Genomic DNA, 57671 nt, shown 5'->3' on the forward strand with positions numbered 1-57671 from the left:
GCGGCGGGCCGGGCTGCCCTGGCGCGCCGACCGCCACCGGGAGCTGCTGGACGAGCTGCTCGGCGAGCGCTATCCGGGCGGGCTGGAGCCGCAGCGTCTGGCCGAGCTGGCCGACGAGGTGTCGCGCGCCTTCGGCACCCGGGTGCGGCCCGATCTGCCCGCCGAGGTCATCAGGGCGTTCGCCCGCGTGGGCATCTCGCTCGGCTCGACCCGCGCCTGGGAGCTGCGGCGCATCGACCACCCCGCGGTGGAGCCGCTGCTGCGGTACAAGAAGCTCTACCGGCTGCACACCGCCCACGGCTGGTCCTGGCTGCAGTCCTGGGTGCGCGACGGCCGCTTCCGCCCCGAGTACCTGCCCGGCGGCACCGTCTCCGGCCGCTGGACCACCCACGGCGGCGGGGCGTTGCAGATCCCCAAGGTGGTGCGGCGCGCGGTGGTGGCCGACCCCGGGTGGCGGCTGGTCGTGGCCGACGCCGACCAGATGGAGCCCCGGGTGCTCGCCGCGATCTCCCGCGACCCCGGCCTGATGGAGGTCGCGGGCAGCGGCCGTGACCTGTACACGACGCTGTCCGAGACGCGGGTGGTCGGCAACCGCGACCAGGCCAAGCTCGCGCTGCTGGGTGCGGTGTACGGCCAGACCTCCGGCGACGGCCTCAAACACCTCGCGGCCCTGCGGCGGCGCTTCCCGGCGGCGGTGGCGTACGTGGACGAGGCGGCCCGCGCGGGCGAGGAGGGGCGGCTGGTGCGCACCTGGCTGGGCCGCACCTGCCCGCCCGCCGGCGGCCCCGCCGAGGAACCGGCCGACGAGGCGGGGCTGCCGCGGGACCTGGCGGAGCCGTCGTACGGCAGCACGGCCGGCGCCCGCGCACGCGGCCGGTTCACCCGGAACTTCGTGGTGCAGGGCAGCGCCGCCGACTGGGCCCTGCTGATGCTCGCGGCGCTGCGGCGGTCGCTGGCCGGGGCGGGGCTGCGCGCGGAGATCGTCTTCTTCCAGCACGACGAGGTGATCGTGCACTGCCCCGAGGAGGAGGCCGACACGGTCCGGGAGGCCATCGCCGAGGCGGGTGAGACGGCCGGCCGGATCGCCTTCGGGCCGACCCCGGTGCGCTTCCCCTTCACGATGGCGGCGGTGGAGTGCTACGCGGACGCGAAATGAAAACCGCGCCCGCCCACCCCCGGACCACGCCCGCCCCATCCCCAGGCCACGCCCGGCTCCCCCTGCACCGCGCCCGCCCACTCCCCAGACCGTGCCCGCCCGCTTCCCAGGCCACGCCCGGGACCCCCAGGCCACGCCCGCCCACTTCCCCGGGCCACGTCCGGTCGCTCCCCAGGCCACGCCCGTCCGCTCCCCGCGCCGCGCCCGCCCACTCCCCAAGGCCACGCCCGGCTCCCCCAGACCACGCCCGCCCACTCCCCGCACCGCGCCCGGTCGCTCCCCCGCACCGCGGCTCCCCCCGCACCGCGCCCACCCACTCCCCAGACCGCACCTGCCCGCTCCCCAGGCCACGCCCGCCCGTTTCCCCCCGACCGCGGGCAGCCCGTACCCGTGTCCCAAGCCGCGCCCATCCGTCCCTCACCCGCGCCCAGGGGACGCCGCTCCCCCGACCGGCGCAGCCCCACAGGCAGGGGCTCTGCTCGTCCCCACACGATGAGAGCGGAGGGCCGCCGGGCGGCGGCCCGCCACGCCGCCCACAGGGGAGAGCCGCCATGACCATCAGCCTCGAGGCACTGCGCCGCTGCTCCATCGCCGTCGACCTCGGCGCGGCCAGAACGCGTGTCTACCTCAGGCGTACCGGGCTCATCGTCGACGAGCCGACCGTCGCCGCCGTGAACACCCGCACCGGCGGGCTGATCGCGGTCGGCACCCCGGCGGAGCGGATGACCGGGCGGACGCCCGCGCACATCCGGGTCGTACGGCCGGTCTCCAACGGCACCGTCGTCGACATCGCCATGGCCCAGCGGATGCTGCGGCTGCTGCTGGGCGACAAGCTGCGCCGGGCCTGGCGGCGCCGTCCGCTGGTGAGCGCCGCCGTCTGCGTCCCGCACGACGCCCATCCGCTCACCGAGCGCGCCGCGGTGGAGACGCTCACCGGTATCGGCGCCCGGCGGGTGGAGCTGGTGGACTCCCTGATCGCCGCCGCCGTGGGCTGCGGTCTGCCCGTCGAGCAGCCCGAGGCCACGTTGATCGTGGTGTGCGGCGCGGCCACCACCCAGGTCGCGGTGTTGTCGCTGGGCTCGATCGTAGCCGCCGAGCGGGTGCCGGTGGGCGGGGACACCGTGGACCACGCCCTCGTCCAACTGCTGCGCAACGAACACGCGCTGATGCTGCCCAGCCAGGCCGTCCGCCCGCTGCACCTGGTGCTCAGGGACGACGCGCCGGCCGGGGGCACCGAGGTGCACGGCCGGGACGTGGCCACCGGGCTCGCCCGGTCCGTACGGATCGATGTCGAGGGCGTACGGACCGCCGTCCGCACCCCGCTCACCGGGGTGGTGGACGCCATCGGCACGGTGCTGCGCCGCTGTCCGCCCGATCTGGTGGCCGACCTCGCCGACCGCGGCATCATGCTGGCCGGCGGGAGCGCGGTGCTGCCCGGGTTCGACACGATGCTGCGGGAGGCCACCGGTATGCCGGTGCAGATCGCCGACCACCCCGATGTGTGCGCGGTCGAGGGGCTCGGCGCGATGCTCGACGGCAAGGTGCAGCCCCTGGTGCTGGACGCGATGGTCTCCTGAGCCCCGCACCTGAACCGCACCTGAACCGCACCTGAACCGGACCGGTCGGCCCGGTCGGCCCGGTCGGCCCGGCTCCTGACGCCTGATCGGAACTTCTCCGCGACGCGTTGAGCGGCGGCCTCACCCCGTGCGTAGTGAAGGGGGAAGAGGCCGACATGGCCGCCGATCCCCCCGGGGGCCCAGACCGGGAGTCGTCCGTTGATGTTGTCCAACTCAGGTCAGGTCCTGGAGGTTCAGGTGCACGACGACGCCGCCGTGTCCGATGAGCGTCCGTCGAGATCCAGGCGTGGTACGCCGGACGAGCAGCTGATGCGTGCGCTCTACCAGGAGCACGCCGGGCCGTTGTTCGCGTTCGTCCTGCGTCTGGTCGCGGGCGACCGGCACCGTGCGGAGGACGTCGTCCAGGAGACCCTGCTGCGCGCCTGGCGGAACGCCGACCAGCTGTCCCGGGCCACCGGCTCCATCCGGCCCTGGCTGGTCACGGTCGCCCGGCGGATCGTGATCGACGGCCACCGCAGCCGGCAGGCCCGGCCGCAGGAGGTCGACCCCTCCCCGTTGGAGCTCATGCCCGCGGAGGACGAGATCGACCGTGCGCTGCGGCTGATGACCCTGACCGACGCGATGCAGGACCTCAGCGACGCCCACCGCGAGGTGCTGGTCGAGACCTACTTCAAGGGACGGACCGTCAGCGAGGCGGCCCAGACCCTCGGCATACCCAGCGGGACGGTACGGTCCCGGGTCTTCTACGCGCTGCGCTCGATGAAGCTCGCGCTCGAGGAGAGAGGAGTGACGGCATGACAGCGCAGACGCACCACCACCCGGGACATGACGCCGTCGGCGCGTATGCGCTCGGCGTGCTCGACGAGGCGGACGCCACCCATGTCGAGGAGCATCTGGCCGGCTGCGCCCAGTGCGGACGGCGGCTGGACGAGCTGACCGGACTGGAACCCCTGCTGGCCGATCTGGCCGCCGACGTCCCCGGGATCCACGGCACCCCCGGGCGGACCCCGCTCGGGGGCCACACGCCGCATGCCTTCAGCGCCACGCCCCACGCCATCGAGACGCTCACCGCCCGCCCCGGTCCCGCCCTGCTCCACCGCATGCTCGGCGAGGTCGCCGCGTCCCGCGCCAAGCGGCGGCGGCGCGGTCTGTACCTGGTCGCGGCGGCGGCCGCCCTGATCATCGGCGGCCCGCTCGGCACCATCGCGGTCACCTCCGGCTCAGGCAGCTCCGGCTCGGACAGCTCCGTATCGGCCGGTGCCGCCGAGAGCACCCTCTTCGCGGGGATGCCGGACAAGGTGCGGGGCACCGACCCGGACACCAAGGTGGACGCGGCGGTCGCGCTGGAGGACAAGCTGTGGGGCACCGACGCGGTCCTCCGGCTGAAGAACGTCAAGGGCCCCCTGGACTGCAGCCTGATCGCGATCTCCAAGGACGGTCAGGAGCAGACGATGACGACCTGGTCCGTGCCCGCGTGGGGATACGGGATCGAGGACAGCCCCAGGGCGGTGGCGAGAGAGCCGCTGTGGGCCCACGGCGGCGCGGCCATGCAACGCGCCGACATCGATCGCTTCGAGGTCCGTACGAGCGAGGGAAAGCGTCTGATCTCCCTGGACGTGTGAATCTCCCTGGACGTCCGCTCGTCCCTGGTGTCGATCTTCCTGAGCTGATCCCCGGACTTCCTGAGCTGATCCCCGGACTTCCTGGGCTGATCCCCGGACGCCCGATGTCACTCGGACCGCCGTTCATCGCGTGCGGCGTGGTGAGCGGAATGTTACACAGAGTGTGATATGTCGTGCTTCGCGTCCCCGGGGGGTCCGGATCCGAGGAGGCACCCGTGGCTGACCCGGACGCCCATCAACAGCGCATGTTCGCTCAGTATGTGCTGCCCGAGGTCGAGGTGCTGCTGCGCGTGGCGATGTCACTGACCGCCCAGCGAGCCGACGCCGAGGATCTCGTGCAGGACACGCTGCTACGGGCGTACCGGGCAGTCGGCCGTTTCGACGGGAGACATCCACGGGCCTGGCTGCTGACGATCATGCGGCACGCGGAGGTCAGCCGGCGCCGCCAGCGCCGGCCCCGGCTGCTCGACGATCCGGACACCGAGCTGGAGCGGCTGGTCCCCGCCCGGGACGCGACCCCGGAGGAACTGGTGGTCGACACGACGTTCGACGAGGCCGTGGACGCCGCGTTCACGGCACTTCCGCTGAGGGACCAGCAGGTGGTGCGGCTGGTGCATGTGGACGGGCTGTCGTACGCGGAGGCCGCACAGGTGCTGGACGTCCCCAAGGGGACGGTGATGAGCAGGCTGCACCGGGCGCGCAAGCGGATCCGGAACCAGCTGCTGGCCGCGGGAGTGGAATCGGAGCGAGGTGGCGCATGAGCAGATGGACATGGTGGCGGACCACGCGGACCCCCCGGACCGGCCTACCCACGAGGGACACCGAACCGCGCCGGTCCGCCCGGTGCCCGGTGGGCGCGCCGATGCTCCAGTCGTATCTGGACGGGGAACTGGACGCGCCGGCCGCGGCCCGGGTGCGGGCCCATGTGGCCGAGTGCCACCGCTGCGCCCGGGAGCTCGCCGTCTATCAGCGCATCAGCGAGGCGCTGGCCGCCCGTGCGGTGACGGACGAGGCGGTACTGGACCGGCTCAGGGACTTCGCGGAGTCCCTCGCCGAGCGGGAGGGCCGGGAGCCGGGGGCGGAGCCGCTGCCGGAGCCGGTCCCGGGGACGGAGACGCTGCCGGAGCCGGTGTCGGGGACGGAGACGGTCCCCGGGACGGCGCCGGGGGCGGAGCGGGACGCGGATCAGGGCGCGGTGCACAAGGCCGGAGGCTGACGACCGGATCGGCCCCCGCGACCGGACCGGCCCCTGCACCCGGACCGGGCCCCGTAACCGGACCCAGCCCTGCACCCGGACCGGTCCCCGCGACCGGGCCGGGCCCTGCAACCGGACCGGGCCCCGCGACCGGACCGGGCCCCGCAACCGGACCGGGCCCCGCAACCGGACCCGGCAGCGCGGCGGCCCGTTGCCGCACGGTCCTGCGCAGCAACAGAGCGGCGGTGAGCAGGGTTCCGGTGACCAGGGCCACATCGGCGAGGTTGAACACCGGGCCGTGGGCGTCCACCATGATCCAGTCGATGACGGCGCCGCGCAGCGGGCCCGGCGCCCGGATCAGCCGGTCGGCGCCGTTCCCCGTCGCGCCCCCGGCGATCAGCCCCAGGGCCAGTGCCGCGCCCCGGCCGCGGGCCCGCAGCCCCGCTCCGGCCGCGGTCAGCGTGGCGACCGCGCCGGCGAGCGTGATCACGACGATCAGCGCGGGGCGGCTGTGTCCGAGGCCGAAGGCCACCCCGGTGTTGCGCACCAGCAGCGCGCAGAACGGTCCGAACCGGGCCTGTGGCCCCCAGGTACCGCTCCACGCGGCCAGCGCCATCGCCTTGGTCAGCTGATCGGCCACGATCACGGCGAGCGCGAGCAGGGGGAAGAGCAGCCGGCCGGCCGCCGGGTGGGGCTTCATCATCGGCCTCCCTGGGGGTGGGGGGCCGGTCCGCGGGCGCGGTCCGCGGCCCGGGAGGGAAACCCGCTGGACGTCCACCCCGCTTCCCTTCCGGCGGGACGAATCCGGGGCCGGGAGGGCACGCGGGCGGCCCGGCGGGGTCCCGGGCGCAAGGGCGGACGGTACGGCGGGCCTGGCCGGAAACCCGCACGCTACGACCCGACCCCGGCCGAAAGCGCGGACGGTACGGGCCAGCCCCTGGACGAAAACTCGCACGGTACGACCCGGCTCCTGGCCGAAAACCCCGACGGGCCGCCCAGCCCCCGGCCAAAACCCGCACGATACGACCCAGCCCCCGGCCCAAAACCCGCACGGGCCGCCCAGCCCCCAGCCAAAAACCCGCACGGCACCACCCAGCCCCCAGCCGAAAACCCCGACGGGCCGCCCAGCCCCCGGGCGCAAAGGGCGAGGGCCCGCGGGCGGATGCCTGCGGGCCCTCGCTGCCGTCCGTCGCCGTGGTTACCGGCGCGGTACCGAAGGGGTCACTCCGACGGTTACTTCTTCCCCTTCGCCTCGAGCAGAGGCGTCTGGTACTTGGACAGCATCTTCATCTTGTTCTTGTCGATGGTCTTCCAGTCGTTCTTCAGCACACCACCGGTGTCACCCGAGTCCGGGTTCCAGGTCCAGTAGGTGTAGCTGATCTGGTTCTTCTTGAGGTAGTCCATCAGGGCGTTCTGCCAGACGGCCTCGGAGCTCTTGCCGGCGGTCTTCTTACCACCGAACTCACCCAGCAGCACCGGGGCGATGTTCTGCTTCTTGATGTACGCCCAGTGCTTCTCCCAGATGGCCGGCATGTTCTTCGGGAAGTCCTTCGCCATGAACCAGTTCTGGTTGTAGACGCCCGGTCCGTAGTCGTGGGCCGAGTAGACGACCTTGTTCGGCTCCTTGAGCTTCACCGGGTGCTTCTTCACGCCCTGGAGGTCGCCGCCCCACCAGAACTGCTCGTCCTTGAAGCGGTCGGTGCCCTCGACGAAGATCAGCCAGTTCTTGTTGACCTTGTGGATGGCGTTACCGGCCTTGGTGGCCGCCAGCTGCCAGTCGGTCTTCGGGTTGCCGTCGCCCCACGTGGCCTGGCCACGCGGCTCATTGTGCAGGTCGGCGCCGATCACCCGGTCGTTGTTCTGGTAGCGCTTGGCCAGCTTGACCCAGTCGTCCAGCCACTGCTTCTCGGACAGGTTCTGGGAGTACCACAGCTCACTCTGGCTGTACTGGTCCGGACGGTGCTGGTCCAGGATCACCCGCATGCCCCGGTCGGTGGCACCCTTGACGATCTTGTCCATGATCTGCTGGGGGGTGAGGCCCTTCAGATCGGGGTTCTTGTGGAAGTCGATGCCGTTGGGCTTGGACGACGACTTGAACATCTCGTTGGAGTACGGCAGGCGCAGGGTGTTGAAGCCCTGCTTGGCCATCTGGTCCAGCATCGACTCCCAGCTACGGGTCCACAGGCCGTGCGGCGCGAAGGTCTCGGTCTCGAAGCCGAACCAGTTCACACCGGTCAGGACGACCTTCTTGCCGTCCGCGTCCACGATGTCGCCCTTCTTGGTCGACAGCGGACCCTCAGCACCCGCACCAGTGGCCTTGGCCGCGGAGGTGGTAGTGGCGGACGTACCCGCCTGGCCCTGGTCGTTGTTCACCGCGAAAGCGGTGACGGTGCCACCCACGGCAGCAGCAGCGACGACGGCCGCCGCGATACCGAAGCGGAGACGCTGCGAGCGCGGCGTGCGCTTGGTCTCGGTGGTCGGGGCGTTGTTCTGGTCCATGGGGGAATTCATTCGGTGATACTCCTGAGGAATTCGGGTACTGCGGTCTTGAGGATGCTGGGGTTGTTCGTCGGAGATTCCAGACATTCCATCTGCGGGTCGGAGACTGCGGTCAGCCGGACAATCCGCGCGGACGGTAGGAGATCACCGATCAGGCGGTCCAGCCGCTGCGCTCGCCAGCTGGGCTCATCCACGTCGATCAGCACCACGTCCGGTTGCATGTGATGGGCCAGAGAAATCGCTTCTCGGGCCGACCCAGCAATGCCGGACAGCTCCAGTCCGGGCTCCTCGACTACGAGATCGGCGAGAGCACTCAACACCAACGGGTGGTGCTCCACGACGAGAACTCTGTGCATCGATTTGGAGCTCCTTCGGGCTTGTCCTTTCGCCCAAGACATTAGGGAGTGACCGCGAAGGGAATCGCCGTACGCCTGGTTGAAATCTGCGTACCTCAATCGCAGGAATTCCGGGCACACCAAACGGCCGAATTCCGCCTACCTCAATTGAGGTAGGGGAATTCGGCCGTTTTGTATGGGTTATGTCCGCTTTGCGGTAGGGCATGCGAAGGCGCCGGTCAGCGAATGACCGGCGCCGGTGAGGGGGTCAGCGCGTCAGCAGGTCAGGGGATCAGCGGGGCAGCAGCGCAGCGGGTCAACGCGTCAGCACGTCAGCAGGGCAGCACGTCAACGCGTCAACGCGTCAGCCGGTACGCGTAGCCGGGGACGAACATGCCCGCCCCGGCCGCACAGCCGTCCGCCTGCCCCGGCTGTTTGATCCACAAGAAGGCGTCGACCCCGGGGATGCCCGTAGCGGCGGTGGGGGGTCTGCCCAGCTTGCGGCCCGGAGGGTCGCAGAAACGGTGGTTCCGCGTGGGCCCGGCCCCGTTGCGGCTGGTGTCGATCACGACGCCGAGGTGGGGCCGGCGCACCTCCCTGACCACGGACAGGCCGTAGCGCACCTCGTCGGCGGTGGCGTTGAAGTTGGAGACGTTGACCGCTATCCCGTCGCCGTACCGCTCCACACCGGCGCGCCGCAGCCGCTCGGCCATGGTGCGCGCGGGCAGCCACCCGGAGTTCCCGGCGTCGTAGTAGATCCGGGCCCGCGGCGCCCCCCGCTGGAGCGCCCGCGCCGCGTACGACAGCGCCGCGAACCGCTCCGCCCGCTGCCGCCGCTTGAGGCAGCTCATATGCGCGAGCGCGTCCGGTTCGAGGATGACGATGGTCCGGCCGCGCCCTATCCCCCGGGCCAGGGCGTCGCTCCACCGCCGGTACGCGGCCACGTCCCCGGCGCCGCCCGAGCTCAACTGCTCGCAGTCGCGCTGCGGGATGGCGTAGGCGACCAGCACCGGGAGCCGCCGGCGGGCGGCGGCGGTGCGGACGAGGTGGCGGGCCCGCTCCTCGATCAGGGACTCATTGGTCTCGGTGAGCCAGGCGGCCTGGGGCTCGGCGGCGATCCGCCGGCCGATGGCCGCCGCCCGCCGGTCGCGCGGATGGTCGCGCACCCAGGTCGCCGCCGGGTTGTGCGGGTCGGTGTAGAAGCGGGTCGTCGCCGGGAAGGCCGGCTTGACCACGGGGAGTGACGGCCTGGGGGCGGGGTGCCGCACCGGGCCCGCGAGCAGGGCCTGCACGGTGGTCGCCGCCATCACCACCTCGGCCACCAGCACCATGACGATCAGCTGGGCGACGCCCCGGCCCGCCCACCGGGAGGTGCGCCGGCGCACCGGCGGGCGGGACCCGGTGACACCACCGCTACGGTTGGTGATCATGGCGAGTCCAGCCGATCTCAGCGGTTGCGGGAGTTGTCGGGCGGGGGCCGGCGCCGGCTGATGAGCACCACCGCCAGCACCGCGAGCACCACCAGGACCCCGGCCACCACCCCTATCGCGACCAGGGCCGATTCATCCCCCTCCGGTCTGGAGGCGGAGGCGGCCGGGGTGGCGGCCGGATGGCGGCGGGGGGCGGAGGGCTCGGCGGAGGCGGGCGGCGCGGCCCGGTCCGCCAGCGCCTTGGCCGGGGCGATCACTCCGTAGCCGTAGCGGGGGTCATGGCCGGCCGAGCCCTTGCGGTGGGCGGTGTCGATGAGCTTCTGGACGATCTGGTTGGCGTTCCAGCGGGGGTGCTCCGAGCGCAGCAGCGCGGCCCCGGCCGCGACCCAGGGGGCCGCGAAGCCGGTGCCGTCGCCGGTCCAGTAGTCGTTGTCGCCGGAGGTGGTGAGGATGCCGACTCCGGGGGCGGCCAGGAGGGTCTTCCCGCCGTGGTGGGAGGAGGTCCAGACGGCGCCCTTCTTGTCGGTGGCCACCACGGCCACCACACCGGGGAGAGCGGCCGGGTAGGTGGCCCGGTTGCCGTCCTTGCCGTTGTCACCGGCGCCGGCCACGATCACGGTGTCCCGGGCGGCGGCGTACTTCACCGCGGACCGCAGGGCGGCGGTGGGGCGCTTGAAGGAGACGGTCAGATCGATGACCCGCGCACCGCTGCCGACCGCGTGGCGGATGGCCTTCGCGGTCGCGTCGGCGACGGGCTTCCCGTCGCGGTAGACGCCGAGCGGCATCACCTTGGCCTCGGGGGCGAGCCCGTAGACCCCGTCGCCGCGGTAGTTGCGGCCGGTGCCGGCGATGATTCCGGCGGCGTGGGTGGACTGCTCGGCGGTATGGCCGGTGTCCCGGGTGCCGAAGCCTCCGCTGCCGCCCGCGAAATCCTTTCCGCGGACCACGCGCCCGCGCAGATCCGGATGCGTGGCGTCGATCCCGGTGCCGATGACCGCGACGGTCACTCCGGCGCCTTTGCTGAATTTCCAGGCGCGTTCCGCCTTGAGCGCGGTGAGCGCCCATTCGGAATCGTGCAGCGCACCGGAATCGGATGCGCTTGCCGCAGCCGGCGTGGCCAGTGCGAACGTCATCACCGCGATGACCGCTCCGGCCCGGCCGGCGAATGGATGGCGTGACATCACTTGACCTGACATTACGTCACCTACTCTCCTCGCACGGGACGCAAGGCCGTCGGGCCCATTTCATCTTTGGGTATCCCCCGCAGGTACTGGCACCCGCGAGAGGGTGAGCGCACCGTCCCTTCTTTGGGGGACCGGCCGGAAGGCCCTGGGTCCGGCTCTCCCCAATACGGGGGACCAAAGAGATCCGCCGAAGGTGTACCACCCGCTCCCCCGGGCGCGGGTACTACCTCCTTTTCGGGTGACGCACTCTTGGCTCAACGGCGAAAAAGCCTCCTGCCGAGGGAGTCGCGATGCAGCGTTTCCGAACGTTCAGCGAGCGCACCGGTGAGCCGGACGAACGGGTGGATACGACCACCCGGAGGCGGACCGGAATGTTCTCGCGAGCCCTCCCGACGCGGAACCCGCTGGCGGGTCTGTCCGGTCTGGCGCTGCGGTTCGCGCTGGTCGGCGGGGGCGGTGTCCTGGTGAACACGGTGGTCCTCTACGCCCTCTATCACTGGGCCGGGCTGCCGCTGCTGGCGGCGTCGTCGATAGCCGTCGAACTCGCCGTGGTCCACAACTACCTGCTGAACGACCGGTGGACCTTCAAGGTGCGCAACCCGTCACACAGACGATTCATCAAGTTCAACGTCTCCGTCCTGGGCGGACTCGGGGTGAACGTGCTCATCGTCTGGACACTGGTGCGCAGCGGAATGCATGTGCTGCTGGCGAATTGCCTCGGCATCACGGCCGCTTTCGCGGTCAACTTCGCGTCGAGTACGGGCTGGGTCTGGGGGAGGCGAAGCCGATGATTGTCGCCATCGTCTACCTGGTGCTGATCGTGGTCTCGATCCTGCTCACCGTGCAGTCGGCCCACGTCCTCTATCTCATGCTCTACACCTGGGACCGGGCCGATGCCGAACGGAAGGCCAGGGCCCCGGAGGAATTCCTGCCGCCCCAGCTCTCCTTCAGTGTCCTGCTGCCCGCCCGGCATGAGGAAGACGTCATCCAGAGCACCATCGAACGCGTGGTGCGGGCCGACTATCCGGCCGAGCTGCTGGAGGTCTTCGTGATCTGCTCACAGGACGACACCGGCACGGTGAAAAAGGCGGAGGAGAAGATCGACGAATTGCACCGCGAGGGTCTGCACAATGTGCGGGTCGTGGTGTTCGACGACAAACCGATCAACAAGCCGCACGGCCTCAACACGGCCCTTCCGCACACCGCCAACGAGGTGGTGACGATCTTCGACGCGGAGGACGACATCCACCCGAAGATCTTCAGCCTGGTGAACACCGTGATGGTCCAGGAGGACGTCAGGGTGGTCCAGGCCGGTGTGCAGCTGATGAACTACCAGTCCAACTGGTACTCCACGCTCAACGTCCTGGAGTACTTCTTCTGGTTCAAGAGCCGGCTGCACTACCACGCCCACTACGGCTCGATCCCGCTCGGCGGCAACACCGTCTTCTTCGCCCGCGAGCTGCTGCTGCGGCTCCGCGGCTGGGACGACCGCAACCTCACCGAGGACGCCGACATGGGCCTGCGGATATCGGCCATGGGCGAGCGGGTGCGCGTCGTCTACGACGACCGGTACGTGACCAAGGAGGAGACCCCGCCGACCCTCGGCCACTTCATCCGGCAGCGCACCCGCTGGAGCCAGGGCTTCATGCAGACCCTGAAGAAGGGCACCTGGAAGAAGCTGCCGACGCGCAAACAGCGCTGGCTCGCCTTCTACGTCCTGGCGTTCCCGCGCGGGCAGGCGCTGCTGGGCCTCTATCTGCCGCTCTCGCTGGGCATGATCCTGGTCCTCAAGGTGCCGGTGCTGATCGCGCTCTGCTCCTATCTGCCCGTACTGCTGCTGGCCGCGCACTTCCTGGTGCAGGCGGTCGGTCTCTACGAGTTCACCAACGCCCACGGTCTCGAAGCCTCGCCGAAGGCCGTCCTGCGGATGGCCATCGCCTGGTTCCCCTTCCAGATGGTCCTCGCGTACGCCGCGCTGCGGGCCATGCGGCGCGAGATGCTCGGCCGCCACGACTGGGAGAAGACACAGCACGTAGGCGCCCACCGGGCCACCACCGAGGAGGCGGAGTCGCGTGTCGGATAACCCCACGCCCCCGCGGCCGGCGCCCGAGCCGGCGCCCGTCGCCGCGGAGGACCAGAGCACCCGGCGGGACAAGCAGACCCGGCAGGACCGGCAGGACCGGCAGCCTTCGCGGGACCGGCAGCCCCAGCGGGACCGCCAGCCCCCACCAGACCGCCAGCCCCCACCAGACCGCCAGACCCCGCCAGACCGCCAGACCCCGCCGGACAAGAACGCCGCGCAAGGCAAGAACGCCGCGCGGGACAGGAGCGCCACAAAAGACAAGGGCGCCGCACAGGACAAGAGCGCCACGAAAGACGGCGCCCGGCAGGACAGGAGCGCCCGGCAGGACAAGAGCGCCCCGCGGGACAAGGGCGCCGGGCCCCCCACGCGGCCCCCTCGGCGCCGCCGCCCGCGGTTCTCGGTGGAGCGCGGCTGGTTCCCCCCGCTGGGCTCCAAGGGAAAGGTCGCCCTGGTCGTCTCCGTCCTGACCGGGCTGCTCACCCACGGCTACCACCTGTTCCGCTATCCGCTCTACCTCACCGACGAGGGCATCTACATGCAGCGGGCGTGGTCGGTGCTGCGGGAGACCAGCCTGTCCCCGTACACCTACGACTACGACCACGCCCCGCTGGGCTGGATCACCCTGGCCGGGTGGGTGTTCCCGCTGCCGAAGCAGTTCGAGACCTTCGGTAACGCGATCAACACCGGACGGTTCCTGATGCTGCTGGTGCATCTCGTCAGCGTCTATCTGCTGTTCGAGATCACCCGGCGGCTGTCCGGCAGTGTGCTGGCCGCCACCATCGCCGCGTTCCTCTTCAACGTCTCGCCGATCGCGGTCTACTTCCAGCGCCAGGTGCTGCTGGACAACCTGATGATCTTGTGGCTGCTGCTGAGCCTGTTCATGCTGCTCCGCCGGGAGGTCACGATCAGATCGGTGTTCGGCGGCGGCATGGCCCTGGGCATCGCGCTGATCACCAAGGAAAACGCGATCTTCTTCGTGCCGAGCTTCATGTACCTGCTCTACCGGAGGGTCAAGGGGTCGGCCAGCCATCGGTTCACCAGCACCCTGTGGCCATTCGCCGCGTTCGCCCCGATCGGCGCCTATGTGACCTACGCACTGCTCAAGAACGAACTGCTGCCGAGCGGTTTCGACTTCGATCTGAACAATCCGCCCGCGGACCACGTCTCGCTGCTCTACACGCTGTGGTGGCAGCTCAACCGCAGCCAGGGCACCCTCTTCAGCCATACCGGGCTGTTGCAGACCAGCTGGCTGGTCCGGGACAAATATCTGCTGATCGCCGGGGTGTGCGCGATGCTGATCAGCCTGTGGCTCGGCATGCGCGACCGGAAACGCAACCTGGGCTTTCTGATCAGCGGGACGCTGGCCTTCGGATACGCCTTCTACCTGGTGCGCGGCAGTGTGGTGCTGGACTTCTACGTCACCCCGCTGATCCCGATGCTCGCGATCAATGTCGGCATGGTCATCGACCGGATGCTCACCGGCTCGTTCGCCAGTCGGTTCATACGCGGCGCCCATTCCATGACCCGGGTCGCCCTGCCGTCGTTCGTCGCCCTGCTGCTCCTGGCGTCACCGGCCTCCGGATATCTCGTGCACACCAATACCGAGGGCCATACGCAGATCGCCGACCAGTACCAGTCCAAGATCAACCTCACCGGAATGCAGCACGCCCAGATCGCCTGGGTGCGCAAGCACGTCCCGCCCAATTCGCGCATCATCATGGACGACGACCTGTGGGGTGACCTGCACGATGTGCGCCCGTTCTATCCGTACGCGCATTCCCACTGGAACGCCTCGTCCGACCCGGACGTCCGCGACAAGCTGTTCAGGAAGAAATGGCAGAACGTCGACTACATCATCATGTCGAACAAGATGCGCAAGTCGATGGATACAAACAATTCCGACGGCCGGGAGAACTGGATTCTCCAGGCGCTGCGTAATTCCACCCGTGTCTGGTCGCAAACCCAGGGCAACATCAAGCTGGAAATCTACCGTGTGCAGTAGCCATGGGAAGAGGAGGTGAAGGCCATGCCTGAGTACGACGACGACTGGGATGTTCCGGAGGACAGGGATGATCCCGAGTACGAGGAGAACACCCCCGAAGGTGGCAAGAAGAAGAAAAAGCTCACCTGGAAGACCGTCCTGCTGGCTCTCGTGGTCTTCGCGATCGTCGGATCGCTCGTCCAGGTGGTCGCGCGCGGCGGCTTCGGAGGCGCCCTGAACACCACCGGCACCGGGGGCGGGGGCGCGCCGAAGAAGGAGCACCCCCGGCACGAGCAGGAGATACGCCCGCCCAAGCAGCCCAAGACCATCAGACTGGGCAATCAGCGGGTCCCCCAGGCGTCCGGCCCGATCATCGTGATCAACCCGGGTCTGGTCACCCCGGGTGGCAGCGCCGCGGTCGAGGGCGGTGGCTTCGACAAGAAGGCCACCGTGGACATCCTGCTCAAGGCCCGGAAGTCGGACACCAAGGGCCGCGCCATCGGCAGTGTGCGGTCGGACCGGTTCGGGTCGATCTACGCCCGGTTCACCATGCCCGAGACCACGGGCAACCGCCCCGCGGTCCTGGTGGCGCAGCAGCGCGGCAGCTCCAAGACGGCCGAGGCCCAGGTGGTCACCGGCGGCGCGGTGGGCACCGCGAAGATCAACAAGATGGTCGGCCGGCCCGGTGACGTGGTGACGGTCACCGCCCGCGGCTTCCGTCCCGGTGAGGCGATCGACGTCTTCTGGGGACGGACCACCGGCACCCCCGTGACCACGCTGCACACCGACAGCAGCGGCAGCGTCGGCCAGGCGGCGATCAAGGTGGGCGTGGCCCCGACCGGCTCCAGCACCCTGGTCCTGGTGGGCAAGCGCAGCAAGACCACGGCCACCGCGCCCTTCCAGATGCTGGCCATGTACCCCTCGATGAAGTCCAAGCCGTACGCGCTCAAGGCCGGTCAGCGGATCACGCTGTCCGCCAACAAGTTCGCGCCCGGCGAGCGGGTGCTGGTCTACATCAACTCCACGGGCGGCCTGCCGGCCTTCACCGCCCAGGCGAACGGCATGGGCCAGATCCGCGATGTGGCGTTCAACGTGCCGTTCGGCCTCAAGGGGCGGCAGACGCTGATGGCGATCGGCGACCAGAGCCGGGCCGTGGTCCGGTCGGGCTTCACCGTGCTGCCGTACACCCCGTCCGCCGAGCCCAGCGCCTTCGGTGGCCGGGCGGGCACCACACTCAGCTTCTACGTCGCGGGGTTCGCCCCGGGCGAGACGGTGAACGCCTACGCCGGTTCGGGCTCGAAGGGCCAGCGCAAGATCGGGACCTTCCAGGTGGACAGCCGGGGCAAGGCGTCGGCCGTGGGCTCGTACAAGATCACCCCGGCGGATGAGAGCGGAGTGTCCTTCCAGCTCATCGGCCAGAAGAGCGGTGGCGTCGCCAAGGCGAGCATCAACATGTCCTCCGGCCACGGCCAGGGCGACTAGGGACCGGGACGACACCGGGGAAGAACGTGGGCCGGTCCACGCCGGGGACCGGAGGGGGCCCACGTTCCGGGAAGCGGCCGCCGGCGGCCACAGGGCGGCTCACCAGTTCGATAGATGTACCATGCGTCCTGGAGTGTCCTATGAGTGTAGTTTTCGGCCCTAACTCGCGAAGAGTCCTGCAATTCCTGACCCATATCGAAGACCTCTCCCCGGAGGAAATCGACCGGGTGGCCGATCTGTGGAAGCAGACCTCCAGCCAGACCCGCGCCGAGGGCTGGGCGGTGGTCCACCGCACCACCACCGACGAGGAGCGGTACCGGATCCTGCTCGCCGCCTCGGTGGCGCGCCGGGCGGCGCTGGACGCCGCGCGGAACCACCACAGACACGACTGGGCCTTCTGGGCCGCGGTATGGGACGCCGCGGCGGCGGTCGCCGTATGCGACCGCATCGGAAGCCACTACAACGTGCTGGTCGCACCGCTGGCCGCGGTCATGCCGTCGCTGGCGCACTGCCGGCGCGATGAACTCAGCACCCGCGAGTTGCCGGGTGCCGTCCTCAAGGGAGGTGGGTAGCGATGGGCGACAACCGGATCGACGTTGTGGTGGCCGATGACGACCCGGCCGTCCGGGAAGCGCTCGCCGACCTCATCGACTCCCACCCGGACCTGGAGCTGGTCGGCCTGGCCATCAACCACGAGCAGGCCGTGCGCGCGGCGGTCGACCACCGCCCCCAGGTCGTGGTCATGGATGTGCACATGCCCCGGGGCGACGCGCCGAGCAGTGTGCGGGCCATTCGCGACCAGGTCCCCGGCGCCCGGGTGGTGGCGCTGTCCGCCCACGGCGACCGCGAGACCGTGCTCGACATGCTCGCCGTCGGCGCCCACGGCTACCTGGTCAAGGGCACTCCCGCCGAGGAGATCCTGGAGGCGATCGTCCGGGCCTCCCGCGATCAGTTCAGCATGTCCGCGGAGCTCCTCGCCGACTGCGCCGAGCCGCTGCGCCGGGCCGAGCGCGCCTCCTGGCGGTTCGAGGACCTGGTCGGCAACCGCCTCGAGGAGTCGTACCTGGAACTGCTCGGCCAGGCGCCGTGCGGTGTCCTGGTCGTCGGCTCCCGCGGCCGGATCGAGTACGCCAACGCCCACGCCCGGCACATGTTCGGCTACGGCTCGGCGGAACTGCGCGACAAGCGGCTGCGGGACCTGGTCCCCGAGCGCTACCACACCGCCTCCGAGCAGCTGATCGGCCGCGTCTTCACCGCGCCGTCGGCGATGACCGGCCGCCGCCGGGACGGCACCGAGTTCCCCGCCCAGTTCAGCGGCGGCCACCTCCAGGGCCGGCAGCCCCGCGGCGTGGTCTTCATCGCCGACCTCGGCCCGCTGCGGGCCGCCGAGAGCCGGTTCCGCCAGCTCATCGAGTCCTCCCCGGACGCCATGGTGATCGTGGACGAGCAGGGCCGGATCCAGGCCGCCAACAACCGCACCGAGGCGCTCTTCGGCTACGACCGCGACCATCTGATCGGCCGGGCCGTCGAGGCGCTCCTGCCCGATCAGCCGCTCACCATCTCGCTGCGCGAATGGGACGACAGCGCGGAGGAGCCGCTCGGCCACAGCATGGAGCTGGTCGGCCGGCGCAGCGACACCAGGCAGTTCCCCGCCGACGTCAGCATCAGCCCGCTGCGTACGGAGGAGGGCCTGCTCACCGTCCTGACCATCCGCGACATCACCGAGGTGCAGCGCGCCCAGTTCGTCCTGGAGCGCAGCCTGGAGCTGCTGGAGGTCACCGACCGCGACCGCCAGGCGCTGCTCAGCCATCTGGTCCACGCCCAGGAGGCCGAGCGCGGGCGGATCGCCGCCGACATCCACGACGACACCATCCAGGTGATCACCGCGGCCAGCCTCCGCCTCCAGCAGCTGCGCCGGCGGCTGCGGGACCCGGAGGAGCAGCGGGTGATGGACAAGCTGGACGAGACCCTGAAGCTCTCGCTGAGCCGGCTGCGCCAGCTGATCTTCGACCTGCGGCCGTCCAGCCTGGAACACGGCTGCCTGGCCGGGGCGCTGCGCGGGCTGCTGGAGCAGATACGCACCGAGACCGGTATCACCTACCGGCTGGAGGACCGGCTCACCACCGGCCCGCCGGCCGAGACGATGGCACTGATCTACCGGACCGCCCAGGAAGCGCTGATGAACGTGCGCAAGCACGCCCACGCCAAGACGGTCCATGTGCAGCTGCTCGGGCTCGACGACGGCTGCCTGGTGCGGATCGTCGACGACGGCGAGGGCTACAACCCGCTGGAGGTGGAGTCCCGCCCCGGCCACCTGGGGCTCTCCCTGATCCAGGAGCGGGCCCAGATCGCGGGCGGCTGGTGCCGGATCGAGAGCGAACCCGGCTCGGGCACCACGGTGGAGTTCTGGGTGCCGCTCGGCGACGCCCCGGGGGCCCCGCCCGGTCCCGTCGGCTCCCCCGAACCCCTTGAAGGGGACACACAGCCGTGACCGCACCTCCCGATCTGACGAAGGTGCTGATCGTCGAGGACCACCGGGTGGTGGCCGAGGGGCTGTGGGCACTGCTGGCCGAATACTCGGACCTGACGGTGGTCGGCTGGGCCGACTCGGTCGCCGAGACCGTGCCCATGGCCAAGGAGCTGAAGCCCGATGTGGCGCTGGTGGACTTCCGGCTGCCCGACGGCACCGGGGCCGACGCGGCGGCCGGTATCCGGGCCCATGACCCCTCCGTCGCCATCGTGATCCTCAGCGCCGACGCCAGCGACTCGGCGCTGCTGGCCGCGGTGGAGGCGGGCGCCTGCGGCTATCTGCTGAAGTCGGCGAGCGGTGACGAGATCGCCGCCGCCATCCGCTCGGCCGCCGAGGGCGAGACCCTCATCCCGGCCAGCACCCTGGTGGAGGTGCTGGCCCGGCACCGCGAGAACACGCGGTCGTCCGCCCAGCAGACCGAGCGCCTGGAGAGCCTGACCCCGCGCGAGCAGGAGATCCTCACCCTGATGAGCCACGGCCTGGACAACCGGGCGGTCGCGGAGCGGCTGAGCATCAGCTACGCCACCGTGCGCACGCATGTGCGCAGGATCCTGGAGAAGCTGGACGCGCGCTCGCAGCTGGAGGCGGTCGCGAAGGCCGCCGAATTCGGCTTCAGGCCCGCGCAGCCGCAGGGCCCGGAGGAGTGACGGGGTGACGACGGGGTGACGGGGTGACGGTGGGCTGACCGTACGGGGGCGAACTCTTGGGGGCGAGCCCTCTGGAGGGCCACGACCTTTGGGGGGCCGAGACCCTCTGGGTGTGCCTTCTGGGGCCAGACCCCTCGGGGTGAGCCCCGTGGGGCCAGCCCCTTCGGGGGCGAGCCTCCTGGGGCCGAACGGACCAGAAAGTCCCCCCTTGGATGGAATTGCGGGCATACCGGGACGGGTTCCCTCTCCATGCGAGTCCCTGGACGGATCCGATGCCCGCTGAACCGCCGGCACACGATCGCCTTCCTGGCGACCGCCGCCTGTTACGCGGCGGTCCTCACGGCCGTGCTCACCCGCTCGGAGCTGGTCCGGCTCGACTGGCAGGTGGCCCTGTTCAAGCCGTACAAGCAGTGGCCACGGGTCCGGCCGGTCCTGGACGCCTTCGTCCTCGCGGGCCAGCGCGGCCCCACCGCCCTGGCCGCCCTGGCGTGGGCCTGCTGGCGCGGTCGGCGGACCGGAAGCCTGCGCCCGCCGCTGGTCCTGGGCACCGCGCTGCTGTTGCTCAACGTGAGCGTCGGCGCCGTCAAGATCCTCACGGGACGGCTGAACCCGCAGTACGCCCAGACCCCCGGGTCCGCCGAGCTCTTCCACGGCGGAATGGCCTTCCCCTCCGGCCACACCGCGAACGCCGTCGTCGTCTGGGGCACCCTCGCCTATCTCGCCGGGCAGCACCGGCGGACGGGCGCGCTGGTCGCCTGCCTGATGGCTCTCGGCATCGGTCTGACCACCGTCTATCTGGGCACCCACTGGGTCAGTGACGTCCTGGGCGGATGGGCGGCGGGCGCCCTCGTCCTGCTGGCCCTCCCCCTCCTCGAACCGCTGATCACGACCGTATCCGCGTCCGTCTCCGCTCGTGCGGCGGTGTACTCCATGGGCAGGTGAACCAAGTGGCGCTTCGCGTGCTGATCGCAGACGACCATGTGGTGGTCCGGCAGGGTCTGCGCATGATCCTCGGGCTCGACAACGACATCAAGGTGGTCGGCGAGACGACCAACGGCCGGGAGGCCGTGCGACTGGCCCGGGAACTGTGCCCCGACGTCGTCCTGATGGATCTGCTGATGCCGGTGATGGACGGCGTATCGGCCACGGCGGAGATCCGCCAGGACCTCCCCGAGGTCGAGGTGGTGGCGCTGACCAGTTCGCTCGACGACGCGATGGTCATGGGCGCGGTACGGGCGGGGGCCATCGGCTTCCTGCTGAAGAACGCCGAGGCCGACGACCTCAGGAACGCGGTGAAGGCCGCGGCGGCCGGCCAGATCCATGTCTCCCCCGCCGCGATCTCCCGGCTGATGGGCCAGGTCAGGGAGCCGAGCGGCCCGGAGCAGCTCACCGAGCGGGAGACCGAGGTGCTGACCATGCTCGCACGCGGCAAGGCCAACAAGGAGATCGCCCACGATCTGCGGATCGGCCAGCAGACGGTGAAGACGTACGTGAGCCACATCCTGACCAAGCTCGGGGTGCACAGCCGGACCCAGGCGGCGGTCTACGCGGTGCAGTCGGGACTGGTACCGGCGGGTGAGCTCACCCCTCCGCAAGCACTGGAGACGACGACGAGGGAGCAGTGGTGGTCGGCGTGATCGGTACACGGTGGTTCCTGGCCCGGCGGAGGCGGAGCGCCACGGCGCTCGCCGAAGTCACCGGGCACATCCTGGCGGGCGAGACCGCCGATGCGACGCTGCGGCTGATCGCCCGCCGGGTGCGTGAGCTCCTGGGCGCCGATATGGCGCGGGTGATGGTGCTGGAGCCGGGCGACGTCCTGACGATACGGGCCACCGACGGCGCCCCGTGGACCGCGCCGAGCGGGCCGCTGACGCCCGGCGGCTCCTCCCCCGCCCGCCAGGCGATCCGCGCCGGACGGCCCACGGTCTCCGCCGGTGAACGGCGGCCGCGCCGAGGCCGCCGGGACCCGCGGAACGCGGTCCCGGCCTCGGTCCTGGACACGCCGCTGCTGGTGCGCGGCCACCCCGTGGGGGTGATCGAGGTGGCGAACCGCGGCGGCGGGCGCCGGCTCGGCCACGCCGATGTGAGCACCGTGGGAATCTTCGCGGCGCCCGCCGCTCATGCGGTCGCCCAGATCCGGCACCGGGAACACCTGCGCCGACTGGCATCCGCCGCCGCCGGACCGGGCTCGACCGGTCCGGCGGGTGCGGCGACGGGTTCGACGGGTGCGGCGACGGGTGCGACGGGCGCGGCGAGCACGTCGGTTTCGGCACGTACCGCATCGGCGAGTACGGCGCCCTCCGCCCGTCCGGCGTCGCATCCGGCGCATCCGTCGCACCCGTCGTATCCGGCGAGGGCCTTCGACTGCCCCCGTTCCTCCGGATCCTCCGTACGGCGGACGCTGGACTCCCTGGCCGCGGGCGCGGTGGCCCGCACCGGCGCCGCGAGCTGCACGGTCTATCTGCTGGAGCCGGGCCCGTCGGCGAACCTGCGCCTGGTGGGCGGTGGTCACGGCCACACCCCGCCGTCCCGGAAACCGGCGCTGGAGGCGATCGCCGGGGCCGCGCCCGTCATCCACGGCGGTGGCCGTACGGGAGCGGACGGCGAGGGCCCGGCACGGGGCGCGGTGGCCGCCTGGCCGCTGCTGCGCGAGTCCACCGCGATCGGCGCGATGTGCTGCCACTTCCCGCCCGGCCGCGACCCGGGCGAGGCGGACATCACCCTTCTGGAGGTGATCGCGGGGCACGCGTCCTGCGCGGTGGAGAGCGACCGGCTGCGGGCGGCCACCCAGGAGAAGGCGGTCCAGGAGGAGCGGTGGCGCATCTCGCGCGAATTGCACGACTCGGTCTCGCAGGCGCTCTACGGCATCGCGCTGGGCGCCCGCACCGCCCGCGAAATGCTGGAACGCGATATCGACCACGCGGAACCGGCACGTCGGACGGAACCGGCGGCCCGAGCGGAAGCACCGGGCGGAGCGGAAGCGCCGGGGCCCGGGGAAGCGGCGAGCCGGGCGGAGCCGGGCCAGAAAGGATTGGACCAGGACGGACCGGACCAGGGCGGACCGCATCAGGGCGGACCGGGCCAGGAAGGGCACGGAACCGCCGGTGAGGTGGTGGAACTCGCCGACCTGGCGGAACTCGCCGAGCCCATCGAATACATCCGGCGGCTGGCGGACGCCGCGATCGCCGAGACCCGGACGCTGCTGTGCCGGCTGCGACCCGAATCCCTGGAGAGCGAGGGCCTGGTCGCCGCGCTCACCCAGCATGTCGAGGCGCTCCGGGCCCGGTACGGGATCGCCACCGAGGCGAAGCTCGACGCCGAGCCGGAGACCACACCGGAGGCCAAGCACGCCCTGTACCGGATCGCCCAGGAGTCGCTGCACAACGTCGCCAAGCACGCACAGGCCCGGAACGTGCGGCTCCATCTGCTCAACGAACCCGGCGCCGTCACCCTGACCGTCGCCGACGACGGCGTGGGCTTCGACTGCAAGGGCTCCTTCCCCGGCCATCTGGGGCTGCTCTCCATGCGGGAGCGGGCCCGGGAGGTGGGCGGCACGCTGAACGTGGACAGCCGCCCCGGGCAGGGCAGCCGTATCCGGGTCAGGGTCCCGGCCGCACCCGATTCCTGACCCCGCCGCTGCGGTACGGGTCGGGCGCCCGGGCGCGCCGGGCGACCCGACACACCAAGCACCCATCCCTACGGCACCCAGTAGTTGTGGCTGACCACCAGCATCGACTGGAGCTGCACCCCCGCCGCATAGGCGCGGGCCGGGTCGGGCGGGGAGCCGCACATCCGCGCCCACAGCGCGTCCAGCCAGCCCTGCGCCCCCTCGTCCCCCTCGCCCTCCGTCATCGCGGCGACCGCGAAGGGCGCGAAGAAGGCGGGTGAGCCGGGGTCCCCGTAGGCCGTGCCGTCGAGCTGGTATCCGTTCCGGATCTCCGCCGGATCTCCGCCCGTCGCCGCCCGCGCCCAGCGGCTGAGCCCGCGCGCCGCCGCCCAGGTCCGCGCGTCGCCGCTGGTCACCGCGTCCGCGCCGAGCCGCCAGGGGTCGCGGCAGGCGTTCCAGTGGTAGTCGCCGTCATGCGGGCCCTCCAGGACCTTCCCCGGTGCGGGCCTCGGATCGCCGGAGGTGGTGCCGACGACGAAGTCGGGGAGCAGCCCGGTGGCGGGGGCATGGCGGGTGCGCACCACTCCGGCCAGCGACAGATGCGCGTCCAGCACCTCGTCCCACCTCGGATCGCCCGTCGCCGCCCGGAACGCCCGGAAGTGGTCCGGCATCCAGTCCGAGGTACGGGAGACCTCGTCATAGCGGCCGGAGGACCAGTCGCCGAGCTTGGTCAGCCGGGTGCCGCGGTGCACCTCGCTCTCCAGGACGGCGTCGATCCGCCGCACCGCGAGGGCCTTGTAACCGCCGCCGTCCCACTGCCGGTCCGCGAGCAGCAGCCCGTACGCGATGTCGAGGTCGCCGTCGGTCGCGGAGTCCCCTCCCCCGGCGTCCCGGCCCCTGGCGTCCTGCTGGGCGGCGTGCAGCTCGGGATGGTTGACGGAGGGGTGGGCCAGGACATGCCGGAGGATGCCGTCGAAGATGTCCTGGGCATCGGGGTCGGCACCTGCCATCAGCGCGGTGATCACCAGTCCGTAGCCCTGCGCCTCGGCCACGAAGGGATGCGCCGCGTCGGGGGTGAACACCGCGCACCGGCCCCGGCCGCCCACCTCGTCGCCCGACCGGAGGAAGAACGCCTTCCACCGCCGGTAGTGCTCCAGCACCTGCCGGTCGGCCGCCGCCGGGTCGCCGGAGGGCCGGAGCGCACCGGGGGCGTAGCGGACGGAGTGCTCCCCGAAGGGGACCCCGGCCCGCCTCATCGGATCCGGCGCCGCCGGGATCTGCGCACCATGCGCACCCCGCCGAGGACGATGTCGACCACCAGCACCACCGCACCGATGATCAGCAGATAGCCCAGTCCGTGCACCACCCAGCCGATGAGGCCGAGCACGATGGCCACGATCACCAGGAACAGGAAGAGCGCCACGGCCGACACCTCTCCTCGAGCGTCAAGCGTCCTCGGCCATCAGCGGCGCGCGAGCTGCCGCCCGCCGCCCGGACCCGACTGGTACGTCTTCCCGTAGTGCTGGAAGATCGCCCCCTCCTGCTCGGCGGGCAGCACGTCGTCCATGCCGAGCGAGGGCGCCTTCTTCACCTGCGCCCGTGCGTAGGAGACCTTCACATAGCCCGGCCCGACCACCGCGTCGTCCACGGGGACGAACACCAGACGGTGGCGGGTGGGCAGACCGGTGCGGACCGTGGCCATGGCGGGTTCGTCGGTGGCCGTGGCCACGTAGATCGCCTCGAGCACCCCGATCTTGCGGCCCTGCTCATCGACGACATCCTGGTCGCGCCACTCACGGATATCGGCTGGCTGGATCATGACGTATCACCCTCTGACCTCTGCCCTTCCAGCCTGCCTCCGCTCACCGTGGGCCGCCACGCCACCCGTCCACCGGGAGTAACGGAGTGTTCGACGGAAACCGAATTGATCAGGTGTGCCACATTCCGGAAGGGGTACTCGCGTCGGCGAGGAGGTTGGTATTCATGGTTCCCCTGCTGGTCGTTCTTCTACTCGCATTGCTGCTCTTCGGCGCCGGGTTCGCCCTCAAGGCGCTGTGGTGGATCGCGGTCATCGTGCTCGTCGTCTGGCTGCTGGGCTTCCTGGTCCGCCCGACCGTCAGCGGCCGTCGTGGTCGGTGGTACCGCTGGTAGCCCGGAGACGACACGGAGCAAAACAGAGACGAAGGGGCCCGGCCGGAGAGATCTCCGGCCGGGCCCCTTCGTCTGTGTTCGGTTGTGATCATGCGGTTGTGCTCATCGATACGGCCGACCAGCCGACACCGGCCGACGGACCTTTACGTGCCTGAGCGGCTACGACCAGGCGACTACGGCCAAGCGGCCACGACCAGGCGGCCACGGCCAGGCGGCTACGCGAGTACACGACCAGCACGACGACCCGACAACCCGAAAAACGCGAACCGCGCTAAACACGCGAAACACGCGCCGCCGCGAAACGCGGCTCCTCGGCTCACACGTCCTCCTACTCGGCGAGCATGCCGCGCCGCAGTCGGCCGAGCGCGCGGCTGAGCAGCCGGGAGACATGCATCTGGGATACGCCGAGCTCGGCGCCGATCTCCGACTGCGTCATCTCCTCGCCGAACCGCAGCTGCAGAATGCGGCGGTCCCGTTCACCGAGCTGTTCCACCAGCGGCTTGAGCGCCTGGAGGTTCTCCACGGCCTCCATGGCGGGGTCAACGTCGCCGAACCGGTCCGCGTAGGTGGTCACGCGAGTGGCCCCGCTCTCCTGGTCGGCGGGCGCGTCCAGCGAGGTGGTGAGGTAGCCGTTGCTGGCCACCAGCCCGTCGATGACCTCGTCCTCGGTCAGCCGCAGGTGCTCCGCGAGTTCGGCCGTGGTGGGCGACCGGTCCAGCCGCTGGAACAGCTCCTCGTTCGCCTTGGCGAGGTCGATCCGCAGCTCCTGCAGCCGGCGGGGGACATGCACCGCCCAGCTGGTGTCGCGGAAGAACCGCTTGATCTCGCCGACGATGTACGGAACGGCGAAGGTCGTGAACTCCACCTCACGGCTCAGGTCGAACCGGTCGATCGCCTTGATCAGCCCGATGGTGCCGACCTGGACGATGTCCTCCATCTCCACCGCGCGGTTGTGGAACCGCCGGGCGGCGTACCGGACCAGCGACAGGTTGAGCTCGATGAGGGTGTTCCGCACGTACTGGTACTCGTGCGTGCCCTCCTCCAGCTCCGTCAGCCGGTCCAGGAACGTCTTGGTCAGCGCCCGCGCGTCCTTGGGCGCCACCTTCGCCGGATCGTCCACCGTGGGCAGACCGGTGGCTCCGGTGGTCTCAACCTCCTCTGGTTCAAGGCCGCTTGTCCGTACCACATGTGCGTGCTCAGCTTCGGCTGCTGTCAGCTTCGACGTCACCACGGGTGCCGTGTAGTTCACCGTCGCACTCCCTGTATCGGCTGCATGCATAGGCTGATTGGGGTGCCGTCTACCCAGCTTCCAAACCGCCATGCCTCTTTTCTTCGGGCACGGGGCGGGCCGGCGACGGCCGCCATGCCTCCGACGAGGGACGACTCCGTCAGCACGGCCCCGAAAACGGTCGCCTCCGCGTGAGCCCCACCACATCGCCGGAACACCCCGCCGTGACCGGCAGTACGCCCGCGGACACACAGCCGCCGACGTCGGCCGCCCACGCGCCGCACAGACATGACGGGTCGTTAGCCCAGCGTTAGCGGTTCGGCAGCGGACGTTAAAAGAACGCCAGCGGCGGCCGACACCATGGAGGTGCGTGAGCAGGAACCGTCCGTACCGACATCCCCTGGGGGTCGTCATGTCCCACCGCATCCGTAACCGCCGCGTCCAGAAGGCCGGTGTGGCCGCGCTGATCGCCGCGGCCTCGGCGGTCGCCCTCACCGCCTGCGGGAGCAGCGACTCCTCGTCCGACGCCAAGGGGAGCACCTCGGCCGCGTCGTCCTCCGTGACGTCGTCGACGTCGGACGACACCACGATCCACAGCCAGGCGGGCAAGCAGTCGACGACCCTGAGCAACTCGGCGGCGGGCACCGCACAGGCGACCGCCGAATGCCAGCCGGGCACGCTAAAGGCGAAGCTGGACTCGGCCGGTACCTCCCAGGCGGAGATGAACCACCGGGGCACGTTCCTGCGGGTGACCAACACCGGCCAGGAGACCTGCGTGATCAGCGGCTACGCCGGGGTGGCGCTGGAGGGCGCAGGCCACACCGCCATCAAGACCACCGCCCGGCACGGCGACACCTACTTCGCCACCGACCCGGGCGCCCACCCGATCACCCTCGGACCGGGCAAGAGCGCCTGGGCCGACCTGGTGTGGACCACCACCGGCGCCTCGACCGCCCACGCGAAGTACCTGCAGATCTCCCCGACGGGCAGCAACTCCCACAGCACCGTCGCCTTCGACCAGGACCTCGACAACGGCACCCTGTCGCTGACCGCCTGGTCCTCCAAGCCCCCCATCAACAGCTGACCCCACAGCTGACCCCATGAGGAGAGCCCCGGCTCGGACACGGTCCGAGCCGGGGCTCTCCTCATGCCCACACCACACCGGTGCGAAAATATCGATCGATCACCGAGCAGACCGTAATCCCGCGGCTCAGGAGCATCGATGGATCTCAATCTGCTGCGTGCCCTGGACGCCCTGCTCCAGGAGAACAGCGTGACCCGCGCCGCGGAGCGACTCGGTACCTCACCCGCGGCGGCCAGCCGTAACCTGGCCCGGCTCCGCCGTGCCGTCGGTGACCCGCTGCTGGTCCGCGCCGGGCAGGAGATGGTCCCGACCCCGCGCGCCCTGGAACTGCGGGAGGAGGTGAGCGCGTTGCTGCGCGGTTGCGACAACATCCTGCGGCCCAAGGCCGGTTTCGACGCCGCACACCTCCAGCGCACCTTCACCGTGCAGGCCGCCGACCTGCTCCTGGTGGGACTGGCCGGAGCCCTGACCGACCGGATCCATACGGAGGCCCCCACGGTGGACGTGGTCTTCCTGCCGGACTCGGTGGAGGGCGGCCCCGCGCTGCGGCAGGGCTGGGTGGACGTCGAACTCGGCGTCCTGGGACACCTGGACCCGGAGATCCGAACCCAACAGCTCACCAGGACCACGATGGTCGGCATCGCCCGGTGCGATCACCCCCTCTTCGACGGACCGATCGACGCCCGCCGTTTCGCCGCGGCCGACCACATCGGCGTCTCCCGGCACGGCAAACGCCTCGGCCCCATCGACACCGCGCTCGCGGAACTCGGACTGCGTCGCCGCATCGCGGTCGTCGTACCCGGCCACACGAGCGCGATGATGCTCGCCCGGGACACCGACCTCGTCGCGCTCACCCTGGCGGACTGGCTCCCCGCCACCATCTCCGCACTGGGCCTGCGCACCTTCCCCCTCCCCCTCGACATGGCGTCCATCGAGATCGGCATGGCCTGGCACCCCCGCAACTCGGCCGACCCGGCCCACCGCTGGTTCCGCGACCACCTGGCCGCCGCGGCCCTGGCCCAGTGGCCACCGGCGGAGCGCACCCCACACCGGACCACGACCCCGTAGGCCGCGGAACCCACGGGCAGAACAACCAACGGCCAACGAAAGGACGCACGAAAAGAGCCCACGGGAAGAGCCCACGCAAAAGGGCCCGGCACGGAAAAGGCCCAGGTCCTCGACCGAATGTCGTTGACCCGGGCCTCCATCGGAGCCGCCTAAGGGAATCGAACCCTTGACCTACGCATTACGAGTGCGTCGCTCTGGCCGACTGAGCTAAGGCGGCATGCCGCAGAGCCGGATGGGCTGCAGCAGCGTCGCCAAGTCTACACAGTTTCGAGGGGTGCTCCGTACGGGGCCCGGTGGGGCCGGGGCGGGGCGCCGGGCTGGTCAGCGGCAGCGGGTGCGGGGGGCGGGTGGGCGGCCGGTGAGGAGGTAGGTGTTGATCGCGTCGTCGATGCAGCGGCTTCCCCGGCCGTAGGCGGTATGGCCGTCGCCGTCGTAGGTGAGGAGGGTGGCGGAGGAGAGCTGGGCGGCGAGGGAGCGGGCCCAGGGGTAGGGGGTGGCGGGGTCTCGGGTGGTGCCGACGACGACGATGGGGGCGGCGCCCTTGGCGTGCAGGGGGCGGGGGGTGCCGGTGGGGCGGACGGGCCAGTAGGCGCAGTTCAAGGCGGCCCAGGCCAGGGTCTCACCGAAGACGGGGGATGCCTTCTTGAAGGCGGGGAGGGACTTCCTGACCTCGGCGGGGGTGCGGAAGGCAGGTGGCAGGTCGAGGCAATTGACGGCGGGGTTGGCGTACATGAGGTTGGCGTACGAGCCGTCGGTGTCGCGCTCGTAGTACAGGTCGGCGAGGCTGAGCAGACCGCCGCCCTGACCGCGCATCGCGGAGCGGAGGGCGGTGCGCAGCTGGGGCCAGGCGGCCTCGTCGTACATGGCGGAGATCACGCCCATGGTGGCGAGGGGCTCGCCCAGCGCCCGGGATTCGCCGGTGCGGACCGGGTGGGAGTCGAGGCGGGTGAAGAAGGCGGCGAGCCGGTCGCGGGCGTCGGCCACGGAGCGGGTGCCGAGGGGACAGCCGGTGCGGCGCACGCAGTCCTTGGCGAAGGCGGTGAAGGCGGTTTCGAAACCGGCGGTCTGGTCGCGGTTGATGCGCCGGGAGGACAGCGCCGGATCGAGCGCACCGTCCAGGACCAGCCGGCCGACGCGGTGGGGGTAGAGGTCGGCATAGGTCGCGCCGAGGAAGGTGCCGTAGGAGGCGCCGACGTAGTGGAGCTTCCGGTCGCCCAGCGCGGCGCGCAGCACATCCATGTCGCGGGCCGCCTCGACCGTCGAGACATGGCCGAGGATCCGCCCGGAGCGGTCCGCGCAGCCGCGGGCGAACTTCTTGTAGGCGGCGACGAGGCGATCGGTCTCACCGGGGGCGTCGGGCGTCTGGTCGGTCTGGGTGAAGGCGTCCATCTGCTTGTCGCTCAGACAGGTGACGGGCTCGCTGCCGGCCACGCCGCGCGGGTCCATCGCCACCATGTCGTAGCGGGCGCGCACCTGGGCCGGGTAGCCCACGGCCGCGAAGCTCTGGAGGTAGCCGACCGCGGAGCCGCCGGGGCCGCCGGGGTTCACCAGCAGCGAACCGATGCGGCGCCCCGGACCGGTCGCCTTCTTGCGGGAGACCGCGAGGCTCAGGTCCCGGCCGGTGCCGGGCCTGGCGTAGTCGAGCGGGGCTTTGAGCGTGGCGCATTCGAATTCCGCGCCGCCGCAGGGGCGCCAGCTCAGCGTCTGCTCGTAGTACGGCTTGAGGGCGGCGGGGACGGCCTTCTTCGACAGGGACGCGGCGGGCGGCGAGGAGGCGCCGGCGGAGCAGCCGGAGGACAGCAGGGCGACGGCCGTGAGGGCGGCGCCGAAGGTCCGGAGCGGGCGGCTGCTGGGTCGGGTGTCCATGAGCTGATCCCTCGGTTCGCGGTCGAGTCGCGGGATCGCGCCGGCCGGATCACCCCGATCCCCGGATCGCTCGATCTCTGGGCCACTGGACCGCTGGACCACTGGATCGCTCGATCACTGGTTTCCGGAGAGACGACCGGTTCGCCCCCTTACGGAGGGTATCCACCCGGACACGCTCCATGCGCCCGGGAGGGAACCCGTACGGGTGAGACCCGGCCCGCGCCCCGGGTGACTCAGCCGGCCCGCAGCGCCATGGTCATCGCCTCGACCGCCAGCAGGGGCGCCACATTGCTGTCCAGCGCCTGGCGGCAGGCCGTGATCGCCTCTATCCGGCGCAGCGTCCGCTCGGGCTTCGAACCCGACGCGATCCGCTCCAGCGCGTCCCGCACGTCGGTGTTAGCGAGCGCGACCTGGGAGCCGAGCTGGAGGGCCAGCACATCCCGGTAGAAGCCGGTCAGCTCGGTGAGCGCGAGGTCGAGGCTGTCCCTCTGGGTGCGGGTGGCGCGGCGCTTCTGCCGGTCCTGGAGATCCTTCATGGCACCGGCCGTGCCGCGCGGCAGCCGCCCGCCCGTACCGGCGGCGGCGCCCAGGGCGGCGCGCAGCTCCTCGGTCTCCTTGGCGTCGACCTCCTCCGCCACCTGCTTGGCGTCCTCCGCCGCCGCGTCGATCAGCTCCTGCGCCGCCTTCAGGCAACCGCCCACGTCGTCGACGCGCAGCGGGAGCTTCAGGACGGCGGCGCGGCGGGCGCGGGCCCGCTCGTCGGTGGCCAGACGCCGGGCACGGCCGATATGGCCCTGGGTGGCGCGGGCGGCGGAGGCGGCCAGCTCGGGATCGACGCCGTCACGCCGGACGAGGATGTCCGCGACGGCGTCCACCGAAGGCGTACGGAGGGTGAGGAGGCGGCAGCGGGAGCGGATCGTGGGCAGCACGTCCTCCAGCGAGGGCGCGCACAGCAGCCATACGGTGCGCGGCGCGGGCTCCTCGACGGCCTTGAGGAGGACATTGCCCGCGCCCTCGGTCAGGCGGTCGGCGTCCTCCAGGACGATCACCTGCCACCGGCCGCCTGCGGGTGACAGCTGGGCACGGCGGACCAGGTCCCGGGTCTCCTTGACGCCGATGGTGAGCATGTCCGTCCGGACCACCTCCACATCGGCGTGGGTGCCGATCAGGGCGGTGTGACAGCCGTCGCAGAAGCCACAGCCCGGGACGCCGCCGAGCGCCCGGTCCGGACTGACGCACTGCAACGCGGCGGCGAAGGCGCGGGCGGCGGTGGCCCGGCCGGAGCCGGGCGGGCCGGTGAACAGCCAGGCGTGCGTCATCTTCGAGGACGCCATGGGCTCCTCGGCCGAGGCACCGGCCGCCCCGCTCACCGCCGTGACCAGGGCATCCGCATCCCGGGCAGCAGCCGTCAGCTGGGCCGCTACTCGGTCCTGCCCGACCAGGTCGTCCCATACCGCCATGGCTGCCTCCGCCGTTCGTGCTTACGGCATCCCATTGTGGGCCACCCCACCGACAGCCGGACACGGCCGTCGACGGCAACCCCCGCCCCGGCCCGCCGACGACCCACCGTGTGCGGCCCACCGCGAGCGGCCCGGGTGAGCGCCCCACCGACAGGACCTGGTCGACAGCGACCCGGTCGCCAACGGCCCCGGTGAGCGGCCCACCGCCGGGCCCGGTCGCCAACGACCCACCGCCAACAGCTCACCGTCAGGGCCGTCGCCCACCCACCGCCAAGGCCCCAGCCACCGACAGCGCCCACCGCCGCCCCTCGGCCTTCGGCCTCAGCCGCCGACGGCGCTCAACCACAGAATGCCCCGCCCATGGCTCTCCACTGACGACGGCTGGCGCCGGTCACCGGTGCCCAGCCGGTGACCGGCGCCGACCGTCCCCGGCCTCGCCGACCGTCCCCGGCCTCGCCGACCGTCCTCAGCGGCGTCGGCCGTCCTCGTCGTCCCGCGGGCCGAGCAGCTCGTCGGCCAGCGACGGGAGGTCGTCCAGTGGGGTCTCCTCCGCCCACTCGGGACGGCGGCGGCGCCGACGCGGCGGTTCCGCCCCGCCCTGCGCCTGGCCCTGACCGTGCCACTGGCCGGGGCCATACCCCTGGCCCTGACCCTGGCCCTGGCCGTACTGCGGCATCTCGCGCGTGCGCTCGTTCCCCTGGCCGTGCTCCTGCCCCTGGCCCTCGTCCGGCCGGAACAGCCACGGCGGGACCCGGTCCGCCGGGTCGGCGGACCGCTCGTCCCGTACGGGCGGCAGCACGGTCGTCTCGTCGGCCGCGTTCGTGGGCGGCTCGACCGACGGCTTGGGGAGGACCGCCGTCTCCTCGGGGTCCGAACCGCCTTCCGGGCGGTCCTGGGGCCGTACGGGCGGCAGCACCGCCGTCTCGTCGGCGTCCGGGCCGTTCTGGGGCGGCAGGGGCGGCACGGGCGGCAGCACCGCGGTCTCGTCCGCGTCCGGACCCGCGCCCGGCCCAGCGGCGGGGCGGCCCATGGCGGGACGGCCGGAGACGTCCGCGCCACCGAACCCCGTCCGCGGGTCGAACCGCGGCGTCTGGACCGTCTCCGCCGCGTCCGGGTCCGTGACGGCGGGCCCCGCCGCGTCCCGGGCGCCGCCGGTGCCCCCGGAGCCGTCAGCGCCATGGGAACCGGAACCGTCCGTGTCCCGGTACCCGTCCGTGTCCCGGGAGTCATGCCCACCCCGGGACCCGTCCGTGTCCCGGTACCCGTCCGCGTCCCGAGACCCGTCCGCGTCCTGCTGCGGCGGGGCCGGGAACTCGGTCTCCACGGTCGGCGCGTCGGCCCCGGAGGGCGCCGCCTCCGCCGCCAGCCGTGCCTGCTCCGCCCGCAGCAGCGCCTCCTCGGCCTTGCGCTGCTCCTCCTGGCGGCGCGCCTCGGCCTCGGCCCGCCGCTGAGCCTCCGCCTCCTCCTGGAGGCGGCGCCGCTCCTCCTCGGCGGCGCGGGCGCGGTCCTCGGCCTCGATGCGCTTGCGCTCCTCCTCGGCCCTGCGGCGCGCGTCCTCGGCCCGCTGACGGGCCGCCTCCGCCTGCCGTTCGGCCTCGCGCCGGCGGGCCTCCTCCAGCTCGAGGCGCTTGCGCTCCTCCTCCTCGGCACGCGCCTTGGCGAGCGCCGCCTGGCGCTCGCGCTCCAGCCGCTCCTCCTCGGCCTTACGGGCGGCCTCTTCCTCGGCCCGGCGGCGGGCCTCCTCCTCGGCGGCCTTACGGGCCTCCTCCTGGGCCTTCACCTCCGCCTCGGACAGCGGCAGCATCTGGTCCAGGCGGTGGCGCACCACGGAGGTGACCGCCTCCGGCAGCTGTGCGGCGTCGACGACGATGTAGCGGGCCGGGTCGGCGGCGGCGAGGGCCAGGAATCCGGCCCGTACGCGCTGGTGGAACTCGGCGGGCTCGGACTCGAGCCGGTCCGGGGCCTCGGTGAAGCGCTCGCGGGCGGTCTCCGGGGAGACGTCCAGCAGCACCGTCAGATGCGGCACCAGACCGTTCGTCGCCCAGCGCGAGATGCGGGCGATCTCGGTCGCGGCCAGGTCGCGCCCCGCGCCCTGGTAGGCGACGGACGAGTCGATGTAGCGGTCGGAGATGACGACCGCGCCGCGCTCCAGCGCCGGGCGGACGACGGTGTCGACGTGCTCCGCGCGGTCCGCGGCGTACAGCAGCGCCTCGGCGCGGTGCGAGATCCCGGCGGACGAGACGTCGAGCAGGATCGAGCGGAGCCGCTTGCCGATCGCGGTCGCGCCCGGCTCACGGGTCACCACGACCTCGTGGCCCTTGGCCCTGATCCACTCGGCCAGCGCCTCCACCTGCGTGGACTTGCCCGATCCGTCGCCGCCCTCGACGGCGATGAAGAAGCCGGTGGCGGCCGGGGCCTCGGCCGCGCCCCCGCCGAGCAGCGCCTCGCGCAGATCCCGGCGCAGCGGCACGCCCTGCCGGTCGTCGGTGCGGCCCAGGACCAGCGCGGCGACGGGCAGCAGCAGCGCGCCCACCAGCATCAGGGTGAAGGCCGCGCCGCCGTGGGCGAAGACGAAGTCGCCGCTGCCGAGCCGGTGCGGTCCGATGACGGCGGCGAGCAGGGGCGCGACGACCGCGCCGAGCCCGACGCTGACGCGGACGACGGCCTGCAGGTGCTCGGTCATCCGGGGCCGGCGGGCCTCCTCGGACTCCTGGTCCAGGAGCGCGTGGCCGGTGTTGGCGGCGATACCGGCCGACACGCCCGCGAGCAGGGCGATCAGCACGACGGTGGTCGTGTCGTGCACCAGGCCCGCCGTGAGCAGCGCGAGCCCGGTCAGCGCGACCGACAGTGCCAGCAGCCGGCGCCGCGACAGCCCCGGGAGGACCTTCGGGGCCCAGCGGATGCCCAGGGCGGGGCCGCCGGTGAGGACGAGGACGAGGAGGGCGAAGCCGGCCGGCCCGCCGCCGAGGTCCATGGCCTGCAGCGGCGCGACGCCCACGGCCGCGGCGACCGCGCTCGCCACCCCGGCGCAGGCCGGCACCAGCAGCGGAACGGCGCCGGTGCGGCCCTTGTCGCTGCCGGTACCGGAGGCGGCGCGGGGGCGGCGCAGCCCCTCCAGGGGGGAGCGTGCGCGGTTGGTCTGGGCGCCGGGCAGTTCGAGGAAGACGAGGATCGAGACCGACGCGGCGAAGAGTCCGGCGCCGACGTACGAACCGAGGGCGACCTGGTGGTTGTGGAACCACTCCACGCCGGTGCCCAGGAGCCTGCCGATGAGGGTGACGACGAGCAGCCCGGCGGCGGCGATCGGCAGCGTCAGGAAGTTCGTACGGAGCGAGAGCCGGCGCAGCGCGTCGAGGTGGTCCGGCAGCGGGCGCACGGCGGCGCCCTCGGCGGGCGGCGCCGGGAGCAGCGAGGGGGCCGCGCCGTCCTTGGCGACGGTCCAGAAGCGCTCCGCGACGCCGACGACGAAGGTGGTGATGAGCAGCCAGGCGACGGCGTCGGCCGGGGCCCAGTCGATCCACAGCGGCGCGATGAGGAGCAGCACCAGCCGCAGCCCGTCCGCGCCGACCATGGTCCAGCGGCGGTCCAGCGGACCGGAGGGGCCGATGAGCGCGGCGAGCGGTCCGAGGAGGACCGCGCCGAACAGCACGGTCGCGAAGAGCCGTACGCCCAGCACCACCGCGACCGCGAAGGCCGCGCCGCGATAGCCGCCGCCGAAGGAGCCGGCGGCCATCGCCGCCTGCAGCGTCAGCACCACCAGCACCAGCACGGCGAGCGCGTCCCCGGCGCCGCCGACGAGCTGGGCACTCCACAGCCGTCGCAGGGGCGGATAGCGCAGCAGGGCTCGTACGGCCCGCTCGCGGGAGTCCGCGGCAAGGGCGCCGGAAGTGGGTGTCACGTCCGTTGGCTGCTCTCGCGTCATCCCGCCAGCCTATCCGGATCACATGAACCCACGGCCCCCCGGCCGAACAAACGGGCGGTGAGCCGTGGACGGCATGCGGATCGCTCCTGCCTCGTTCCGCTTTCCTACGCGTTTCCTACTCGGCGTTCGCCGACGACTTCCTGGCCGCCGTCGCCTTCTTGGCGGCGGTCTTCGCAGTGGTCTTCGCGGCGGTCTTCTTGGCGGTCGTCTTCTTGGCCGCGGTCTTCTTGGCGGCGGTCTTCTTCGCCGCCGTCTTCTTGGCCGCGGTCTTCTTCGCCGCCGCCTTCTTGGCGGTCTTCTTGGCCGGCCCCTTGGCGCGCTTCTCGGCGAGCAGCTCATAGCCGCGCTCGGGCGTGATGGTCTCCACGTCGTCGTCGCGGCGCAGCGTCGCGTTGGTCTCGCCGTCCGTGACGTACGGGCCGAAACGGCCGTCCTTGACCACCACGGGCCGCTCGCTGACCGGGTCGGTGCCCAGCTCCTTCAGCGGCGGCTTGGCCGCTGCCCGCCCACGCTGCTTGGGCTGCGCGTAGATCGCCAGCGCCTCCTTGAGCGTGATGGTGAAGATCTGCTCCTCGGTCTCCAGCGACCGCGAGTCCGTGCCCTTCTTCAGGTACGGGCCGTAGCGGCCGTTCTGCGCGGTGATCTCGACGCCCTCGGGGTCGACGCCGACCACCCGCGGCAGCGACATCAGCTTGAGCGCGTCCTCCAGGGTCACCGTGTCCAGGGACATCGACTTCAGCAGGGAGGCCGTGCGCGGCTTGATGGCGTTCTTACCGCTCTTGGGGGTGTCCTCGGGGAGCACCTCGGTGACGTACGGGCCGTACCGGCCGTCCTTGGCGACGATCATGCGTCCGGTCTCGGGGTCCGGGCCCAGCTCGAACTCCCCGCTCGGCTTGGCGAGCAGTTCCTCCGCATACGCCACGGTGAGCTCGTCCGGCGGCAGGTCGTCGGGGACGTCGGCACGGCGGCCGGTGCCGCCCTCGACCTCGGCCGGGCGCTCGACGTACGGGCCGTAGCGGCCGACGCGCAGCACGATGCCGTCGCCCACGGGGAAGGACGAGATCTCCCGGGCGTCGATCGCGCCCAGGTCGGTGACCAGCTCCTTGAGGCCGCCGAGGTGGTCGCCGTCGCCGTTCCCGGCCTCGGCGGCGCCGCCCTGCGCGCCTTCTCCGAAGTAGAAGCGCTTGAGCCACGGCACGGCCTCGGCCTCGCCGCGTGCGATGCGGTCGAGGTCGTCCTCCATCTTGGCGGTGAAGTCGTAGTCGACCAGCCGGCCGAAGTGCTTCTCCAGCAGGTTGACCACGGCGAAGCTCAGGAAGGAGGGCACGAGCGCGGTGCCCTTCTTGAAGACGTAGCCGCGGTCGAGGATGGTGCCCAGGATCGTGGCGTAGGTCGAGGGGCGGCCGATCTCGCGCTCTTCGAGCTCCTTGACCAGCGACGCCTCGGTGTAGCGGGCCGGGGGCTTGGTCGCGTGGCCATCGGCGGTGATCTCCTCGGCGGTGAGCCGGTCGCCCTCGGCGACCTGCGGCAGCCTGCGCTCACGGTCGTCGAGCTCGGCGTTCGGGTCGTCGGCGCCCTCCACGTATGCCTTCATGAAGCCGTGGAAGGTGATCGTCTTGCCGGAGGCGGAGAACTCGGCGTCCCGGCCGTCGCTCGCCCGCCCGCCGATCTTGACAGTGACCGAGTTGCCGATCGCGTCCTTCATCTGGGAGGCGACGGTCCGCTTCCAGATCAGCTCGTAGAGCCGGAACTGGTCGCCGGTGAGGCCGGTCTCCGCCGGGGTGCGGAAACGGTCGCCCGAGGGGCGGATGGCCTCGTGCGCCTCCTGGGCGTTCTTGACCTTGCCCGCGTAGGTGCGCGGCTTGTCCGGCAGGTAGTCGGCGCCGTAGAGCTGGGTGACCTGCGCCCGGGCCGCCGCCACCGCCGTGTCCGACAGGATGGTGGAGTCCGTACGCATATAGGTGATGTAGCCGTTCTCGTACAGCTTCTGCGCGACCTGCATGGTGGCCTTGGCGCCGAAGCCCAGCTTGCGGCTCGCCTCCTGCTGCAGGGTCGTGGTGCGGAACGGCGCGTACGGCGAGCGGCGGTACGGCTTGGACTCGACCGAGCGCACCGTGAAGGCGGTGTCGGCGAGGGCCGCGGCCAGCGAGCGGGCGCCCGCCTCGTCCAGGTGCAGGACGTTGACGCCGTCCTTGAGCTGCCCGAGCGAGGTGAAATCACGCCCCTGGGCGACCCGCAGGCCGTCGACAGCGGTAAGGCGGGCACCGAAGGTGCCGGGATCGCCGGCGTCTCCCTTGAGCGCGGCGGGCGACGGGTGGGAGAAGGTTCCGGTGAGGTCCCAGTACTCGGCGGAGCGGAAGGCGATGCGCTCGCGCTCGCGCTCGACGACGAGACGGGTGGCGACCGACTGGACCCGGCCCGCGGACAGGCCGCGCATGACCTTCTTCCACAGGACCGGCGACACCTCGTAGCCGTAGAGGCGGTCGAGGATGCGGCGGGTCTCCTGGGCGTCGACCAGGCGCTGGTTCAGCTCGCGCGGATTGGCCACGGCGGCCCGGATGGCGTCCTTGGTGATCTCGTGGAAGACCATCCGGCGGACCGGGACCTTGGGCTTGAGGACCTCCTGGAGGTGCCAGGCGATGGCCTCGCCCTCGCGGTCCTCATCGGTGGCCAGGAAGAGCTCGTCGGAGTCGGCGAGCAGTTCCTTGAGCTTCTTGACCTGGCTCTTCTTGTCCGAGTTGACCACATAGACGGGCTGGAAATCGTGATCGACGTCCACACCGAGGCGCCGGACCTCGCCGGTGTACTTGTCGGGAACCTCGGCCGCACCGTTCGGCAGGTCCCGGATGTGCCCGACGCTGGCCTCGACCACGTATCCCGGGCCGAGGTAGCCCTTGATCGTCTTCGCCTTGGCAGGCGACTCGACGATGACGAGTCGGCGGCCGCCCTGTGCGGTCTCGCTGGTGGTCGGGGACAACTTGGCTCTTCTCTCCGGTCGACTCTCGGTGAACGGGCAGTGCCGCGTGGGTAACGCTTACACGGCCTCCCTCTACGGTGACGCTGCGGAGTGTGACGGTACATCCCGCCCCCGTGTCAAACGGAAAAAGCCCGCAACGCCACTCGAACGGTAACCCGACAACCGACCTGTCTGCCGCCCGGACCGGCACACGGCAGGACGGAAGGCCCTGTCAGGCGTAACCCAGGCACCAGATCCCGCCGCCCAGCGCGGCGGTGCCGAAGAGCAGGGAGAGCGCCGCGAAAGCGACGGGACTCACACCGTGCGCGACCGGCGCACGCAGCCTCAGGCGCACCGCCGTCCACAGCAGCAGCGCGGAGCCGAACAGCACGAATGCCGTTCCGGCGAAGATCGCAGGTCCGCTCTCCATGGCGGGAGCGTGGCACGCGTCGGAGGCGTGGGCGCGAACCCCGGGTGAACAGCGCGCGACGCCCCGTCCGGCCCCCGTCGGCACGTCCCCGGCGCCCGCCGGGGCGGCCCCGCGCCGCCTCCGGGAACGGGGCCGGACCCCGCCCGTCCCGGATGGTCCCGGCCGCGCCCCTGCGACAGCTTCCTGCCAAACGGGGGCGCGGGGTGTCGCGGTGTACCACTGGCGCACGCCCCCCCCAGCAGGGCTCTGACGGAGCTCTTACGACACACCCCGCCGTGCTCGCGACGCCTGGGTACGTCGGGCGCTGGACGCCCGCCGCGCCGGACGTCGCGAGCACGGCGGAGCCCGGACGCCCGGTACGCCGGACGTCGCGAGCACGGCGCGGAGTCCGGACGCCCGGTACGCAGCGGGCGCTGTACGCCCTCGTCCGGTACGCAGCGGGCGCTATATGCCCTCGCCCGGTACGCAGCGGGCGCTGTATGCCCTCGCCCGGTGCGCCGGGCGCTATATGCCCTCGTCGCCGACCGGCCGCAGAAACCCCTGCTCGACCAGGAGCCGGATGGACTGCGGCGTGCGGTCGCGCAGCACCACCGGGTCCTCCCCGAGGAGCTGGGCGATGGCGTCCAGGATCCGGCCCGCGCTCAGTGTGCCGTCGCACACACCCGCGAAGCCCGCCCCGACCGTGTCCACCTTCGTCGCGCGCCGCATCCCCCGGTGCTGCCTGAGCACCACATGCTCCGGATCCTCGGCCCCGGGCGGGCCCACCTGCTCCTGGACGACCTCGTCCGCCAGCTGGAAGCGGGCGGTCAGCAGCGCCGCGTCGTCGTGCGTCCGCAGGAAGTCCTGCCGGTCGAAGTGGGCCATGACCTCGCCCCCCAACGGCTGCTCGACCGGGTGGGGCCACTCCTCCACGATCACCGAGGGCCGGTCGGCGCCGGACTTGCGCAGGGTGATCCAGCCGAAGCCGACGGCCTTGGTCCCCCGCGCCTCGAACTCGTCCAGCCAGGCGTCGTAGCGCGCCGCGTACGCCTCGGGACCGGCCAGGTGCTCACCCGCGTCGCGCAGCCACAGCTCGGCGTACTGGGTGACGTCCTGCACCTCGCGCTGCACGATCCAGGCGTCACAGCCGGACGGGACCCAGGAGGCCAGCCGCTCGCGCCAGTCCTCCCCCTCGATGTGCTGCCAGTTGGCGAGCAGCTGGCACCAGCCGCCGTCGGCGAGGTGCCCGGCGGACCGCTGGACGAGGGTGCTGCACAGATCGTCCCCGGACATCCCGCCCTCCCGGTAGACCAGCTCGCTGCCCTCCGGCGAGCGGGGGGAGATCACGAAGGGCGGGTTGGAGACGATCAGGTCGTACGTCTCGTCCCGGACCGGCTCGAACAGCGATCCCTCGCGCAGATCCGGCTCCGGCGCCCCGGACAGGGCGAGCGTCAGCCTGGCGATGGCCAGGGCGCGCGGATTGCGGTCCGTGGCGGTGACACGGGTGGCGTGGCGGCCCGCGTGCAGCGCCTGGATGCCGGAGCCGGTGCCGAGGTCGAGGACCCGGCCCACCCGCGCGGGGACGGTGAGACCGGCGAGCGTGGTGGACGCCCCGCCGACCCCGAGGACGAGCCGGGAGCGGTCCTCACGGCCGCGGGCGCCGCCCGGACCGCCGATCCCGCCCGCGCCGCCGACCGCGCAGCCCAGATCGGAGACGATCCACCAGTCCTGGCCCTCGGGCCCGCCGTAAGGCCGCACGTCCACGGTCGCGCGCACCTGGTCGCCGTCCCGCACCAGCCAGCCGTCGGCGAGGCAGTCCTCGGCCGGCAGGGCCGCGGCCGCCCGCCCGTACGCCACGGGGCGCTGCAACAGGAAGAGCCGCACCAGGGTCTCCAGCGGGCTCTCGCCCCGGGAGGCCCGCAGCGCCGGAACCGTCTCCCCGCGCGCCAGGGCCGCATAGGCGGACGCGCCGAGCAGGTCCAGCAGGCCGTCGGCGGTGAAGGAGGCGGCCGACAGCGCCTCGCGCAGGCGAACGGTGCGCTCAGGGTCGGCGGCGGGGAGGCGGAACGGAGGCTGGTGCGTACTCACGCCCCCATTGTCGGGGCAACCACCGACAGTGGCGACGACAGCCCGCATCGGGACGACGCCGCCGGCGCCGGTCCGGGTGACGCGAGGGCAAAGGGGGCGTGGGACGGGGGCGTTGGACCTCCGGCGGCGGGGCCCCGGGCGGGGCCGTCACGACCCGCGGTGCCGCGCGGCGACGCCGCCAGGACCGCCTGACGGCGCCGCCCGTCCCGTGCGGTGACGCAACCAGGACCGCGTGGCGGCGCAGCCAGGACCGCGAGGGCGCCGCTAGGACCGCGCGGACCACGCCGTGTCACCGCTAGGACTGCGCCGCTAGGACCGCGCCGTCAGGACTGCGCCGTGGCACCGCCGCTCGTCTTCGGCTTCTGGCAGCCGGGCTGCTTGGCCATCGCCGAGCCGACCTTCCCCTCCTGCAACTTCCGCAGGGCCTGGTCACCCGACGTGCTGAGCTTGTCGAGATCGTCGGCGACGCCCTTGAGCCCCTGGGCGAACTTGGACTTGTCCGAGGTGTCCAGCTTGTCGACGGCCGTCTTCAGCTTCGTGTACGCCGCCGAGGTGGCGTTGAGCTCCTTGACCGCCTGCTTGTGGGTCTCCTCGCCGTTGTCCACAGGCGGAGCGCCCGCGCTCTTCACGGCCTTGGCCAGCGCCCCGTAGGACTCGGAGATCTCCTGGAACGCGACGGAGTCGGTCTGCTGAAGCTTCTTGGAGTCCTGCTCGTCGGCGGCACCCTGGATCGCGGTGTTGGCGCCCTGGATCTTCTTCAGCTGGGGCTGCACCTCGTCACAGACCGACTTGGCCCAGTCGTTGACCTTCCCGTCCCCGTCACCGCCCCCGCAGCCGGTCAGCGCCAGTACGAGTGCCGCACCGCCGGACAGTGCAGCCACAAGCTTCTTGTTCACCGGATTGGTCCCTTCCATGGCTCTCGGCCCCGGAACATACACGTCCATCCGGCGTAGCCCATCGAACCAGCGCCCCACTTGGACCCTTATCGCATTGTTTGCACCCCGCTCGTTGTGGACATGGCCTCATCGAGCGGACGGCGCGCGGTGGGCAGGGGGACGGGCGGACGATGTGCCGTCGCACACCGCCCGCCCGCATGTCGCAAGGGCTCCCCGGCCCCGTGACCCCTTCCCCCCGGGCTAGGACACCACCGCCGCGTCGGCTGACTTCGCCACGTGCTCGGAGTTGTCTTCGTCACCCACGGCGATCCCGCGTCGCTTGGAGACGTAGACCGCGGCCACGATGACGACGGCGGCGATCGCCGCGATGACCGCGCGCAGCCCCGGGCTGGCGTGGTCCCCGTAGGAGAACTTCACCACCGCAGGAGCGATCAGCAGCGCCACCAGGTTCATCACCTTCAGCAGCGGGTTGATCGCGGGCCCGGCGGTGTCCTTGAACGGATCGCCGACCGTGTCGCCGATCACCGTCGCGGCATGCGCCTCGCTCCCCTTGCCGCCGTGGTGACCGTCCTCCACCAGTTTCTTGGCGTTGTCCCAGGCGCCGCCGGAGTTGGCGAGGAAGACGGCCATCAGGGTGCCGGTGCCGATCGCGCCCGCCAGGAACGCCCCGAGCGCGCCGACCCCGAAGGTGAAGCCGACGGCGATCGGCGCCATCACGGCGAGCAGACCCGGGGTGGCCAGTTCGCGCAGCGCGTCCTTGGTACAGATGTCGACGACCCGGCCGTACTCGGGCTTCTCGCTGTAGTCCATGATCCCGGGCTTCTCGCGGAACTGCCGCCGCACCTCGAAGACCACCGCGCCCGCCGACCGTGACACCGCGTTGATCGCCAGCCCGGAGAAGAGGAAGACGACGGCGGCGCCGAGGACGAGGCCCACGAGGTTGTTGGGCTGTGAGATGTCCAGGTTCAGGTTCATCTCCCCGGCCACGGAGGTGTGCACCTTCTTCACGGCCTCGGCGATCGCGTCGCGGTACGAGCCGAAGAGCGCCGCCGCGGCGAGCACCGCCGTCGCGATGGCGATGCCCTTGGTGATCGCCTTGGTGGTGTTGCCCACGGCGTCGAGATCGGTGAGCACCTGCGCGCCGGCGCCCTCGACATCGCCGGACATCTCGGCGATGCCCTGGGCGTTGTCGGAGACCGGGCCGAAGGTGTCCATGGCGACGATCACGCCGACCGTGGTGAGCAGGCCGGTACCGGCGAGCGCGACGGCGAACAGCGCCAGCATGATCGAGCTGCCGCCGAGCAGGAAGGCGCCGTAGACGCTGAGTCCGATCAGCGCCGCCGAGTAGACGGCGGACTCCAGGCCGACCGAGATACCGGAGAGCACCACCGTGGCCGGGCCGGTCAGCGAGGTCTTGCCGATGTCCCGCACGGGACGCCGGGTGGTCTCGGTGAAGTAGCCCGTGAGCTGCTGGATGAGCGCGGCCAGCACGATGCCGACGGCGACGGCGACGAGCGCGAGCACGCGCGGGTCACCGCTGTGGCCGAGGATCTCGTGGTCGGTGACGCCGTTGAGATCGGCGTAGCTGGACGGCAGATAGATGAAGACCGCGGCCGCCACCAGCGCCATCGAGATCAGCGCGGAGATGAAGAAGCCGCGGTTGATGGCGGTCATCCCGCTGCGGTCGGAGCGGCGCGGGGCCACGGCGAAGATCCCGATCATGGCGGTGACCACGCCGATGGCCGGGACGAGCAGCGGAAAGACGAGCCCGGAGTCACCGAAGGCCGCCTTGCCGAGGATCAGCGCGGCCACCAGGGTGACGGCGTACGACTCGAACAGGTCCGCGGCCATGCCCGCGCAGTCGCCGACGTTGTCGCCAACGTTGTCCGCGATGGTGGCGGCGTTGCGCGGATCGTCCTCGGGGATGCCCTTCTCGACCTTGCCGACGAGGTCGGCGCCCACGTCGGCGGCCTTGGTGAAGATGCCACCGCCGACCCTCATGAACATCGCGATCAGCGCGGCGCCGAGCCCGAAGCCCTCCAGCACCTTGGGCGCGTCGGCCGCGTAGACCAGCACCACGCAGGAGGCACCCAGCAGGCCGAGACCCACGGTGAACATGCCCACCACACCACCCGTACGGAAAGCGATCTTCATCGCCTTGTGCGAGACGGCGGTGAGATCCACCCCCGGCTTACCGGGCGAGGAAGAAGCCGAATCACCATTGACGGGCGCGGCGGGGGTTTCGGGGGTGGCCTCACGAGCGGCCGCGGCGACGCGCACATTGCTGCGCACGGCGAGCCACATCCCGATATAGCCGGTGGCCGCCGAGAATCCCGCGCCGATCAGAAAGAACGCCGAACGCCCGATACGCTGCGGCCAGTCGTCCGCCGGCAACAGCATGAGCAGGAAGAACACCACTACGGCGAATCCGCCGAGGGTGCGCAGCTGCCGGGCCAGATAGGCATTCGCGCCTTCCTGAACCGCCTCGGCGATCTTCTTCATACTGTCCGTGCCCTCGCCGGCCGCGAGGACTTGTCGTACCAGCACCACCGCGACCGCGAGTGCCGCGACCGCGACGCCGGCGATCACCAGCACGATCACGCGGTTGCTGTCGGTCAGCTCTGCCGCGGCCAGAGTTGGGGTGAGGTCCAGCTGATGAGGGGTGAGAGGCCCCGCCATTCGTCCTCCTTGACGTTTGGCACATGGGCGCGCAGCAGTTCTGCGACCGCAGAAGAGCCGCCACGCTCAGGCGTCCTGAGCTCGAGATGTGGACGGATTGTAGGGAGCGTCACACGATCAAAACAGGGCACCGGAATGGGAATTCGCCCGCACCAGCGGAGATCAATATGTTTGGCGGTATGAATTCCTTCGGAAGAAGGAAGGTCGACAATTCACTGACGGATGTCAAATGATCTATATAAATGATCTCACGGCGCTATGAAAAGCGCTGTTCAGAGCATACGTGAGAGATCGAAAAAGCGCGCGTCGAGAGATGCGCCGCGCCCCTACGGCCGACGGGCTCACGGGCAGGTGACGGGCAGCGGGCGGCCGAACCGGCGATCGCCAAAACGGCCGATCCGGTGGTCCGGCGCGTCAGGGAGGGGGACGACGCCCAGGGCCCGCGCGGCGAAACCCGGCCCGATGGGGCCAGACGCCGGGGCCCGGCCCGTTCGGCACCCCTCTACGGCGCGTCGCCCGTCACCAAGGTCCCCCGGCGGACAGCACGGCTAACGCGCCAAGGCCCTCGCCCCGACCAGCGCGGGCCCATACAGGGCAGGGCCAGGACACCAGCCCCGGCCCCATACAGCCAGGCACCACGGGCCTCGCCCCGAGGGCGTGGGAACGCCGAGCGGCTCGTCCAGAGGGGTCAGCACACAGGGCCCCGACCCGATGGGACGGGAACGCCGGCAGGCTCGGCCCAGCCGGATGGGCACGCAGAGGCCTCGGCCGGGTGAGCCAGGCAAGTAGGGAGCCACCCCACCAACACGCCACGGCCCCAGCCCGATACGGCTAGGGCACCAGGGGCCCCAGCCCGATGCGCCAGACCCCCACGGGTCCCAGCCCGATACGGCCAGAACCCCACGAGCCCCGCCCCGATACGGCCAGGACACCAGCGCCCCGGCCCAATACGGCCAGAACACCACGGGCCCCGGCCCGATACAGCTAGGACACCAGGGGCTCGGGCGAGGTCGGCCAGCTCATCCGGATCACGCCACCGGTCTCGCTGCTCGTCACCTCGACATCGTCGACGAGCCCGCTGATGACGGCGAGACCCATCTCGTCCTCGCCCTCGGCCTCGTCGTCCGCCTCGGCGTGCGAGCCGGACACCAGGGCCGCCGAGGTCGGGGACTCGTCACCGACCTCGATGGAGAACTTCTTCTCCTCCTCGGTCAGCACCACCCGCACCGGCGCGTTCACCCCATTGCTCAGGTGGAGCCCGACCGCACGCGTGCATGCCTCGCCGACCGCGAGCCGCACCTCGTCGAGCACGGCCTCATCCACCCCCGCCCGGCGCGCCACGGCCGCCGCGACAAGACGGGCGGTCCTGACGTGCTCGGGCAGCGCGCTGAAGCGGAGTTCGACGGTGGCCATGCCATCCCCCTCGGGCGTATGGGCGTGCGTATGGGGAGGGCCGGGCGTGCACCGCCCGGGACCTCCATCTGTGTCTTCCTTCGGCGATCTTGTCAGTCGGTCGCCGCGACAGCGTCCTCGACCGAGGTGTGAATCGGAAACACCTTGGTGAGGCCGGTGATGCGGAAGATCTTCAGAATGCGTTCCTGGTTGCAGACCAGGCGCAGCGAGCCCTCGTGGGCCCGCACTCGCTTGAGCCCGCCGACGAGCACGCCGAGTCCGGTGGAGTCGAGGAAGTCGACGCCCTCCATGTCGACGACCAGGTGGTAGTTGCCGTCGTTGACAAGCTCGACCAGCTGCTCACGCAGCTTGGGCGCGGTGTATACATCAATCTCGCCACCGACCTCGACGACCGTACGGTCGTCGACGGTCCGGGTCGACAGGGACAGGTCCACGGATCCTCCAGCACCTTGCATCGAGCGGTCGCCCCCCATGGATCGGCAGCCGCGATGGCATTCAATCACTTACCAGCAGGCGTGCACGACGCCTTGAGCCCATTGTCCGTCAGACCAGTGACACACTCGGTGTCGATGGCCCACAACCAAATCCCGCGGCAGGCGGGCATACGCCCCTCACCCCGGGCCGTCCTCGGTCGGCTGAGCACCGGGGCGGGCCGGGGCACACGCATCACTCATACGGAGCACTTGCCCCCGCGCCCCGGAACCCATGCCCAATGGCCCTCGGCGATCCGGCCGGAGGTGATCGACGCCATTCGCGCGGCCGGTATCGAGCGTCCGTGGGCCCACCAGGCGCGCACGGCCGAACACGCGCTGCGCGGAGAGTCCGTGGTCGTCGCCACCGGAACCGCCTCCGGCAAGTCCCTCGCCTATCTGGCCCCCGTCCTCAGCACCCTGCTGGACGGCGCGGAGGAGCCCAGCGGACGGGGGACGACCGCCCTGTACCTGTCCCCCACCAAGGCGCTGGCCGCCGATCAGCGCCGCGCGGTGGCCGGCCTCACCGCCCCGCTGGGCACCGGCGTCCGGGCGGCGGTCTACGACGGCGACACACCCGTCGAGGAGCGCGAGTGGGTCCGCCAGTACGCGAACTACGTGCTCACCAACCCCGACATGCTGCACCGCGGCATCCTGCCCGGCCATCCCAGGTGGTCCTCCTTCCTGCGCGCGCTGCGCTATGTCGTGATCGACGAGTGCCACACCTACCGGGGTGTCTTCGGCTCCCATGTGGCCCAGGTGCTGCGCAGGCTGCGCCGCGTCTGCGCCCGCTACGGCTCCTCGCCGGTGTTCCTGCTCGCCTCGGCCACCGCCTCCGATCCGGCGGTCGCCGCGGGCCGGCTGACCGGTGTGCCCGTCGTGGAGATCACCGAGGACGGCTCGCCCCGCGGCGAGGTGGTCTTCGCCCTCTGGGAACCGCCCCTGACCGAACTCCACGGCGAGCAGGGCGCCCCCGTGCGCCGCACGGCCACGGCCGAGTCCGCGGACCTGCTCACCGACCTGGCCGTCCAGGGGGTCCGCACGGTCACCTTCGTACGCTCCCGGCGGGGCGCGGAACTCATCGCGCTCATCGCCCAGGAGCGGCTCGCGGAGGTGGACCGCTCGCTGCCGGGCAGGATCGCCGCCTACCGCGGCGGCTATCTTCCCGAGGAACGCCGTGCCCTGGAGAGGGCCCTGCACTCCGGTGAGCTGCTCGGCCTCGCCGCGACCACCGCCCTGGAGCTGGGGATGGACATCGCCGGGCTGGACGCCGTGGTGGTGGCGGGTTATCCCGGCACCCGCGCCTCCCTGTGGCAGCAGGCGGGCCGGGCCGGACGCACCGGCGAAGGGGCCCTCGCGATCCTGGTGGCCCGGGACGACCCGCTGGACACCTATCTCGTCCACCACCCGGACGCCCTCTTCCGGCAGCCGGTGGAGTCGACCGTCCTGGACCCGGACAACCCCTACGTCCTCGCGCCGCACCTGTGCGCGGCCGCGGCCGAGCTTCCGCTCACCGAGCCGGACCTGGAGCTCTTCGGCCCCGCCACCACGGAGCTGATGCCGCAGCTGGAGCAGCGAAAGCTGCTGCGGCGCCGGGCCACCGCCTGGCACTGGACCCGCCGTGAGCGCGCCGCCGACCTCACCGACATCCGCGGGGCGGGCGGCAGCCCGGTGCAGGTCGTGGAGGCGGCGACCGGGCGACTGCTGGGCACCGTGGACGCCGCGGCCGCCCACACCACCGTCCACGAGGGCGCCGTCCACCTCCACCAGGGCCGGAGCTACCTCGTCAGGCAGCTCGACCTCGACGACTCTGTCGCCCTCGTGGAGGAGGCCAGTCCGCCCTACTCGACCACGGCCCGCGACACCACGGCGATCTCCATCCTGGAGACCACCACCGAGATCCCCTGGGGGGACGCGCGGCTGTGCTTCGGCTCGGTCGAGGTCACCAACCAGGTCGTCTCCTTCCTGCGCCGCAAGCTGATCACCGGCGAGGTCCTCGGCGAGTCCAAGCTCGACCTTCCGCCGCGCACCCTGCGCACCCGGGCCGTGTGGTGGACGGTCACCGAGGACCAGCTCGAGGAGGCCCGGGTGCACCCCCAGGCCCTCGGCGGTGCCCTGCACGCCGCCGAGCACGCCTCCATCGGCATCCTGCCGCTGTTCGCCACCTGTGACCGCTGGGACATCGGCGGGGTGTCCATCCCGCTGCATCCCGACACCCTGCTGCCGACGGTCTTCGTGTACGACGGGCATCCGGGTGGCGCGGGCTTCGCCGAACGTGCCTTCCACACGGCCGCCCGCTGGCTGGCGGCCACCCGCGAGGCGATCGCCGCCTGCGAGTGCGAGGCGGGCTGTCCCTCCTGCATCCAGTCGCCCAAGTGCGGAAACGGCAACGACCCGCTGGACAAGAAGGCCGCCATCCGGCTGCTGACGACCCTCCTCGCCGGGGCCCCGGAGCACCCGCCGACCGCCGAGTGACCGCGCCCCGTCGCCCGGCTCGGACGGCCGTACGGTGACGGGAGTGCCCGCGGGGCCCGCCCGCGCCCGCACCCGGAGGGCGAACGGGCCGGTGCGCACCTCCGCCGTGAGATCAGCGATCTCACCGCTCAGGGCGCATCGCACCACGCGTGCCCCTTGCGCGGAGGCCACCCTCCGGGCGAGACCGCACGCCGTACGAGCCCCCTCCAGGCCGTGGTCCGCCGCCGCGAGCGCCGCCAGATCGGCGGCTCCGCCCGCCCGGTGGCGCGCCACCATGGCCTGCCCGGCCGCCAGCACGGCCGCGAACACCACGCACAGGGCCGTCGCGGCCAACGCGGTCCATACGGTCGCCGACCCCCGGTCGTCCGCCCTTCTCACGGGACCGTCTCCCGGGCCGCCGAGCCGCCCGAGCCCACCGCGTCCTCCGCGAGCGCGGCCGCCTCACCCCGCAGACTCACCGCCAGCGGGCCGGGCCCCGCCGCGTGGGTCCGGACCCGCACCCGCACCAGGTCCCCCTCCCGCCACAAGTCGACCCGCGCTCCCCGGGGCGCGGCCGAGCGGGCGGCCGCCACCGCGTCCTCCCTCGGCTCCGACCGCGCCGCCGCCCGCGCCCCGGCGCGGGCCGCGTCCACGCACTGAAGCTGCGCGGAGGCGGCCGTCAGCCCCCAGATCAGCATCAGGACGAACAGCGCCAGCACCGGCAGCGCGACGGCCGCCTCCGCGGTGACGAAGCCGCTGTCCCACCCCGTGCCCCGGGCCCTCGGGGCGCCCCGCGCGCACCGCCCGGCTCCCCGGGCCCTTGGGGCGCCCCGCGCGCCACTCCTGGCACGCGGGCCCGTCCGCTCCGTTCCCGGTGCTTCAGAACTGCGCATCGAGCGCCCGCCCGATGACCGATTGCAGCGCACCGCTGACCGTCCCGCTGGTCACCACCTTGTAGAGCACCGCGGCGAAACCGCACGCCGCGATCGTCCCCATCGCGTACTCGGCGGTGGCCATGCCCGCCTCGGCCTTGGCCCGCGCCGCCGCGTACCGCCGTACCCACCACTGCTTCACCATGTCGGCCCCCTTGTCCCGGTCCTGTCCGCGGTGCCGCTGACCGCGGTGTTGTCCTTCGTGCTCCCGATGTCGTGCCGCGTCGCTCGCGCCACTGTTCTTCGTACGCGCCGTTCCGTGCGCCGCCGTTCCGTGCGCCCGCCGTCCGGGCCGCGCCCGCTCGTGCTGCCCCCGTTGACGCCCACACCGTCCGTACCGCCGCCGGCCGCGCCACCCCCTTCCGCGTCGCCCTTGCCGACGCTGCCGCCATCCGTGCCGGCAGCGCCCGTGCTGCCGCCGCTCCTGGCCTCGCCGGTGCTCAGGGGCCGTCGCCCGCCAGGCCGCGGGCCAGCCCGATCATCACCGGGGCCAGGCCCACCAGCAGGAACGCGGGGAGGAAGCAGCCTCCGAGCGGCGCGTTGACCAACACTCCGGTCCGGTCGGCCCGTTTCATCGCCTCCCGCCCCTGCTGGGCCCGGCATTCAGCCGCCAGCCGGGACACCTGCTCCACCGCCGGAGCGCCCGTTGTGCCAGCGCGCTCCAGAGCGCGTGCCAACCCGTGCGCTCCAGGCAGAGCCCCGATGCGCCCCCAGGCATGGGCCGGTTCGCCTCCCAGCCGCAGCTCCGCCGCGGTCTGGACGAGCCGCTCGCCAACCGGACCGCCGAGCGAACCGCCCACCGCCTCCGCCGCCCTCCGCGGGTCCGCTCCAGCCGCCAGGCAGGCGGTCAGCAGATCCGCGGCCAGCGGGATCTGGCGCTCGGCGAGACCCTCCAGATGCCGGTCACGGCCGGACCGCCCGGCCGTCGCCCCGCGGTGCCGCTGCCACCGCCAGAGGCCCCAGGCCGAGACGAGCCCCAGCACCCACCCCGGCGGTCCTCCGACGAGGACGACGGCGGCCACCAGAGCGCCGCCCGCCGCGGCCCAGGCCGTCCGAGCGCCTCCTGCCGCGGCCCGGACCGGCGGAGCGCCCGCATCGGCGCCGACGTGCCACCGCCGCCACGGTCGGGCCCGCCTCGGCCACCCGCCTCCCACACCCGGAAGCAGCGTCACCAGCCGTCGTCCGGCCTTCCGCTCCCGCCGGGCCTCGGCCATCGCCATCGCCGCGCACAGGGCCGCCGCCAGGAAGGACAGCGCGATCCCCAGGCTGCGGACGGACTCAGCGTTCATCGGCCACCGGCCGCCCCGGCTCGCGCGCCGCCCGCACCATCCGGCCGGTCCAGACCAGACCCGCCCACTCCAGCAGGCCGCCCACCAGCAGACATCCCAGCCCGGCAGGGGTGTGCAGCAGTTCGCGCAGTGGATCGGCACCCAGCAGACCGCCCAACGCCAGCCCGACGACGGGCAGCACGGCCAGCGCGACAGCGGTGGCCCTGGCCCCCGCGAGTTTGGCATCCAGGCTCTCCCGCTGGTCCCGCTCGGCGCGCAGCGCCGCCGCCACCCGGTCCAGACCCGCCGCCAGCCCGGCCCCCTCGTCGACCGCCACCTGCCAGCAGGCAGCGACCCCGGCCAGCCCCTCGGCGCCCGGCAGCCGGGCCGCCCTCCGCAACGCGTCCGGCACGTCCCCGCCGAAGCGCGCGGCGGCCGTCACCAGTCCCCAGCGCTCCCTCAGCTGCCCCGGGTCCACGGCCAGCAGCGCCTCACCGGGATGCCGCCCGGCCCGCAGCTCACCCGCCACGGCGGCGCAGAGCTCGATCACCCCGGCGGCGCGCCGCACCCGGTCCCGCTCGCGCCGCCGGGCCCGCAGCCACCGGCCGACCGCCGGAGTGGCCAGCACCGCGCCGAGCAGCGGCAGAATCGACGAGCCCAGCAGCGCGATCACACATCCGACCGGCAGGCACAGCAGCTCGCGTCCCATCCGGCCGCCGTACCTCACCCGCCAGCGCTCGCGCAGCCAGACGGCCGTCTCGGACAGCCTCCGCACCGGATCGGGCCCGGCGCGCTCGACGGGCCCGCCGCCCGCGAGCAGCAGCCTGGCCCGGCGCACCTGCCGGCCCCGCCCGGGAAACAGCCATACGGCCGCTCCCGCGCACAGCATCGCGGCGCACAGCGTCAGCGCCCCCGGGTCCGCTCCCCCGCCCGTCATGCCGCGCCTCCGCCCCGTGCGCACAGCCGCTGGAGCCGCTGCCACCCCACCGCCCGTTCGAAGCCCTGCGGGCCCCATACGGCCGCGGGAACGGTCGTGACATAGCCCGCACGGTCCCGGTCCAGCACATGCAGCTCGGCGATCCTGCGCCGTCCGCCGCGGTCGCGCACCAGATGGACCACGACCGACAGCGCCGCCGCCAGCTGGCTGTGCAGCGCGGCCCGGTCCAGACCTGCGGTCGAACCGAGCGCCTCCAGCCGCGCGGGCACATCCGCCGCCGTATTGGCGTGAACGGTGCCGCAGCCGCCCTCATGGCCGGTGTTCAAGGCCCCCAGGAGGTCCGTGACCTCGGCGCCCCTCACCTCCCCGACCACCAGCCGGTCGGGGCGCATCCGCAGTGCCTGCCGCACCAGGTCCCGGAGGGTGACCTGACCTGTGCCCTCCTGGTTGGCCGGGCGGGTCTCCAGCCGGACCACATGCGGATGGTCGGGCCGCAGCTCGGCCGAGTCCTCGGCGAGGACGATCCGCTCCTCCGGGCCGACCAGCCCCAGGAGGGTGCTGAGCAAGGTCGTCTTGCCCGATCCGGTCCCGCCGCTGATCAGGTAGGACAGCCGGGCGTCCAGCATGGTCCGCAGCAGATGCGCGCCGCCCGGCGGAACGGTCCCGGCCGCCTCCAGCTCGGCGAGGGAGAACGCGCGGCGGCGCACCACCCGCAGCGACAGACACGTCGAGCCGACCGCGACCGGAGGGAGCACCGCATGCAACCGGGTCCCGTCCGGCAGCCGGGCGTCCACCCACGGCCGGGCGTCGTCCAGCCGCCGCCCGGCCACCGCGGCGAGCCGCTGCGCGAGCCTGCGCACGGCGGCCGCGTCCACGAAGGTGACCGCCGTGCGCTCCAGCCCCGATCCCCGGTCCACCCACACCTCATCGGGGGCGGTGACCAGGACGTCCGTGACATCGGGGGCGGCCAGCAGCGGCTCCAGCGGGCCGGTGCCCACCAGCTCCGAGCGCAGCGCCTCGACCACCCAGAGCACCTCCGTGTCGCCGAGCAGCCGCCCCTCCTCGCGCAGGGCCGCCGCCACCCGAGCGGGCGTGGGCTCCGCGCCGCTTCCGGCCAGCCGCAGCCGGACCGCCTCCAGCAGCTCCGGCGATACGGCGCTCATGCGGTGACACCCCCCTCGTCGGCGAGGGCACGCGCCCAGAACTCGGCGCAGAACCGCCCCAGCGGACCACGGGGGCTGCCGCCCGGGGGCTCGCCGACCTCGAACGCGTCCGACAGGCCGGGCTCCGGAGGCAGCTGACCGGCCAGCGGCAGCCCGAGCAGCCCCGCGATCTCCTCGTCGCCGAGCTCCGGTCCGCACGGGCCCCGTACCACCGCGCGCAGATCCCGCAGCACCATGCCCACCGTGGATGCCACCCGGTGGGCGGCCGCGACCGCTCGCAGCTCCGCCGGGACCACCAGCAGCCCGAGGTCGATCTGGGCCAGGGCCTCGGCCGCCGCGTCGTCGACGCGGCGCGGCAGATCCACCACCACGACGCCGCCGCGCCGTCTGGCCGCGGCCAGCACCGCCCGCATGGCGGACGGCGGGATGACGACCGAATCGCCGCGGTCCCAGCTGAGCACCCGCAGCGAGTGCAGCTTGGGCAGCGACTCCTCGAGGGCGCTTCCGGCGACCCGGCCCCGCGACTCGGCGAACGCGGGCCATCTCAGCCCCTGCGCGCCTTCGCCGCCGAGCAGCACATCGAGCCCGCCGCCGAGCGGATCGCCGTCGATCAGCATCGTGCGCCGGCCCGAGCGGGCCGAGGTGACCGCCAGGGCGCAGGCGAGGGTGGAGGCGCCCGCGCCGCCACGGCCGCCGATCACGCCGATGGTCAGGGCCTGGCGGCCCACGCCCTCGGCGACATCGGCGATCCGGTCCACCAGCCACGTCTCGGCATCGGGCAGGAACGCCACATTGTCCGCGCCGAGCGCCACCGCCCGCCGCCAGATGCCGTGGTCGTCCAGATCACGCCCGATGAGCAGGACGCCTTCTCTGCGGGCCTGGTCGCACAGCCGGGCGGCCGCGTCGTCGCCGACCAGAATCAGCGGTGCGGCCTCCCAACTGCCCCTGCGGGTGAGAGCGCCGTGTGCCACTTCCGGTTCGGCTCCGGCCGCCGCGCACAACCGCAGCAGATCGTCGAGAAGTTCCTCGTCCTCGGTGACGATGAGCGGTCTGCCCCGCTGTCCCTCGGCCGCCGAAGGGCGTTCCGGTGTGATGGATGCAGTCACGATCCCCTCCCATATCGGTTACGCGCTCTCACTCCCGCGAACGGCGAGTGCGAGCACCGCGGAGAATCACCGTGCTGCGATCCAGAAAATCTTGGGGATCTTGGTCCAAAACTGTGGACAACTCATCAGTTGTGAATATCCCAGTCACCTAAACCAGTGACTTCCGGAGAGCAGCCTGGCGATTACGCACGGTTACCGCTCAAGCTATGGAGAGGCGGGCCGCACGTGCCCGAGGGAGGGGCCCAAGATCTCGTGAGAACGCCAAAAAAGCGTCCGGACATGCGACGACCCCCGCCGGGGGGGAGAGCGGGGGTCGTCCCCACGGCCGACTCGGGGGGGGAGGAGTCGGGCCGGGTTAGCACGGTCGCGAACGATCCGTGACTTCCATGGTGTACCCGAGAGCCTTCTCAGGCAAACCCACGCGCTTCAGCTTACGCCGAATGGTGGGCCCTATGCTCAGCGTCGTGGAAAACCACTCCTTGCCTCGGACAGCCGCCTTCTTTGACCTGGACAAGACGGTCATTGCGAAGTCAAGCGCTCTCACCTTCAGCAAGTCCTTCTACCAGGGTGGGCTGATCAACCGGCGGGCCGTACTGCGTACTGCCTATGCGCAGTTTGTCTTCCTCGCCGGCGGGGCCGATCACGAGCAGATGGAGCGGATGCGCGAGTACCTCTCCGCGCTCTGCCGAGGATGGAATGTCCGGCAGGTCAAGGAGATCGTCGCGGAGACCCTGCACGACCTCATCGACCCCATCATCTACGCCGAGGCCGCCTCGCTCATCGAGGAGCATCACACCGCCGGCCGCGATGTGGTGATCGTCAGCACCTCGGGGGCGGAGGTGGTCGAGCCCATCGGCGAGCTTCTCGGCGCGGACCGCGTGGTGGCCACCCGCATGGTCGTCGAGGACGGGGTGTTCACCGGAGAGGTGGCGTACTACGCCTATGGCCCGACCAAGGCGGAGGCGATCGCCGAGCTGGCCGAGTCGGAGGGCTACGACTTGTCACGCTGTTACGCCTACAGCGATTCGGTGACCGATCTCCCGATGCTGGAGGCGGTCGGCCACCCCCACGCGGTCAACCCGGACCGCGCGCTGCGGCGCGAGGCGGCGGCCCGCGGCTGGCCGGTGCTCTCCTTCAACCGCCCGGTCCGGCTGAAGCAGCGCAGACCCTCGCTCTCCATGCCACCGCGTCCGGTGCTCGCCATGGCCACCGCCGTCGGCGCGGCCGCCGCCACCGCCGGCCTGGTGTGGTACACCAACCGGCGCCGCGCCCCTTATGCCCGTATTCAGGGGCAATGACAAAGATCTGCGGTGAGGGGTTCCGCTTGGCTCCTCGCAGGAGTACAAAGGAATCGACGGCCCGCGAGACCAGGGGTATCCGGGAGGAAACCCCCAGACGCCAAGGCCCACGGACCGAGCACGGATGCTGAGCACCCACGCGACGTCGACCCGTCGATTACGGGCCAGCCGCACCAGGTGACGGGCAAAGTTCCCGACCTGATGGGCGAATGAGAATGCACGCATGGTAACCCGGCGGATGTGCCAGCGGCGGTACCCACGTGGTACCGCCGCAATTGCGTCCGGCGGCGGAGCGCGCCGCCACCCTTCCGTACGTCAGGCCGCCCCGCGCTGCAGGGCCTCGCAGACCGCCGTGGACTCCCGAACCCCCAGCTCAACCGCCCGCCCGCAGTGAGCGATCCACAGCGCCATCCCCTCCGGCGTGCCGGACGCGTAGCCCTCCAGCGCCGCCATGTACGGGGCGACACCCAGTTCCGCGTACCCCACCTCGGCCGGGCAGATGGACTTCGGGTCAAGGCCGCTGCCGACCAGCACGATGCGCTCGGCCGCTCGCGCCACCAGTCCGTTGCGGGAGACAAAGGGCCGCAGGGCGAGCAGTTCGCCATGCACCACCGCCGCCGTCACCAGCGCCGGGGCCTCGCTGCCCGCGAGCAGCAGCCGGGCCAGCCCATCGAGCCGGCCCGCCACCTCATCCGCGTCCGGCAACGGCAGAGCCGACCCGATCAGCGGTTCGTCCACCGGCTCACCGGACTGCCGGGGCCGTCCGACCCTCTCGTCCTCCTCCGCCCCGCCCGCCGCGACCAGATGCAGCCGGGCCAGCACCCGAAGCGGCGACTGACGCCAGATGCTCAGCAACTGTCCCGACTCAGCGGTCAGCCGCAACGCCGCCCCCACCGTGCGCGGCTCGCCCTCGCCCCCGAAGTCGGTGCGGCGGCGAACCTCTTCCAGCGCCCAGTCCGCGCCGGCCAGCGCGGCGGAGCCACGCGCCCCGCGCAACGCCGCCTCGGAGGTGACCTCATTGCTGCGGCGGCGCATCACCCGGTGCCCATAGACCCGGTCCACCGCAGTTCGTACGGCGTCCACGGACTCGGTCACACCGGGCAGCGCGGCCAGGGCGGCGAGCGGATCAGCTGACGTACTCATAGGTACGACACTACGCACACCACTCCGGGCGCCCCTCGTTGGAGTGGTGGTCCTCACGCAATCCCTCATCGTCCGGAATCACTCACCTACGCTAGGTGAACATGAAGATCGCTTTCGTAGGCAAGGGTGGAAGCGGCAAGACCACGCTGTCGTCGCTGTTCATCCGCCATCTCGCCGCCACCCACGCCCCCGTCGTCGCCGTCGACGCCGATATCAACCAGCATCTGGGCGTGGCGCTCGGCCTCGACGAGGCGGCGGCCGCCGCCCTGCCCGCCATGGGCGCCCATCTGCCGCTGATCAAGGACTACTTGCGCGGCACGAATCCCCGGATCGCCTCCTCCGAGACCATGAT

47 protein-coding genes, 1 tRNA gene and 2 pseudogenes (1 of these 50 running past the window's edge) are annotated in these 57671 nt (G+C 72.0%); 22 read left to right on the forward strand and 28 right to left on the reverse strand.

Annotated elements, in window-relative coordinates; all coding sequences use genetic code 11:
- From AXW62_RS01030 to AXW62_RS01055, 6 genes are all read left to right on the forward strand, one after another.
- The coding region (locus AXW62_RS01030; RefSeq protein ID WP_060942797.1) for a bifunctional 3'-5' exonuclease/DNA polymerase at window positions 1–1156 on the forward strand (1156 nt) is incomplete at its 5' end.
- Window positions 1157–1707: 551 nt separating this feature from the next.
- Window positions 1708–2733, forward strand: a complete 1026-nt coding sequence (locus AXW62_RS01035) for a rod shape-determining protein (protein WP_060942798.1) — start codon at window positions 1708–1710, stop codon at window positions 2731–2733.
- Between the two features lie 201 nt (window positions 2734–2934).
- On the forward strand, window positions 2935–3531 hold the full coding sequence (locus AXW62_RS01040; RefSeq protein ID WP_060942799.1) for a sigma-70 family RNA polymerase sigma factor: 597 nt from the start codon (window positions 2935–2937) through the stop codon (window positions 3529–3531).
- Entirely contained in the window at window positions 3528–4355 is an 828-nt protein-coding gene (locus AXW62_RS01045) for a zf-HC2 domain-containing protein (RefSeq protein ID WP_060942800.1), read from the forward strand. The genes AXW62_RS01040 and AXW62_RS01045 overlap by 4 nt, the downstream gene beginning before the upstream one ends.
- Window positions 4356–4570: 215 nt before the next feature.
- Complete coding sequence (locus AXW62_RS01050) at window positions 4571–5116, forward strand: RNA polymerase sigma factor (RefSeq protein WP_030838138.1); 546 nt, start codon at window positions 4571–4573, stop codon at window positions 5114–5116.
- A complete protein-coding gene (locus AXW62_RS01055; RefSeq protein WP_079105507.1) occupies window positions 5113–5571 on the forward strand; it encodes a zf-HC2 domain-containing protein in 459 nt (152 codons plus the stop codon). Before AXW62_RS01050 ends, AXW62_RS01055 begins: the two co-directional genes overlap by 4 nt.
- Before the next feature lie 274 nt (window positions 5572–5845).
- On the opposite strand, the pseudogene AXW62_RS46995 reads toward AXW62_RS01055, so the two are convergent.
- The 5 genes and pseudogenes from AXW62_RS46995 to AXW62_RS01080 all read right to left on the reverse strand — a co-directional run.
- Window positions 5846–6253, reverse strand: a pseudogene (locus AXW62_RS46995) (signal peptidase II); the annotation flags it as partial.
- 530 nt (window positions 6254–6783) lie between these two features.
- Window positions 6784–8061: a glycoside hydrolase family 5 protein gene (locus AXW62_RS01065; RefSeq protein ID WP_060942803.1), complete on the reverse strand. Its 1278-nt coding sequence runs from the start codon at window positions 8059–8061 to the stop codon at window positions 6784–6786.
- Window positions 8058–8405 (reverse strand): response regulator, encoded by a 348-nt coding sequence (locus AXW62_RS01070; protein WP_030838126.1) that lies wholly within the window; start codon window positions 8403–8405, stop codon window positions 8058–8060. The genes AXW62_RS01065 and AXW62_RS01070 overlap by 4 nt, the downstream gene beginning before the upstream one ends.
- A gap of 335 nt (window positions 8406–8740) precedes the next feature.
- On the reverse strand, window positions 8741–9814 hold the full coding sequence (locus tag AXW62_RS01075) for a glycoside hydrolase family 6 protein (protein WP_060942804.1): 1074 nt from the start codon (window positions 9812–9814) through the stop codon (window positions 8741–8743).
- 17 nt (window positions 9815–9831) lie between these two features.
- A complete protein-coding gene (locus AXW62_RS01080) occupies window positions 9832–10995 on the reverse strand; it encodes a S8 family serine peptidase (protein ID WP_252368459.1) in 1164 nt (387 codons plus the stop codon).
- A gap of 293 nt (window positions 10996–11288) precedes the next feature.
- On the opposite strand from AXW62_RS01080, the gene AXW62_RS01085 reads away from it, so the two are divergent.
- The 10 genes from AXW62_RS01085 to AXW62_RS01130 all read left to right on the forward strand — a co-directional run bounded on the left by AXW62_RS01085 (window position 11289) and on the right by AXW62_RS01130 (window position 23349).
- On the forward strand, window positions 11289–11789 hold the full coding sequence (locus AXW62_RS01085; RefSeq protein WP_060942806.1) for a GtrA family protein: 501 nt from the start codon (window positions 11289–11291) through the stop codon (window positions 11787–11789).
- Window positions 11786–13081: a glycosyltransferase gene (locus AXW62_RS01090; protein WP_060942807.1), complete on the forward strand. Its 1296-nt coding sequence runs from the start codon at window positions 11786–11788 to the stop codon at window positions 13079–13081. The genes AXW62_RS01085 and AXW62_RS01090 overlap by 4 nt, the downstream gene beginning before the upstream one ends.
- On the forward strand, window positions 13071–15083 hold the full coding sequence (locus AXW62_RS01095) for a glycosyltransferase family 39 protein (RefSeq protein ID WP_252368460.1): 2013 nt from the start codon (window positions 13071–13073) through the stop codon (window positions 15081–15083). Before AXW62_RS01090 ends, AXW62_RS01095 begins: the two co-directional genes overlap by 11 nt.
- 24 nt (window positions 15084–15107) lie before the next feature.
- Window positions 15108–16544, forward strand: a complete 1437-nt coding sequence (locus AXW62_RS01100) for a hypothetical protein (protein ID WP_060942808.1) — start codon at window positions 15108–15110, stop codon at window positions 16542–16544.
- Window positions 16545–16684: 140 nt separating this feature from the next.
- A complete protein-coding gene (locus AXW62_RS01105; protein ID WP_030838105.1) occupies window positions 16685–17116 on the forward strand; it encodes a hypothetical protein in 432 nt (143 codons plus the stop codon).
- A 2-nt stretch (window positions 17117–17118) separates the two neighbouring features.
- Window positions 17119–19035, forward strand: coding sequence for a PAS domain S-box protein (locus tag AXW62_RS01110; RefSeq protein ID WP_060942809.1), 1917 nt, complete (start codon window positions 17119–17121; stop codon window positions 19033–19035).
- Complete coding sequence (locus AXW62_RS01115; protein ID WP_060942810.1) at window positions 19032–19721, forward strand: response regulator; 690 nt, start codon at window positions 19032–19034, stop codon at window positions 19719–19721. Before AXW62_RS01110 ends, AXW62_RS01115 begins: the two co-directional genes overlap by 4 nt.
- A gap of 249 nt (window positions 19722–19970) precedes the next feature.
- Window positions 19971–20663, forward strand: coding sequence for a phosphatase PAP2 family protein (locus AXW62_RS42275; protein WP_060942811.1), 693 nt, complete (start codon window positions 19971–19973; stop codon window positions 20661–20663).
- A 5-nt stretch (window positions 20664–20668) separates the two neighbouring features.
- The gene (locus AXW62_RS42280) at window positions 20669–21358 is read left to right on the forward strand and encodes a response regulator (RefSeq protein ID WP_037647511.1); all 690 of its coding nucleotides are present in this window, start codon (window positions 20669–20671) and stop codon (window positions 21356–21358) included.
- Window positions 21355–23349, forward strand: coding sequence for a sensor histidine kinase (locus AXW62_RS01130; RefSeq protein WP_159060782.1), 1995 nt, complete (start codon window positions 21355–21357; stop codon window positions 23347–23349). Before AXW62_RS42280 ends, AXW62_RS01130 begins: the two co-directional genes overlap by 4 nt.
- 68 nt (window positions 23350–23417) lie before the next feature.
- Here AXW62_RS01130 and AXW62_RS01135 read toward each other — a convergent pair whose 3' ends face one another.
- Genes AXW62_RS01135 through AXW62_RS01145 form a run of 3 tightly spaced genes read right to left on the reverse strand, consistent with a single transcriptional unit; the run spans window position 23418 to window position 25147 of the window.
- Window positions 23418–24584: a glycosyl hydrolase family 8 gene (locus tag AXW62_RS01135; protein WP_060942813.1), complete on the reverse strand. Its 1167-nt coding sequence runs from the start codon at window positions 24582–24584 to the stop codon at window positions 23418–23420.
- Window positions 24581–24751: a hypothetical protein gene (locus AXW62_RS44310; protein ID WP_169808102.1), complete on the reverse strand. Its 171-nt coding sequence runs from the start codon at window positions 24749–24751 to the stop codon at window positions 24581–24583. Before AXW62_RS44310 ends, AXW62_RS01135 begins: the two co-directional genes overlap by 4 nt.
- A 39-nt stretch (window positions 24752–24790) precedes the next feature.
- Window positions 24791–25147 (reverse strand): PRC-barrel domain-containing protein, encoded by a 357-nt coding sequence (locus AXW62_RS01145; protein WP_030838085.1) that lies wholly within the window; start codon window positions 25145–25147, stop codon window positions 24791–24793.
- Window positions 25148–25311: 164 nt separating this feature from the next.
- Between AXW62_RS01145 and AXW62_RS01150 the strand changes: the two genes are divergently transcribed.
- Window positions 25312–25479, forward strand: coding sequence for a hypothetical protein (locus AXW62_RS01150; RefSeq protein ID WP_030838082.1), 168 nt, complete (start codon window positions 25312–25314; stop codon window positions 25477–25479).
- A 328-nt stretch (window positions 25480–25807) separates the two neighbouring features.
- Here AXW62_RS01150 and AXW62_RS01155 read toward each other — a convergent pair whose 3' ends face one another.
- Window positions 25808–26728: an RNA polymerase sigma factor SigF gene (locus tag AXW62_RS01155; protein ID WP_242437953.1), complete on the reverse strand. Its 921-nt coding sequence runs from the start codon at window positions 26726–26728 to the stop codon at window positions 25808–25810.
- A gap of 349 nt (window positions 26729–27077) precedes the next feature.
- Between AXW62_RS01155 and AXW62_RS01160 the strand changes: the two genes are divergently transcribed.
- Window positions 27078–27791, forward strand: a complete 714-nt coding sequence (locus tag AXW62_RS01160) for a DUF4232 domain-containing protein (protein ID WP_252368461.1) — start codon at window positions 27078–27080, stop codon at window positions 27789–27791.
- A 138-nt stretch (window positions 27792–27929) separates the two neighbouring features.
- Window positions 27930–28859 carry a LysR family transcriptional regulator gene (locus tag AXW62_RS01165; RefSeq protein ID WP_060942814.1) on the forward strand — a complete coding sequence of 310 codons (930 nt, stop codon included), beginning with the start codon at window positions 27930–27932 and terminating at the stop codon, window positions 28857–28859.
- Between the two features lie 143 nt (window positions 28860–29002).
- Here the strand turns inward: AXW62_RS01165 and AXW62_RS01170 are convergent.
- The 11 genes from AXW62_RS01170 to bldG form a co-directional block, all read right to left on the reverse strand.
- Window positions 29003–29076 (reverse strand) — tRNA-Thr (locus tag AXW62_RS01170).
- 104 nt (window positions 29077–29180) lie between these two features.
- Entirely contained in the window at window positions 29181–30725 is a 1545-nt protein-coding gene (locus AXW62_RS01175) for an alpha/beta hydrolase (RefSeq protein WP_060942815.1), read from the reverse strand.
- Window positions 30726–30958: 233 nt separating this feature from the next.
- Window positions 30959–32185, reverse strand: a complete 1227-nt coding sequence (locus tag AXW62_RS01180; protein WP_060942816.1) for a DNA polymerase III subunit delta' — start codon at window positions 32183–32185, stop codon at window positions 30959–30961.
- 466 nt (window positions 32186–32651) lie between these two features.
- Window positions 32652–36107, reverse strand: coding sequence for a dTMP kinase (gene tmk, locus AXW62_RS01185; protein ID WP_060942817.1), 3456 nt, complete (start codon window positions 36105–36107; stop codon window positions 32652–32654).
- A 115-nt stretch (window positions 36108–36222) separates the two neighbouring features.
- Window positions 36223–39084, reverse strand: coding sequence for a type I DNA topoisomerase (gene topA / locus AXW62_RS01190; protein ID WP_060942818.1), 2862 nt, complete (start codon window positions 39082–39084; stop codon window positions 36223–36225).
- Between the two features lie 211 nt (window positions 39085–39295).
- Window positions 39296–39493 (reverse strand): hypothetical protein, encoded by a 198-nt coding sequence (locus AXW62_RS01195; protein ID WP_030838056.1) that lies wholly within the window; start codon window positions 39491–39493, stop codon window positions 39296–39298.
- 504 nt (window positions 39494–39997) lie between these two features.
- Window positions 39998–41560 (reverse strand): DUF7059 domain-containing protein, encoded by a 1563-nt coding sequence (locus AXW62_RS01200; protein ID WP_060942819.1) that lies wholly within the window; start codon window positions 41558–41560, stop codon window positions 39998–40000.
- Between the two features lie 323 nt (window positions 41561–41883).
- Entirely contained in the window at window positions 41884–42456 is a 573-nt protein-coding gene (locus tag AXW62_RS01205) for a small secreted protein (protein WP_067076341.1), read from the reverse strand.
- 240 nt (window positions 42457–42696) lie between these two features.
- The gene (locus AXW62_RS01210; RefSeq protein ID WP_060942821.1) at window positions 42697–45135 is read right to left on the reverse strand and encodes a sodium-translocating pyrophosphatase; all 2439 of its coding nucleotides are present in this window, start codon (window positions 45133–45135) and stop codon (window positions 42697–42699) included.
- A gap of 984 nt (window positions 45136–46119) precedes the next feature.
- On the reverse strand, window positions 46120–46548 hold the full coding sequence (locus tag AXW62_RS01215) for an ATP-binding protein (RefSeq protein ID WP_030838049.1): 429 nt from the start codon (window positions 46546–46548) through the stop codon (window positions 46120–46122).
- 92 nt (window positions 46549–46640) lie between these two features.
- On the reverse strand, window positions 46641–46982 hold the full coding sequence (bldG, locus tag AXW62_RS01220; RefSeq protein WP_014061729.1) for an anti-sigma factor antagonist BldG: 342 nt from the start codon (window positions 46980–46982) through the stop codon (window positions 46641–46643).
- Between the two features lie 54 nt (window positions 46983–47036).
- On the opposite strand from bldG, the gene AXW62_RS44315 reads away from it, so the two are divergent.
- Window positions 47037–49493, forward strand: a complete 2457-nt coding sequence (locus tag AXW62_RS44315) for a DEAD/DEAH box helicase (RefSeq protein WP_169808103.1) — start codon at window positions 47037–47039, stop codon at window positions 49491–49493.
- A 111-nt stretch (window positions 49494–49604) separates the two neighbouring features.
- Here the strand turns inward: AXW62_RS44315 and AXW62_RS44320 are convergent.
- From AXW62_RS44320 to ssd, 7 genes and pseudogenes are all read right to left on the reverse strand, one after another.
- A pseudogene (locus tag AXW62_RS44320) lies at window positions 49605–49871 on the reverse strand (Rv3654c family TadE-like protein); the annotation flags it as partial.
- A complete protein-coding gene (locus AXW62_RS01230) occupies window positions 49868–50191 on the reverse strand; it encodes a TadE family type IV pilus minor pilin (RefSeq protein WP_370682885.1) in 324 nt (107 codons plus the stop codon). The gene AXW62_RS01230 and the pseudogene AXW62_RS44320, both read right to left, overlap by 4 nt.
- A 160-nt stretch (window positions 50192–50351) precedes the next feature.
- Window positions 50352–50549, reverse strand: coding sequence for a DUF4244 domain-containing protein (locus AXW62_RS01235; protein WP_059142404.1), 198 nt, complete (start codon window positions 50547–50549; stop codon window positions 50352–50354).
- A gap of 295 nt (window positions 50550–50844) precedes the next feature.
- Window positions 50845–51693, reverse strand: a complete 849-nt coding sequence (locus tag AXW62_RS01240; RefSeq protein WP_060942824.1) for a type II secretion system F family protein — start codon at window positions 51691–51693, stop codon at window positions 50845–50847.
- Window positions 51683–52609 carry a type II secretion system F family protein gene (locus AXW62_RS01245; RefSeq protein ID WP_107406192.1) on the reverse strand — a complete coding sequence of 309 codons (927 nt, stop codon included), beginning with the start codon at window positions 52607–52609 and terminating at the stop codon, window positions 51683–51685. The genes AXW62_RS01240 and AXW62_RS01245 overlap by 11 nt, the downstream gene beginning before the upstream one ends.
- Window positions 52606–53772 (reverse strand): TadA family conjugal transfer-associated ATPase, encoded by a 1167-nt coding sequence (locus AXW62_RS01250; RefSeq protein WP_174556338.1) that lies wholly within the window; start codon window positions 53770–53772, stop codon window positions 52606–52608. The genes AXW62_RS01245 and AXW62_RS01250 overlap by 4 nt, the downstream gene beginning before the upstream one ends.
- Window positions 53769–54878, reverse strand: a complete 1110-nt coding sequence (gene ssd / locus AXW62_RS01255; RefSeq protein WP_060942825.1) for a septum site-determining protein Ssd — start codon at window positions 54876–54878, stop codon at window positions 53769–53771. Before ssd ends, AXW62_RS01250 begins: the two co-directional genes overlap by 4 nt.
- A 452-nt stretch (window positions 54879–55330) precedes the next feature.
- Between ssd and AXW62_RS01260 the strand changes: the two genes are divergently transcribed.
- Complete coding sequence (locus AXW62_RS01260) at window positions 55331–56176, forward strand: HAD family hydrolase (RefSeq protein WP_060942826.1); 846 nt, start codon at window positions 55331–55333, stop codon at window positions 56174–56176.
- Window positions 56177–56491: 315 nt separating this feature from the next.
- Here the strand turns inward: AXW62_RS01260 and AXW62_RS01265 are convergent, their stop codons facing one another.
- Window positions 56492–57319 carry a Fic family protein gene (locus AXW62_RS01265; protein WP_060942827.1) on the reverse strand — a complete coding sequence of 276 codons (828 nt, stop codon included), beginning with the start codon at window positions 57317–57319 and terminating at the stop codon, window positions 56492–56494.
- A gap of 101 nt (window positions 57320–57420) precedes the next feature.
- Between AXW62_RS01265 and AXW62_RS01270 the strand changes: the two genes are divergently transcribed.
- Window positions 57421–57671, forward strand: the 5' end (the start) of a protein-coding gene (locus tag AXW62_RS01270) for an ATP-binding protein (RefSeq protein WP_060942828.1). Its footprint extends 754 nt past the window's final position; the window shows 251 of its 1005 coding nt (coding positions 1–251); the start codon lies at window positions 57421–57423; its stop codon lies beyond the right edge, outside the window.

The organism is Streptomyces hygroscopicus subsp. hygroscopicus, assembly GCF_001553455.1.
Lineage (GTDB): Bacteria > Actinomycetota > Actinomycetes > Streptomycetales > Streptomycetaceae > Streptomyces > Streptomyces hygroscopicus.

Coding starts and splice junctions, on each gene's coding strand:
- AXW62_RS01210 (WP_060942821.1), bottom strand. CDS start 45,135: ATGGCGGGGCCTCTCACCCCTCATCAGCTGGACCTCACCCCAACTCTG.
- AXW62_RS01045 (WP_060942800.1), top strand. CDS start 3,528: ATGACAGCGCAGACGCACCACCACCCGGGACATGACGCCGTCGGCGCG.
- AXW62_RS01180 (WP_060942816.1), bottom strand. CDS start 32,185: ATGGCGGTATGGGACGACCTGGTCGGGCAGGACCGAGTAGCGGCCCAG.
- AXW62_RS01100 (WP_060942808.1), top strand. CDS start 15,108: ATGCCTGAGTACGACGACGACTGGGATGTTCCGGAGGACAGGGATGAT.
- AXW62_RS01110 (WP_060942809.1), top strand. CDS start 17,119: ATGGGCGACAACCGGATCGACGTTGTGGTGGCCGATGACGACCCGGCC.
- AXW62_RS01090 (WP_060942807.1), top strand. CDS start 11,786: ATGATTGTCGCCATCGTCTACCTGGTGCTGATCGTGGTCTCGATCCTG.
- AXW62_RS01075 (WP_060942804.1), bottom strand. CDS start 9,814: ATGATCACCAACCGTAGCGGTGGTGTCACCGGGTCCCGCCCGCCGGTG.
- AXW62_RS01235 (WP_059142404.1), bottom strand. CDS start 50,549: ATGGTGAAGCAGTGGTGGGTACGGCGGTACGCGGCGGCGCGGGCCAAG.
- AXW62_RS01195 (WP_030838056.1), bottom strand. CDS start 39,493: ATGGAGAGCGGACCTGCGATCTTCGCCGGAACGGCATTCGTGCTGTTC.
- AXW62_RS01165 (WP_060942814.1), top strand. CDS start 27,930: ATGGATCTCAATCTGCTGCGTGCCCTGGACGCCCTGCTCCAGGAGAAC.
- AXW62_RS01135 (WP_060942813.1), bottom strand. CDS start 24,584: ATGAGGCGGGCCGGGGTCCCCTTCGGGGAGCACTCCGTCCGCTACGCC.
- AXW62_RS01265 (WP_060942827.1), bottom strand. CDS start 57,319: ATGAGTACGTCAGCTGATCCGCTCGCCGCCCTGGCCGCGCTGCCCGGT.
- AXW62_RS01055 (WP_079105507.1), top strand. CDS start 5,113: ATGAGCAGATGGACATGGTGGCGGACCACGCGGACCCCCCGGACCGGC.
- AXW62_RS01260 (WP_060942826.1), top strand. CDS start 55,331: ATGCTCAGCGTCGTGGAAAACCACTCCTTGCCTCGGACAGCCGCCTTC.
- AXW62_RS01175 (WP_060942815.1), bottom strand. CDS start 30,725: ATGGACACCCGACCCAGCAGCCGCCCGCTCCGGACCTTCGGCGCCGCC.
- AXW62_RS01070 (WP_030838126.1), bottom strand. CDS start 8,405: ATGCACAGAGTTCTCGTCGTGGAGCACCACCCGTTGGTGTTGAGTGCT.
- AXW62_RS01035 (WP_060942798.1), top strand. CDS start 1,708: ATGACCATCAGCCTCGAGGCACTGCGCCGCTGCTCCATCGCCGTCGAC.
- AXW62_RS42275 (WP_060942811.1), top strand. CDS start 19,971: ATGCGAGTCCCTGGACGGATCCGATGCCCGCTGAACCGCCGGCACACG.
- AXW62_RS01080 (WP_252368459.1), bottom strand. CDS start 10,995: ATGTCACGCCATCCATTCGCCGGCCGGGCCGGAGCGGTCATCGCGGTG.
- AXW62_RS01065 (WP_060942803.1), bottom strand. CDS start 8,061: ATGAATTCCCCCATGGACCAGAACAACGCCCCGACCACCGAGACCAAG.
- AXW62_RS01085 (WP_060942806.1), top strand. CDS start 11,289: ATGCAGCGTTTCCGAACGTTCAGCGAGCGCACCGGTGAGCCGGACGAA.
- AXW62_RS01240 (WP_060942824.1), bottom strand. CDS start 51,693: ATGAACGCTGAGTCCGTCCGCAGCCTGGGGATCGCGCTGTCCTTCCTG.
- AXW62_RS01250 (WP_174556338.1), bottom strand. CDS start 53,772: ATGAGCGCCGTATCGCCGGAGCTGCTGGAGGCGGTCCGGCTGCGGCTG.
- tmk (WP_060942817.1), bottom strand. CDS start 36,107: ATGACGCGAGAGCAGCCAACGGACGTGACACCCACTTCCGGCGCCCTT.
- AXW62_RS01105 (WP_030838105.1), top strand. CDS start 16,685: ATGAGTGTAGTTTTCGGCCCTAACTCGCGAAGAGTCCTGCAATTCCTG.
- AXW62_RS01145 (WP_030838085.1), bottom strand. CDS start 25,147: ATGATCCAGCCAGCCGATATCCGTGAGTGGCGCGACCAGGATGTCGTC.
- AXW62_RS01245 (WP_107406192.1), bottom strand. CDS start 52,609: ATGACGGGCGGGGGAGCGGACCCGGGGGCGCTGACGCTGTGCGCCGCG.
- AXW62_RS01215 (WP_030838049.1), bottom strand. CDS start 46,548: ATGGCCACCGTCGAACTCCGCTTCAGCGCGCTGCCCGAGCACGTCAGG.
- AXW62_RS01150 (WP_030838082.1), top strand. CDS start 25,312: ATGGTTCCCCTGCTGGTCGTTCTTCTACTCGCATTGCTGCTCTTCGGC.
- AXW62_RS44315 (WP_169808103.1), top strand. CDS start 47,037: ATGGCATTCAATCACTTACCAGCAGGCGTGCACGACGCCTTGAGCCCA.
- AXW62_RS01040 (WP_060942799.1), top strand. CDS start 2,935: ATGTTGTCCAACTCAGGTCAGGTCCTGGAGGTTCAGGTGCACGACGAC.